This is a genomic window from Psychrobacter sp. CX21 (assembly GCF_057396255.1).
The window spans coordinates 115,344-173,014 of the sequence record NZ_JBXYJG010000001.1 but is presented as its reverse complement, the minus strand read 5'-3'; the positions used below and the strand labels follow the sequence as shown (position 1 = coordinate 173,014).

Below are 57,671 nucleotides of genomic sequence, written 5' to 3'. Positions count from 1 at the left end.
AATAAGTAATAATGATCCGACCAAAGCAAACACTAGTAAGTTTTGAGTTTTTAATGCACCCTTTATGCCTTTAATATTGATAAAAGTGAACAACGCAATAATGCTAATTGAGACAATAATATCATTCAAATAAACAGGATAGCCTGAAACTGAATAAAGATATTGGCCTTGGGTATAAAATGGAAAAACGGCATCAAGTACCATAGGAACTGCGGTGGCATTTAACGGAATGATAGATAAATAAGCGAGTAGTAACCCCCACCCCGTAATAAAACCAGACTTTTTACCAAGTAGGGTTGTCGCAAAGCTGTATTCACCACCTGACTCTGGAACCTCAGTCATGACCTTTGAATAACTGTTTTCAATAAAAACGAGCATGATAATAGCGATACTAAAGCCAACTAATGTGTTTAATACCCCATAATTTGGTAAGAAGACATTACCTGGTAAGATAAAAGCGCCCCAACCAATTACTGACCCCAAAGCAATTGAGAAAATTTCCTTCTTACCTAAATAACTCATAACTGTCGTATACCTTTGTATGTTGTTGAGTAAGCCATCTAATCCTTAGATGTAGCCTTTGCTATTACTTATTATGTTATTAACTTTTATTATCTACTGTATTGCTTATTGAAAGGCGACTTTGAGTAAACCATCCTACCAAAAAGCGAATAAAAATTAGTTCTTATATTGAATTTGATTGTAGCAATAATTACCCTTAGTTAAATACCACCGTCTTGTTACCTGATACAATGACGCGGTTTTGCACGTGCCAATTGACCGCGCGCGCCAGCACATTGCGCTCGACATCACGCCCAATAGCGCGTAGCTCTGCCACACCCTGACGGTGAGTCACTCGATGTACATCTTGTTCTATTATTGGACCTTGATCCAAATCTGCGGTGACATAGTGTGCGGTTGCCCCAATAAGCTTCACACCTTTATTAAAGGCCTGACGATAGGGGTCCGCGCCGACAAAGGCTGGTAAAAAGGAGTGATGAATATTGATGATGCGCATCGGCCAGCGGTTGACAAAATTTTCGGACAAAATTTGCATATAACGTGCTAAGACTAATAAATCGTTGCCCGCCATAATGGTATGAATGTGTTCTTCAGCGTCCGCTTTATTTTCTTTAGTCACAGGCACATGATGGAAGGGTAATCCAAAGTTTTCGACGGCCTCTCTCAAATCCTCATGGTTACTAACCACACAACTAATCTCACAATCTAATAGCCCGCGTTGGTGACGCCATAATAAGTCGAGTAGGGCATGATCGAATTTTGAAACTAAAATACCTACTTTTGTTTTGATCGCATTGTTGTGTAGTTGCCATTTCATGTCGTAACGTTTGGCGACGGTATGCCCAAAGCTAGCTTGAAGGTTATCAATGATGTCATTTAGTCCAGTTAGTGCAAATTCTAAACGCATAAAATACTGACCACCTTCATGCGCAGTAGAATACTGATCTAAGGTGATGATGTTCGCCCCGTAGCGGTGGATGAATTCTGATACCGCTTGCACTATACCTGCTTGATCTAAGCATTTGATTAACAAAGTAGCGGTATCAAAAGCGGTTGTATCTGATGTCCTAATAAATTTTGATGGTTTAGCAGTTGTCATAAAAACTCATTCAATATATAAGATGGTGAGTTATTATAACGCTCTACTGCCATGCAAACATCAAAAATTAACGAATCACATAACATTAGATCGGAACTTTTAGATTAGAACTTTTTTACTTAATAATCACATTATGCTATTTGATAAACTAACAGTGGTACAATATAGCCAATCAATAGTAATGGTCAGGCTATTATTATGCTAAAAGACTACTTATATTGTTCACAAAAAAAGGTAAATCGAGTATACGATTTACCTTTGCATAAACTATAAAATCAGCTATCTCTAAAACAATAAATAAAAACTAATAATGGAATCTAAAATATGAACAAACAGAATTAAAAGATTTAGGCTAACTACAATAGCTCAACTATAAAATACATCATATTTAAAAAGTAAGATGACAAATGAAGTGGATATCATAGAGGTAAGGAATAACCAGAAAAATAAGCTGTCAGAAGATAATTTTAGTTCTAATTCTTTAAATCCTATAGAATCAAACGTAATTAAATTAGACGTATAATCAACATTTTGACTATCAAAACGTTTCATGGCGCTGATAAAGGTTTCAACAAACCAAGGCTGCCAAGTATCAGGTTTAAAAGGTATGAATTCTGTCATAGCAGTAGGTTCAGTTTGACGTTTCCAACTACTATTGTTCAAATTAAGGCTATGCATGCGCCAATCAGAAAACGTATGGCCACTAACCGGTTTAGTTAAAATGACTCTAACTTTTCTATGGTTGGGATCTACAAATATTCTAGACATCAACTCTAATACAGCTTGTTTAGGACCCTCAAGGTATTGCAGAAACACTCTCGCATCATTACATAGAAACCCAGTAATATTAAATTTTTTGTTGAATGTAGTAGAGTGGTTTTGAATATGCTCGAATACTGATTTATCCGTCGTAAAAACATCACTTATGTATATTAATCTAATCGATTGATTAGGTTCTACCTCTACCAGATTCTCATAGACTTTCTCTATGCTTCTTAGTTTCATTATATACTAGCCCTGCCGTTTAAATGTATAGACAATAAATTAGCCAACAAATAATATGGCCAGTAATGAGGAATCTATTTCTACAGAATTGCTAACATCTGATATCACAAAGTGCATAGTTCAGTGAATACAAGGTGTCAAGATAAATATTAAGTCGCACATATTATTAAGGTATATAACATTGTCTAGATCATATTACAATATTATTAAACTTATAATAGGTTTTAATTTTGTTACTTAAGTATAACATAAAAAAACCTGCCGTATTGCTACGGCAGGTGATTTAATACTTATATTTGGTCGGGACGGCAGGATTTGAACCTACGACCACTACACCCCCAGTGTAGTGCGCTACCAGACTGCGCTACGCCCCGATGGATTGACTATTTTACTCAATAATAGTTTTTTTGCAAGCCTCTATATAATTTATAACTGTAAATATAATCTAAATGATTTAAATGGGTGGTTTAGAGTAATACCACCCAATTTATATCAAACTTCATTCTATTATATAGCTCAACCTAACAGCTCTTTTAAAATTTGATTAACCTGCTGAGGGTTAGCCTTACCACGGCTCGCTTTCATCACTTGACCAACAAGACCATTAAAGGCTTTTTCTTTACCGCCTTTATACTCATCAACCATCTGTTGATTGTTAGCGATCACTTCCTCAACCATGGCTTTAATAGCGCCCGTATCGGTCTCTTGCTTTAAGCCTTTAGCTTCTATAATCTTATCTGCTGCATCTGCGCCATCACCACCTTCACCATCATATAGGGCAGTGAAGACTTGTTTAGCAAGTTTTCCTGAGAGCGTGTTGTCATTTAAGCGTTTTAATAGGCCTGCCAGCTGCGCTGAACTAATTGGCGATTCACTTATTGTTTTGTCTTCTTTATTAAGAGCACCGAGTAAATTACTCATCATCCAGTTTGCGGTAAGTTTGGCATGTTCAGTACCCACTGATTCCAAAACAGACTCAAAGTAATCCGCGAGATCACGGCTATCGGTTAGCACACGGGCATCATACTCTGAAAGCCCAAGCTCCGTTTCGAACCGCTCGCGGCGCTGAACGGGAAGCTCTGGCATTGACTCACGGATGTTATCAACCTTCTCTTGTTCAAGGCGCACTGGTAATAAGTCAGGATCAGGGAAATAGCGATAATCATCGGCATCTTCCTTAGTGCGCATGATACGGGTCTCATCGGCATCAGCGTCATATTGCATCGTTGCTTGAATCACTGAACCGCCATCTTCTACAATATCAATCTGACGCTCAATTTCGCGTTTAATAGCATTTTCGATATTGCGAAAAGAGTTTAAGTTCTTAAGCTCTGTACGCGTACCGAACGCTTCTCCAGGCTGACGTACAGACACGTTACAATCACAACGGAACGACCCTTCAGCCATGACAGCATCAGAGATGTCAAGCCAAGTTACAAGCTGGTGTATGGCTTTAATATAAGCAACGGCTTCAGCGGCAGATCGCATGTCAGGCTCAGATACAATCTCAATAAGCGGCGTACCTGCACGGTTCAAATCAATACCTGTCATGCCAGAAACAGCATCATGCACAGATTTTCCCGCATCTTCTTCTAGATGACCACGAGTTATACCAATACGTTTAGCATACTCATTTTTTTCACCTTCATTTACAACCACATCAATATACCCTTTACCCACAATAGGATTTGCCATTTGGGTGATTTGATAGCCCTTAGGTAAGTCGGGGTAAAAATAGTTTTTGCGATCGAAGGTGTTTAGCATGCCAAGTTCCGCATTGACCCCAATGCCAAATTTCAACGCGCGCTCTATAAGACCTTCATTTAATACAGGTAAAACCCCAGGTAGACCTAAGTCAACAATATTAGCCTGAGTATTTGGCTCATTACCAAACTCGGTAGGCGACGCTGAGAAGATCTTACTGTCCGTATTGAGCTGACAATGAATCTCAATGCCGATAACCACTTCGTAGCCATCAATTAATAACTCTTTGCGAACTGGCTGATGTGAGGTGTTGTCTTCAGTGATAGCAGTCATTAGATGCTCTCCTGTGCAGTAGCTGATAACTTAGTGTGGTAATCCGTATGTTGCTGGAATAGATGTGCAGTAGACAACAGTTTGCTGTCATCCCAATGGTCTCCAATCAGCTGCAATCCAATTGGCAAGCCTGAATCAGTAAAGCCTGCTGGCATGCTAATCGCTGGAAGACCGGCTAGATTAACACCAATGGTATATACATCTCCTAAATACATGGCTAAAGGATCTAATGCTGTGTCAAGTTTGTAAGCTGCAGTAGGCGATGTTGGGCTGGCAATAACATCACACTTCTCAAAAGCTTTATTAAAATCTTCTAAGATAAGGCGGCGTACCTTCTGTGCTTTATTATAATAGGCGTCGCAATATCCAGCGGATAGGGCATATGTTCCCATTAAGATACGGCGCTGAACCTCAGGACCAAAACCCTCAGAGCGTGAGCGCGTATATAGATCTTCTAAATCCTTAGGGTCTTCACAGCGATAACCAAAACGCACACCATCAAAACGGGATAAATTTGAAGACGCTTCAGCAGGGGCTAGCATATAGTATGTAGCAAGTGTAATCTCAGGATCAGTGATATTAACCTCTACAATAGTTGCGCCTAGATCTTCATATTGTTTGAGGGCAGCGCGGACAGTCGCTTCAACCTCAGAATCTAAGCCTTTGTCGAAGTACTCTTTTGCAACGCCAATGCGTAAACCTTCAAAAGGTTTGTCCAAGCTCGCATTTTGAGCGGCATCATGCATGTCTGTCACATAGTTAGGAATGGGGTGTTTAATGCAGGTAGCATCGCGTGGATCGTGACCTACCATAGGCTGCAACAAATATGCACAGTCCTCAGCAGTGCGTCCAAACGTGCCAGCTTGATCCAAGCTTGAAGCATATGCAATCATACCAAAGCGAGAAACACGGCCATACGTAGGCTTAATACCTGTTAAACCACAAAATGAGGCAGGCTGTCTAATAGAGCCACCGGTATCACTACCTGTTGCAAACGGTACAAATGCAGCAGCCACTGCGGCAGCTGAGCCTCCAGAAGAGCCGCCCGGTACGCGATCCGTATCCCAAGGATTATGCACCGCGCCATAATATGAGCTTTCATTATCCGAGCCCATAGCGAATTCATCCATATTCAGCTTACCTAAGCACACGGCACCGGCATCCCGAATATTAGAAACCACAGTCGCATCATATGGCGATACGAAGTTATGAAGCATTTTTGAGCCAGAGGTTGTCAAAAGACCTTTGGTACAAAATAAGTCTTTATGGGCCATAGGTAAGCCAAGCAAGGATGCGTTATTACCTTTGCTACGTTTTTCATCAGCCGCTTTAGCAGCTTGTAGGGCGCCCTCTTCATCGACGGTGATAAAGCTATTGATTTTATTGTCTAAAGTATTAATACGCTTTAAAAAGTGTTCGGTTAGCGCCACACTGCTAAACTGCTGGCTGTCAAGGCCATCTATTAGCTGAGCTATGGATAAATGATGTAATTCAGACATAGTGGGTGTCCATTAATTAAGTGATAATTGTGTTATATACGGGTAATGCTGTTATTGTTTTAGATGACTAACTTAGAGGTTGTGAACTGTTAACTATAAATCAAAAACTATAAAATTTAAGAAATAGCGATTCCATATGGTACTCATTGATATGTACAGAAGAGTATTTGATTTACGCTTTTTATTGTTATCTCTGGTTATTGCAATACCTTCAGTTTCTAAAAAAGGTTTTAACTAACAGCATTTTAATAAAAGGTATCTGATAACGGGTTTCTAATAACCTCATAATTCAATAGTTACTTCCTTATACTCAACAGTTACTCCATAACTTGGGGTACTAGATATAAGCCTTGCTCAACGGCAGGAGCAATTGACTGGTTCAGCTCTCGATCTATATGAGCGTTAGGAATATCAGCACGTAATTGCTGAGCGGCCTCATGAATATTGGACAGAGGCGTGAGATCATCAGTATCCACACTTGCAATTGTTTGCATCATGTCTAAAATTTTATCGATATCCTCAGCATAATCTTTGGCAGTTTGCTCATCGACAGCCAGTCTCGATAATTTTGCAACTTCTAAAATATCTTCAGTACTGATTTGATCGTCACGAATATCATTCAATGAATTACTAGACTCTGGTTTACAGTTATCGGTCATGAGTTTCATCCTGTTTTAAGTAAGCTTCTAATTTATTTATTAATTATAAGTATCTTTAATAAGTTTCAGCTATAAGTGTCTGCTGATTTATCGCTTATAAGTGTCGTTTATAAGTGATATAGCGAGCGATGCAATTTTTGATATTATAAAGCAACTATAGGTTAATTTCAGTGTCAAACCATACATTGGCTGTAGAATCTATACATAAGATGGCTTGGGCGCGTCTTCATTTGGAGATTTATAATTTATGGACTAATAATAGCTATATTTCAGCCAAACTGTGTCTAATTTCTAGCTAATATATCTATATTGACTTCTAAAACAATCTTGATTAACAAAATCTATCAAATTTTTAGCCGTATATTCTAATTGAAGACACGCCCTAGTCTGAACTAAGTTAAATGTAATTGTTTGATTAATAAATCTAACAGCGAGGTTACAGAAATGAGATGTTTCAATTTTGCCACACATAACTTTGGTAAAATTAGGTGTTTTACATGATTTATGGCCTATTAAGCGCTATAATTTGCATCAAATTAAAAATTCACTGCTATTTTTTGAATTTCTCTTGTCGTTATACTTAACTTTAGTTAAAGTGTTGACTTATTTTTTTGACAATTTTTGAATAGTTTAGATTGGAACCTCTTTAGACTTATATTTTTACTAACACATTTATTTATAAAAATAAGAGTCTACTGGACTGTGCCCTTTTCTTGTCAATGAATCCTATAAGCGCCTCACTTGAACCATCATTTTGTTTATAGATATTATGAGTCATACAGGCTTATAATAACGCTCTTTATTTATTGAAGTTTATAGATAGGTTTTAAATAAATGACTTTAGTCTAAACTTTAAGATAATGACCGCTTTTTCTTAACACGTAATACGCTGGAAACACGACACATGAACCCGTTTGGATTTTTATCTAACAATATCGCTATCGACCTTGGTACTGCCAATACTTTAATTTATACACCTGGTAAAGGTGTGGTTCTAGATGAGCCGACGGTGGTGGCACTGCGCAGTAATCGCACTCAAAACCCCACCGTAGCTGCAGTTGGTATCGACGCTAAGCAGATGCTGGGTCGTACCCCAGATAATATTACAGCCATCCGTCCTTTAAAAGACGGCGTTATTGCTGATTTTGAAGTCACTCAAAAGATGCTTAAGCACTTTATTCATAAAGTAAAAGCGAAGCGCTTACTGGCGCAGCCTAATGTTGTCGTATGTGTGCCTTGTAAGTCGACATTGGTAGAGCGCCGTGCGATTCGTGAAGCGGTTACTTCTGCCGGTGCTAATAAAGTGTTCTTATTAGAGGAGCCAATGGCGGCAGCGATAGGCGCTGATCTACCTGTACATGAAGCTAGCGGCTCTATGGTCGTAGATATCGGTGGTGGCACAACAGAAATTGCGGTTATTTCTCTATCTGGGTGTGTCTATGCTGACTCTATTCGTATCGGTGGTGATATATTTGATGAAGCGATCATTACTCATGTACGCAGAAATCACGGCTGCGTCATTGGTGAGACCACCGCTGAACGTATCAAACAAACGGTAGGATCTGCCATAGATGAAGATGCAAAACTTGAAGTAGAAGTTCGAGGTCGTAGTATGGCTGAAGGCGTACCTAAGACCTTGACCGTAACCTCAGAAGAGGTACAAAAGGCGCTAGGTGACTCATTAACAGGTATTATTAGTGCCGTTAAAACCGCCCTTGAGCAAACACCTCCTGAATTATCTTCTGATATCGCAGAGCGCGGTATAGTACTGACAGGTGGTGGGGCGTTATTACGCAATTTTGATAAATTATTATCAAAAGAGACAGGTTTACCTGTAACCGTGGCTGAAGATCCATTGACCTGCGTCAGTCGTGGCGGCGGTGCAGCGTTGGACTTTATTAATAACAAAAGTCTAAACATGATTTTTGTTTAATTATAAGTTAGTAATAGCATATGCCATCTAGCCTTTTCGCTCAGTACAGTTTATCGTTACGCAAAACGGCGGCCGTATTGCTAGTGGCTATGACGCTGATGCTTTTAGATAGTAAAAATCCAGACTGGTTTACGCCAGTGCGTAACCTAGGTCATGCTGCCATGCAGCCCATTTATCAGGTTTCGGTTTTACCCAGCTTTGTGAGTCATTGGGCAGATGGTACTTTAAGAAGTAAAGAATCCCTCCGGCGAGAAAATATTCAGTTGCACGCTCAGCTGCTACACGCTCAAGCAAAGTTGCAGCAGCAAGACTACATTCTTGCCCAAAATGCCCGTCTTCAGGGCATATTATCAACGACCAAACCTGAACAATACGACCTAATCTTGGCGCAAGTCATTGGTACTGATACCAATCCTTTGAAGCAAATCGTCATGATTAATCAAGGCAGTAAAGATGGCGTTAAAGTTGGTCAAACTGCCATTGATGAAAATGGTGTGTTGGGCCAAGTGGTTAATGTCTATCCAAATACCAGTCGATTATTACTTATTATTGATGAACTGCAATCTGTCTCTGTGACGGTCAGACGTACAGGCCAGCGAGCGATTGTGTCTGGTACAGGCTCACCTAGTTTACTTAGTTTAGATTATATCTTTAAGACCTCGGACATACGCATTGGGGATGAGCTGGTATCATCAGGATTAGGAGGTCGTTTTCCTGCAGGGTATCGTATTGGGCGTATCGAATCTATTAATCCTAATCAAACTGACAACTTTTTAGATATTGGGGTAAGGCCTGCTGCAAACTTTGTTGATAGCTCATACGTCTTAATTATGCAAGACAGTATGAATACCCAAACGATTACTAATTCATCAAACGGATCAAATAATATAGTGTCATTAGATAACGATGACGTCTTGCAGCTAACTGAAGCTGAACGATTAGTGCTAAATGAAAGCATAGAGCCTTGATTTAAATTTAGAGTTTAAAACAAATAGCTAAATTAACATATTGCGCTTTTGATTATCTAATTTTTAAATTCACTTTAGTGTCATGGCTTTATGCTTTAACTGGCCTTATTCTTTATAAACGTTATTAGCTATTTAACTTATAGAATTTGTTGAGGTATAAGCCATTATAAACGTGTGTTTGCTACTATGACTAAATCGCCACGTACTCCGATGCAAGCTTTGCTGATCGTTATCGCGAGCTTTATAGTTGCTTCCATTTTTAATACGTACCCGATGGATTTGACAACAGCCAAACTACGCCCCATGACGATGATGATGGTACTGGCCTATTGGGTCATGTTTAAACCACGGTATATTGGTGTAGTTACTGCGTTTGTTATCGGCATAAGTGCAGATTTATTTTTAGACACACGTTTAGGTCAACAAGCTTTCAGTGCGGTTATTATGGCCTTTTCAATTCGCTTTATTGGGAAGTATCTGAAAGAAATAAATCTAATAACCGCTTGGTTGGTTGCCGCAGCGGCGCTCACTATTTTCCAATTATGTTTGTGGTTATTACAATACATCACCCAAAATATGTTTTATTCAGAGGGCGTATACGGTCTTTTAATAAGTATTGCAACCTGGCCACTGGTTTACTTAGCCCTTGCTAGATTCTCTAAATAATGTCTCCAAAGACCCGTGCGGATATACCTTACCTTGACCTATTCAAGCCAACTTTATAATTATTTTAACCAATGATTAAGTAAATAGTCTGAGCCTGCCATGCATATCCTATTAGCCTCCTCATCCCCCCGTAGACAACACCTATTAAGACAATCTAATATTGAATTCTCTACATTATCTGTTGATATTGATGAGTCCTTAATACCCAATGAACTACCTCAAGACTACATTGTGAGGATGGTATCAGACAAAGCGTCTACTGCACGCGAATGTCTCAATAAAGCTGACGCGGTAACACATAATCTAACCTTGATCATAACTGCAGATACCATAGGAGTATTAGCAGATGGTCGAAGTATTTTGGTTAAACCTGTTGATAAAGCAGACGCATTTATGATGTGGTCTAGGATGTCAGATACCACCCATCGTATTTGGACAGCCGTGCAACTTACCCTCATGGATGCCAACGGTAACGTTATAGAAACCAAAACAATTTTAGAAAAAACCGAGGTAACGTTTATACCGCTGACACCTCAAAAGATGGAAGCTTATTGGCAAACAGGAGAGCCGCAAGATAAAGCAGGAGCATACGCCATACAAGGACAGGGCGCCGCCTGGGTAGATCGAATAAATGGCAGCTATACCAATGTTGTGGGATTACCTCTTGCACAAACGCTACTTGCCATAGATAAGATGAATGCTAACTATCGAAAATTTTCCTAGCGTCAGAAATCTAACGATATACGACTAAAAGATAAAAAATTTACGACCAAAAGATAGCAAATGAAAACTACTAAGAGTCATCACAACTTTACAACGACAATGTTAAACTAGAAATTGTTAAACTATAAATACAAGTGAATAACTAAAACCTTATAACCTATAAACAAGCTAATCAATTAAAAGGACTGTTATGTCAGAAGAGCTACTCATCAATGTTAGTCCCATGGAATCGCGAGTTGCAGTTTTGAATAACGGTGTGGTCAGTGAAATATATATAGAAAGACATAATAAGCTGGGACTGGTAGGCAATATTTATATGGGTACGGTCGTGCGAGTTCTACCGGGTATGCAAGCAGCTTTTGTTGATATAGGTCAGTCACGCACTGCATTTTTACATGTGAATGATATGCGCCGTATACCGCGCGAATCAAATACAGATGAAAAACCTAAAACGGCTACTGCTGTCCGTGAATATCAAGAACCAACCATATTGACGACGATGTCTGTCGATAGAAACGATCATGTCGCCGAAACTCAAAGTACAATCCCAATTGCTGTTGATAATGCCGTCTCGGATGGGGGTGATGATACCTTCTCTAATCCACCTGATAATGAGCTATCCCAATACAATAAAAATGAGATTGGCTCTGGGATTAGTGAAGGATTGCGTGAAGGATCAAACGAAGGGCTACGTGAAGGATTACGTGAAAAGCAATCTGCTTTAGCAGATGAGTCAAACCATTCAGACAGTGATTTACCAGATACGGTAGGCAATGCCATAACGAAAGTGGATACCAAGCCGAAGGTTCATAATGATAGGCAAGTTATTGACCCACCTCGGCATGAGCTTATCCAGTACCGATTACAAGAAGGTCAAAAAGTATTGGTGCAGGTCACCAAAGATCAGCTAGGAACTAAAGGGGCCCGACTTACTACTAACATATCGTTACCGTCACGTTATTTGGTCTATTTACCGTCAAGCGAACACATCGGTATATCCCAGCGCATTGATAACGAAGAAGAACGTCATCGTTTAAAGACTGAGCTAGGTCTGTTAATGAAAACTGTTAACTTAACAGGTGGCTTAATTGCTCGTACGGCAGCGGAGCGTATACCGGTGCCAAAGCTTGAAGAAGATATCTACTATCTAGTGCAGCTGTGGCGTACCATTCAAGCTCGAAAAAACGAGTGTGCAATAAGTAGTACACCCGCAGTCTTAATATATCAAGAATTATCCTTACCGTTACGCTCTATCCGTGATTTGGTACACGCTGAAACTGATAAAGTGATTGTCGATCATGAAGCGGTATATCATGAAGCGCGTCAATTCGCCAAAGAATTTGTGCCCTTAATTTATCCTCGAGTATTACCTTATACAGGAGAGCAGCCTTTATTTGATGTGCACCGCGTTGAAGAAGACTTGAGAGATGCTCTAAAACGCCGAGTTGGATTAAAGTCAGGTGGCTATCTAATCATTGACCAAACAGAAGCCATGACAACGATTGATGTTAATACAGGATCGTTTGTGGGTGGACGCTCTCTTGAGGATACGGTTTATAAGACCAATCTTGAAGCAACACATGCCATTGCAAGGCAACTTAGACTGCGTAATCTCGGTGGTATCATCATTTTAGACTTTATTGATATGCTAGAACAAGAGCATAAAGATGATGTGCTAGAAAGCTTACAGCAGCAGCTTTCTCAAGATTATGCTAAAACCAAAATCACACAAGTTAGTGAGCTTGGTTTGGTGGAAATGACACGTAAGCGTACACGGGAATCATTGGAACAGCAGCTATGTGAACCTTGTAAAACTTGTGAGGGTAAAGGATTTATAAAGACAGCTGAAACGGTATGTTTTGAGATTTTTAGGGAAATTATGCGCTGTGCTCGTACTTATAATGCGCCTAAGAAGTTTACTGTTGTTGCTCACGCGTCAGTTATCGATTTATTATTAACATCTGAAGCGGATACCGTTGCAGATTTAGAATACTTAGTAGGCCGTGTTATCACGTTTGAAGTTGAAAATCTATATACTCAGGAACAATATGACATAGTATTAGATTAATAGAATTATCCTAAAATGTTATTTAAATGTAAAAAAACGATATAAGATCTTTTATGAAGACTTTGACAGGAAAAATTTCTTGCAATCGAACGTTTAATCTGTATAATACATCCCACTGAATTTATATGAGCGTATCAAGTCGGTGTGAGGCAAATGTGGCAACATATTTAGTAGTAAACACCATTTAAGCTTGACGTTAATACAGCTGAAGCATCGTTTTCGGCACTAATTTCATACTTCTTTGCTACCTTCCTATATGGAAATGGTGGGCAAGGATTTAACTTATTTTATTTTTTGGTTTTATATTTTATTTAATCGAAGAATAGATTTTTATATAACGGCTATTTATCCAACGTTACTTCTATTTAGAATATATCTTTATATGACGTAACAAAAGATGAAACCAATTATTAGGAGCTTGCTGGCATGGCTAACCAGAGAATCCGTATCCGACTAAAGTCATTTGATCACAGATTAATTGATCAGTCGGCACAAGAGATTGTCGATACCGCAAAGCGCACTGGTGCGCAAGTTTGTGGTCCTGTACCGTTGCCTACTCGCATAGAGCGTTTCAACGTCCTAACCTCGCCTCACGTCAATAAAGACGCGCGAGATCAGTACGAAATTCGTACTCACAAGCGTATGCTTGACATTGTGCAGCCAACTGATAAAACAGTTGACGCATTGATGAAATTGGACTTGGCTGCTGGTGTAGACGTTCAAATCGCATTGGGTTAATCATAACTGACGTTACTAATTAATGTGTATTAATTAAAATAGAGCGACTTATCATAATTACCCAAATTATTAATTGAAGATATAAAGAGGTTTAACATGGCGATCGGTTTAGTCGGTAAGAAATGCGGCATGACCCGTGTCTTCACTGAGACAGGCGCTTCAATCCCTGTAACAGTTGTTGAGGTCGATGCAAACCGCATTACTCAAGTAAAAACGAATGACAGTGACGGCTATCAAGCCATTCAAATCACCACTGGTGAGCGTCGTGACAGCCGCGTAAATGCAGCTCAAAAAGGTCACTTTGCTAAAGCTGGCGTAAAAGCTGGACGTGGTGCATGGGAATTTCGTGTTACAGATGAAGAGCTTGAAGGACGTGAAGCGGGTAGTGAAATTGCTGCTGATATATTCGAAGCAGGTCAAATAGTTGACGTAACTGGCACCAGTAAAGGTAAAGGTTTTCAAGGTGGCGTTAAGCGTCACAATTTCAGTATGCAAGATGCGACGCATGGTAACTCAGTATCGCATCGTGCACTGGGTTCTACAGGTCAGAACCAAAGTCCAGGTAAAGTTTTCAAAGGTAAGAAAATGCCAGGGCAAATGGGTAACAAACGCGTTACCGTTCAAGGACTTGAGATCGTATCAGTAGATGCTGAAAAAGGTCTTCTCGTCATTAAAGGCGCCGTACCTGGTGCCAATGGTGGCGATGTCATCGTACGTCCGTCAATCAAAGCCTAAGCAAGGGGATTAACGTGAATTTAAAAACTGTTACAGGCGCAGCGGTTGAGCTGTCTGACACGGCATTTGGTCGTGAATTCAACGAAGCCCTCGTTCACCAGGTCGTGACTGCATATTTAGCAGGCGCACGACAGGGTACACGCGCACAAAAAACTCGTGCTGAAGTTTCTGGCGGTGGTAAAAAACCATGGCGTCAAAAAGGCACAGGCCGCGCACGTGCAGGCTCAATTCGTAGCCCTATCTGGCGTAGTGGTGGTCGAGCATTTGCTGCAAAACCACAAGACTGGTCACAAAAAGTGAACCGTAAAATGTACCGTGGTGCTATGCAGTGTATTTTGGCTGAATTAGTTCGTCAAGATCGCTTGATTCTAGTTGATGATATTAATGTATCAGCTCCTAAGACAAAAGAGCTTATTAGCAAACTAGAAGAACTTAATGCACCAAGAGCATTAATCGTGACCAATGAAGTTTCTGAAAATCTATTTTTATCTGCCCGCAACATTCCGCATGTGAATGTTCTTGGTACAGATGAGGTGGATCCAGTTAGCTTGATTGCGTTTGATAAAGTCATCATGTCTGTTGACGCAGCGAAACAATTTGAGGAAGCACTAGCATGAATAACGCAAGACTTTATCAGGTCTTAAAAGGGCCTGTCTTCTCAGAAAAATCTCAGCTGCTAGGTGACTCGTTGGGTGTACAGGTTTTCAAAGTAGATGGAAACGCCACTAAGCGTGAAATCAAAAAAGCAGTCGAGTTAATGTTTGAAGGTGTCGAAGTAACAAAAGTTAACACCTTGAATGTTAAAGGTAAGACAAAGCGTTTTGGTAGAAGCATTGGCCGTCGTAATGACTATAAAAAAGCCTATGTGACTCTAAAAGCTGGTCAAGATGTAGCTACTCAACAAATAATTGGGGCTGATTCTAGTGAAGAAGTTGTAGATACTGCAACAACTACTAGCGAAACAGCGAACAACGAATAAGGATACAAATCATGCCTATCGTAAAAGCAAAGCCTACATCACCAGGTCGCCGTTTTGTTGAAAAAGTGGTGCATCCACACCTTTACAAAGGTCGTCCATATGCGCCACTTGTAGAGTCAAAAGGCAGATCAGGTGGTCGTAATAACAATGGACGTATAACTTCACGTCACATTGGTGGTGGACACAAACAGCATTATCGTGTAATCGATTTTAAACGTACTAAAGATAATATTCCATCGACTGTAGAGCGTATTGAATATGATCCTAACCGTACTGCGCATATTGCTTTACTAAAGTATGCAGATGGAGAGCGTCGTTATATCATCGCACCTAAGAAATTACAAGTTGGTGACTCAGTAATGTCAGGTGAATCAGCACCGATTCGTCCAGGTAACTGCTTACCACTTAAAAACATTCCAGTTGGTAGTACTATTAGTAATATCGAACTAAAAATTGGTAAAGGTGCTCAGATGGCTCGTTCAGCTGGTGCATCTGTTCAATTACTTGGTAAAGATGGTATCTATGCGATATTGCGTATGCGTTCAGGTGAAACTCGCCGTGTACATATCAATTGCCGTGCAGTTATTGGTGAAGTTTCAAACTCTGAAAACAACCTAAAATCACTTGGTAAAGCAGGTGCATCACGTTGGCGCGGTATTCGTCCAACGGTTCGTGGTACCGCGATGAACCCAGTCGATCACCCACATGGTGGTGGTGAAGGTCGTACAATGGGTAAACATCCTACTACGCCATGGGGTCAGAAGACTAAAGGTCTTAAAACGCGTCATAATAAGCGCACTGACAATATGATCATCCGTCGCCGTCGCGCCAAGAAGAAATAAGGAATAATTTCATGCCTCGTTCATTGAAAAAAGGTCCATTCATTGATGCGCATCTGTTTGCCAAAGTAGAAAAAGCTATCGAGTCTAACTCACGTAAGCCTATTAAAACTTGGTCACGCCGCTCAATGATCCTGCCACAAATGGTTGGTTTAACACTTTCTGTTCATAATGGTCGTACACACGTACCAGTCATCATAAGTGAGCAAATGGTTGGCCATAAATTAGGTGAATTTGCCCCGACCCGTACATATCGTGGTCATGGCTTTGACAAGAAAGCAAAAAAATAAGGTGCTCATTATGGAAGTAACTGCTAAATTACGCGGTGCCGCCATTTCGGCACAAAAAGTTCGACTTGTCGCAGACGAAGTTCGTGGTAAGTCTATTGAACGTGCTTTGGATATCCTTGCGTTCAGCAATAAAAAAGGCGCAGTTTTCGTCAAGAAATGTCTTGATTCTGCGATCGCTAACGCTGAACACAACCACGGTCTTGATATTGATACCCTTAAAGTATCAACTATCTACGTGGATGAAGGCATCACGCTAAAGCGTATCCTACCACGTGCAAAGGGTCGTGCTGATCGTATCAGTAAACGTACCTGTCACATCACTGTTAAGGTAGGAGAATAATTCATGGGACAAAAAGTACATCCAATTGGTATTCGTCTTGGCGTCGTTAAGAAGCATAACGCAAACTGGTATGCTGACCCAAAACAATATTCACAATATCTAATTAACGATATTCAAGTTCGTGACTACCTTCGTAAGAAGCTAGATAACGCGATGGTAAGTAGCATAATGATCGAGCGTCCTACTGGAGCTGCAAAGATCACTATTTCTACCGCGCGTCCTGGTATCGTTATCGGTAAGAAAGGTGAAGATATTGAGAAGTTACAAAAAGAGTTAACCAAAATGATGGGCGTACCTGCTCAGGTTAATATTCAAGAAATTACTTCTCCTGATCTTGATGCCCGTTTAGTTGCAGAAGGTATTGCCAGTCAACTAGAACGCCGTGTTATGTTCCGCCGTGCGATGAAGCGCGCCGTACAAAACAGTATGCGTTCAGGTGCTCAAGGTATTAAAGTCGAATTGTCTGGTCGTTTAGGCGGTGCAGAAATTGCACGTACTGAGTGGTATCGTGAAGGTCGTGTACCTTTACACACCCTCCGTGCTGATATTGATTATGCATCAATTCGTGCTGAGACTACTTACGGAACCATCGGTGTTAAAGTATGGATCTTCCGTGGTGAAATCTTAGACGGTATGGATAGTGTTTATAATCCGCCAAAAGAAGATAAGTCTCGTGCGCCAAAACGTCGCGGCCGTGGTAATCGCCGTAACAATTCAGACAGAGCAAACACAGATAGAGGTTAAGCTATGTTACAACCAAAACGTACCAAATTTCGTAAAATGCATAAAGGGCGTAACACGGGTTTAGCACATCGTGGTAGCACTGTTGCATTTGGTCAATTTGGCTTAAAATCAGTTGGTCGTGGTCGTATGACTGCACGCCAAATTGAAGCTGCACGTCGTACAATCACGCGTAAAGTTAAGCGTGGCGGTAAGATTTGGATTCGTGTATTCCCTGACAAACCTATTACTAATAAACCATTAGAAGTTCGTATGGGTAAAGGTAAAGGTCCTGTTGAATACTGGGTATGCGAAATTAAGCCAGGTAAGATGCTTTATGAGATCGAAGGGGTATCTGAAGAATTAGCACGCGAAGCCTTCAAGCTTGCAGCAGCTAAATTGCCCTTCAAAACTACCATTGTTAAGCGGACGATAATGTAATGAAGATCAGTGAATTACGAGAAAAATCAGTAGAAGAGCTGACTGGATTACTAGATGAGAAGCAACTTGATGCCTTTCGTCTTCGTATGGCGAAAGCCACCGGTCAACTAGGTAGCACACACGAAGTCAAAGCAAACCGCCGTGCGATTGCTACTATCAAGACTTTGATTAATGAAAAACTAAGAGGCGCCTAATGAGTGACGATATTCAACAAACCGAACAATCGGGCACAGGTGTAGGTATTGTTACTGGTAAGGTAGTCAGTAACAAGATGGATAAATCAATTACTGTATTGATCGAACGTAAAGTTCGTCATCCACTGTATGGCAAACAAATCCGTCGTTCTACTAAAATAAAAGCCCATGATGAAAATAACGTATGCAAAGAAGGTGATGTGGTTCGGATTACTGAAACACGCCCTATTTCCAAGACTAAATCTTGGAAGTTAGTAGACGTTATTGAAACAGCGGAAAAAATATAAGCAAATTGCAATTGGCAATAATAACTGGTAGAATACGCGCCCTTACGGTGACTTAGCAAATTTAATTACTTCATATTGCATCTGCTATATTAAGTGATTACATCAGTATAGTTATTGCCTTTTGAATATGATTGGAGTAACGCAATGATTCAGACTGAAACAATTCTGGAAGTTGCAGATAATAGTGGTGCACGACGAGTACAGTGTATTAAGGTATTGGGCGGTTCACATCGTCGTTATGCCTCTGTTGGTGACATCATTAAAATATCTGTTAAAGAAGCAATTCCACGTGGTCGTGTTAAAAAAGGCGATGTTATGAATGCTGTGGTAGTACGTACTAAAAAAGGTGTACGTCGTCCAGATGGCTCAGTACTACGTTTTGATGACAATGCTGCTGTATTGCTTAATCAGAATAACGCACCGATTGCCACTCGTATATTTGGGCCGGTAACTCGTGAATTACGCGGTGATCAATTTATGAAGATTGTATCATTAGCGCCAGAAGTACTATAGATATTTAAAAGCGGGAGTTAACCTATGTCTAAATTACGTAAAGGTGACAGTGTTATCGTTATTGCCGGTAAAGATAAGGGCAAACAAGGCACTGTGCTAGCGGTTAAAAATGACCGAATTAAAGTGGAAGGCGTTAACATCGTGACCAAACATCAGAAGCCTAATCAAGCTACTGGTGCTGAAGGTGGCATCGTTAAGCAAGAAGCATTTTTACATATTTCAAACGTCGCAATTTATAATGCGCAAACCCAAAAAGCTGATCGTATTACTTACCAATTTGATGAAGATGGCAAAAAACAGCGCGTCTATCGTTCAAATGGTGAAGTAGTGGCGACTGCGTAAAACACTAAGGGTGTAATAGCAATGGCAAGATTAAAATCATTATACAATGACCAGTATAAGCAGCAAATCAAAGATGAGCTAGGCTTAGAAAATGTCATGCAAGTACCTAGAATTACCAAAATTACCTTAAATATGGGTGTTGGCGGTGCTTCGCAAGATAAAAAGCTTTTAGAAGGCGCTTTAGCGGATATGACTGCAATTGCAGGTCAAAAACCAGTAGTTACTAAAGCTCGTAAATCTGTCGCAGGATTTAAAATTCGTGAAGAATGGCCAATTGGTTGTAAGGTAACCTTACGTGGCGAGCAAATGTATGAGTTTTTAGATCGTCTCATTGCTATTGCTATCCCACGTATTCGTGACTTCCGTGGTTTTTCTCCAAAAGCATTTGATGGTCGTGGTAACTGCTCTTTAGGTATTAAAGAGCAAATCGTATTCCCAGAAGTTGATTATGATAAAATTGATCGTCTTCGTGGGTTAGATATTACCATAACGACAACTGCTCAAGATGATGAGCAAGGTCGCGCACTGCTTAAAGCATTCGGCTTCCCGTTTAAATAGCATATAAGCAATAGGAATAAAGCATTATGGCAAAAAAGAGCATGATTAATCGCGAATTAAAACGCGAGAAAATGGTTGCTAAGTATGCTGAAAAGCGTGCTAACCTCAAAGCAATTATCAGTGACGTTAATGCCAGTGATGAACAAAGAATGGAGGCCATTCTTGAATTACAATCACTGCCACGTAATTCATCACCAGTTAGACTACGTAATCGTTGTGCCGTAACTGGCCGTCCGCATGGTTACTTCCGTAAGTTTGGATTATCACGTAATATTTTACGCGAGCGCGTAATGCAAGGTGATGTTCCAGGCGTTCGTAAAGCTAGTTGGTAAGGGAGTTATACTATGAGTATGCAAGATACAGTTGCTGATATGCTAACCCGTATTCGTAACGCACAAATGGCACGTAAAGTTAACGTTGCAATGCCTAGTTCTAAGTTACGTAAGTCAATAGCTGACTTATTAGTAGATGAAGGTTACATCGCTTCTGCTGAGGTAACTGATCATGAAAATGGTAAAGCAACTTTAGAAATCGAACTTAAATACTTCGAAGGCAAGCCTGTTATCGAAGAGATCAAACGCTATAGCCGCCCAGGTCTTCGTCAATATCGTGGAAAAGATAGCATTCCATCGGTTCAGCAAGGCTTAGGTGTGGCAATTGTCTCAACCAGTCAAGGTATCATGAGCGATCGTGCTGCTCGTTCGGCTGGTATTGGCGGTGAAATTATTGCGTTTGTCGCATAAATTAGAAATTATATTATTTGTCTTTTTAAATTTCTATTATTCAGGTATAATAAGCGCCTTTATTTAGGCCCTTAATAAAATGAATTTAGATATAAATTTATATTTAGGCTGAATAATATAGAGCTGATTATAATTATTAACAGGCCTAGTGCCTGTTAATTTTTTAATAATCATTCGTTATTTATCTGTTATTAAAGGATATTCCTATGTCTCGTGTGGCTAAAGCCCCAGTAGCACTGCCTAAAGGCGTAAGTGTTACTTTGAACGGTCGGCAGGTTGAAGTTAAAGGCAGTAAAGGTACTATGTCTTTACGCCTGCACGATTTGGTCGAGCTAAATCAAGAAGATGATCAAATTATCTTATCACCTGTATCTGACTCTAAAGAAGCGTGGATGCAAACTGGTACCATGCGTTCAATTCTGAACAATTATGCCATTGGTGTATCTGAAGGCTTTGAGAAGAAACTTCAGCTAATTGGTGTTGGTTATCGTGCACAAGTAGCTGGTAATAAAGTTACTCTTAATGTGGGTTATTCACACCCTGTAGAGTACACTTTGCCTGAAAGCGTAACTGCTGAAACGCCAACTCAAACTGAAATTATTCTAAAGTCAAACGATAAACAAGCTTTAGGTCAAGCTGCTGCGAAAATACGTGGTTATCGTCCTCCTGAGCCATATAAAGGTAAAGGTATACGTTATAGCGACGAGCATGTAGTTCGTAAAGAAGCTAAGAAAAAATAAGGTGAAATGATATGTTTGATAAAAAATCTGCTCGCTTACGTCGAGCTAAGAAAACGCGTGCACATATCCGTCATTTAGGTGTGCATCGGTTAGTTGTTAATCGTACTCCACGCCATATATATGCTCAAATCATTGCACCGACTGGTGGTGAAGTATTAGCTCAAGCTTCAACGCTTGACGAAACACTACGTTCTGGCGCTACTGGTAATGTTGAAGCAGCTACTGCTGTGGGTAAACTCATCGCTGAACGTGGAAAGTCTGCAGGTATCGCCAAAGTTGCTTTTGATCGTAGTGGTTTTAAATACCATGGTCGTGTTAAAGCATTGGCTGATGCTGCTCGTGAAAATGGATTGGAGTTTTAATCATGGCTAAAGTAGAACAAAATGACGGTTTAGTAGAGAAGTTAGTGTCTGTTGACCGTGTATCTAAAGTAGTTAAAGGTGGTCGTATATTCTCATTCACTGCTTTAACAGTAGTCGGTGATGGTAATGGTCGTGTAGGCTTTGGTCGTGGTAAAGCTCGTGAAGTTCCTGCCGCAATCCAAAAAGCACTTGAAGCTGCAAAACGTAATATGATTACGGTTGAACTTGACGGTGGTACCCTTCAGCATCCTATCGAAGCGCGTCATGGCGCAAGTAAAGTATACATGCAGCCTGCAAACGAAGGTACTGGTGTTATTGCCGGCGGTGCTGTACGTGCTGTATTAGAATCAGCGGGTGTAGAAGATGTATTAACAAAATGTTATGGTTCAACGAACCCTACTAATGTAGTACATGCAACATTCAAAGGTCTTCGCGATATGTCAACGCCAGCTAAAGCTGCTGCAAAACGTGGTAAAACTGTAGAAGAAATTTTGGGCTAACCATTTTTTATATATACTGTTTTAAAAAAATATAATAGTAGGTGAGTTACGATGAAAACAATGAAAGTTACTCAAATCAAATCTGGTGCCCATCGCCTTAAAAGCCATAAAGCCTGTCTAATTGGTCTTGGCTTACGTCGCATTGGACACACAGTTGAAGTTGAAGATACGCCTTCAACCCGTGGAATGGTGAATCGCATCAATTACATGGTTAAAGTGGAGGAAGCGTAATGGGACTTAAATTAAACGAATTATCACCAGGTGTTGGTGCTAAAAAGACTGCACAGCGTCGTGGACGTGGTATCGGTTCTGGCTTAGGTAAGACTGGTGGCCGTGGTGTTAAAGGTCAAAAATCTCGTTCAGGTTCAAGTGTTCCAGCTGGATTTGAAGGTGGTCAAATGCCACTATTCCGCCGTGTACCCAAGTTTGGCTTTACCAGTAAAATGGCAATGACTACTGCAGAAGTACGTCTATCTGAGTTAAACAAGATTGACGGTGATGTGGTTAGCATTGAAACGCTTAAAGCCGCAAACATCATACGTCATGATATGAAACGTGCACGTATTATCCTTTCTGGTGAAGTTAATAAAGCTTATACCTTTAAAGATGTAAAAGTGACTAAAGGTGCTAAAGCGGCGATTGAAGCTGCTGGTGGTACAATTGAGGAAACTCAGGAGTAAGTAAATGGCTAAGCAATCTTCGCCAACTGCAGCAATACCAATGAATCCACTTACTTTTATTCGTAAATACGATGAGTTGTGGAATCGTTTGTTATTTTTGATTGGAGCGTTGATTGTTTATCGTTTAGGCTCTCACATACCAGTACCTGGTATTAATCCGGTTAGCTTAGCTGATTTATTCTCTCGTAATGAGAACACCATCTTAAGCATGTTTAATATGTTTTCAGGTGGTGCTTTAGAGAGAATGTCTATAATGGCATTAGGTATTATGCCTTATATTTCAGCGTCTATTATTGTTCAAATGATGTCATCTGTTATGCCATCTTTAGAAGCTCTAAAAAAAGAAGGTGAGTCGGGACGCCGTAAGCTTAATAAATATACACGACAGGGCACCTTATTTTTAGCGTCTTTACAAGCTATATTTATGTGTACTGGATTAATTAGTCAGAATCTTACGTTGTCATCAGGATTGACTTTTTACATACCTGCAGTAAGTTCGCTTGTTGCAGGTGCTATGTTCTTGATGTGGCTTGGTGAGCAAATTACTGAACGTGGCGTAGGAAACGGTATATCAATGCTTATTTTTGCAAGCATTGTTGCAAGTGTCCCTAGTATGCTAGGTCAATCTTTTGAAATGGTAAAGAGTGATCCACAAAGCTTGATCATGTTACTTATCTTTGCCGTACTAGGTATAGCAGTAACAGCTGGTATTGTATATATTGAACGTGCTCAACGTCGTATACCAGTGAATTACGCGCAAAAGCAGCAACAAGGCCGTAAAGTTTATGCTGACCAACAATCTCACTTGCCCTTGAAGATTAATATGGCGGGCGTTATTCCTGCTATTTTTGCTAGTGCATTGTTAATGTTCCCTGCAAGTTTAGGTCAATGGGTAGGTAATTCAGCTGATCCAAGTATGTGGCAACAGTTTTTGCAAACGATGTCGTTAGTTTTGGCACCGGGTCAGCCATTATATTTAGTACTATTTGGTGCGATGATTATCTTCTTCTGTTATTTTTATACGGCATTAGTATTTAGCCCACGTGAAGTTGCAGAGAATTTAAAACGTAGCGGTGCATATATTCCAGGCATACGTCCTGGGTTACAAACTCAGCGTTACTTGGATCACGTTTTGAATAGATTAACCTTTATTGGTGCTATCTATATGACGGTAATCTGTTTAATGCCTATGCTATTACAATCGTCGTTCGGTATTCCGTTTCATCTTGGTGGTACATCACTTTTAATTATGGTGGTCGTGGTTATGGATTTCATATCCCAACTTCAGGCGCACTTAATGACACATCAGTATCATGATCAAACACTAATTAGATAATTTGCTTTTATCAGTGGTTTGCTCATTTAGGAGTTTAATATGAAAGTTCAAGCATCAGTTAAAAAGATTTGTGGTAGCTGCAAAGTTGTACGTCGCAAAGGTCGCGTTCATGTGATTTGCAAAGCAGAACCACGTCATAAGCAGCGTCAAGGTTAATTTTATTGAATTTAAATACGTTTATATTTATAACTTTTATAAACTTATATAATACAATGAAAACAACTTGAAATTTATTGGCGGATGAGTTATCATCCGCCACTTGCCGTCGTTTACTGTTTAAAATTCTATTACGTTTTAGATGTATTTATAGTAAATGGCAAAATCTGAAACATAAGTCCTATTTAATACTATTACTTTAAGACTATTAGTCTTTTAGGATGATAGTTATTGATTATTAGACTCATTTTTCATAATTGGAGAGAAATCAATGGCTCGTATTGCCGGCGTAAACATTCCGGATAACAAGCATGCAGTGATTTCATTGACTTATATATTTGGTATTGGTCGTACAACTGCTAAGAAAATTCTTGAAGCAGTAGGTATCGAACCTTCTACTAAAGTTAGTCAATTGGATGATACTCAGCTTGATGCTATCCGTGCTCAAGTTGGTAACTATATGACAGAAGGTGATCTTCGTCGTGAAGTTTCAATGAATATTAAGCGTTTGGTTGATTTAGGTAGTTACCGTGGCATCCGTCATCGTCGTAATTTACCTGTAAGAGGTCAAAACACAAAGAACAATGCTCGTACTCGTAAGGGTCCGATTCGTTCAATCAAAAGATAATTAACTTAGGAAGCTAAAAGATGGCTAAAGACACCCGTGGTCGCAAAAAAGCGGCACGTCGTTCGGTATCAGAGGGCGTAGCCCACATTCATGCGTCTTTTAATAACACCATTGTAACGATTACTGATCGTCAAGGTAATGCATTGGCTTGGGCCACCTCAGGTGGACAAGGCTTCCGTGGTTCACGTAAATCTACACCATTTGCAGCTCAGGTTGCAGCTGAGGTTGCTGGTAAAGCAGCTCAAGAAACCTATGGTGTAAAAAATGTCGATGTTCTGGTTAAAGGTCCAGGGCCGGGTCGTGAGTCTGCGGTAAGAGCTTTAGGTGCATTAGGTTTTAAAATAAATAGCATATCTGATGTAACCCCAATCCCACACAACGGTTGCCGTGCGCCTAAAAAGCGTCGCGTATAAACTATCGTTACCGTATTCTTAGCTTAATTTTAAGAAAGAATACGGTGTGTGTAATAAGACAAAATACCGTTACTGGTTACTATTAAGACGTAACTCAAGGAGACACAAGCATGGCCCGTTATATTGGTCCAAAATTAAAGCTGTCGCGTCGTGAAGGTACTGATTTACAATTAAAATCAGGTGTTAAACCTTTTGACGTTAAGACTAAAAAAGCAGGTCGCGTACCTGGCCAACATGGCAACTCACGTAACAAAGCATCTGAATATTCGCTACAGTTACGTGAAAAGCAAAAAGTGAAGCGTATGTATGGTGTATTAGAACGCCAATTCGCCAACTACTATAAAGAATCTGCACGTGCACGTGGTGCAACTGGTGAACATTTATTACAGATGCTAGAACGCCGTTTAGATAACGTTGTTTATCGTATGGGTTTTGGTTCTACACGTGCTGAAGCACGCCAGTTAGTTAGCCATCGCGCTATCATGCTAAAAAAAGCAGGCCGTGATGAGTTTGTTCGTGTGAACATTCCTTCAATTCAGGTACAAGATGGCGATATTATTGCTGTGCATGAAAAAGCAAAAGAACAGTTACGTATTAAGAATGCAATTGAACTTGCTACTCAACGTGGTATTCCAGAGTGGATAGAAGTTGATCATAGCAAATTGCAAGGTACATTTAAGAAAGCACCAGATCGTATTGATTTGCCTGCAGAAATCACCGAAAGCTTAATCGTTGAGTTGTACTCTAAATAATCGCTAACAATAATTTGATTAACTAATCGAGGTGACAATATGATGCTAAATGCTACCGAGTTTCTGACCCCTAATGCCATTAATGTGGATGCGGTTGATGAAACCAATGCAAAAGTCACGCTCGAGCCGTTAGAACGCGGCTTTGGGCATACCTTAGGTAATGCTCTTCGTCGTATTCTTTTATCTTCGTTGCCTGGTGCAGCGGTAATTGAAGCAGAGATTGACGGTGTAGATCACGAGTATTCTACACTTGAAGGTTTGCAAGAAGATATTTTAGATTTATTATTAAATCTAAAGGGTCTGGCAATTACTATGCACGATCAAAATGAAGTGTTTCTAACGCTTGATAAGCAGGGCCCTGGCACTATCACTGCGGCAGATATAGATTTACCGCACAATGTTGAAATTGCTAATCCTGATTTGGTTCTTGGTACATTAGGCGAACGTGGCCACCTAAAAATGCGTTTACGTGTTGTTATGGGTCGCGGTTATGAGCCTGCTAATCTTCGTCGTGAAGATGGTGATACTAAAGCTATTGGACGTTTGAAGCTGGATGCAAGTTTTAGCCCAGTTTCACGTGTTGCTTATCAAGTAGAAAACGCTCGCGTTGAGCAACGTACGGATTTAGATCGTTTAATCATTGAACTTGAAACCAATGGTACGATTGATCCTGAAGAAGCAATTCGCAAAGCGGCTACCATCCTTCAGCAGCAAATCTCTATATTTGTCGATTTAGAAGCTGAAGAAGCCCCTGAGCCAGTTAAAGAGAAAGAAGAGGTCGACCCTGTACTATTACGTCCAGTGGATGATCTTGAACTAACGGTTCGCTCAGCAAACTGTCTTAAAGCTGAAAACATTTATTATATCGGCGATTTGGTACAGCGTTCAGAAACTGAGTTGCTTAAAACACCAAATTTAGGTAAAAAATCATTAACTGAAATTAAAGACGTTTTAGCGTCAAAAGGGTTGGAACTGGATATGCGCCTAGAGAATTGGCCACCTGCTGACCTTCGAGTTGATGATCGTTTTTCATACCGCAGCCGTTAACACTTAAGTAAGGATATTTGACCATGCGACATCGTAAGAGTGGAGTAAAGCTGGGTCGTACCGGCAGCCATCGTAAGGCAATGTTCCAGAACATGACAAACTCTTTGTTTGAACATGAACTGATAAAAACAACATTACCTAAAGCTAAAGAGCTACGCCGTGTGGCTGAGCCTTTAATAACTATGGCAAAAGAAGATTCAGTTGCTAATCGCCGTTTGGCATTCAGCCGTATGCGTAATAAAGATATGGTTGGTAAACTATTCGGTACATTAGGTCCTCGTTATCAAGATCGCCCAGGTGGATACTTACGTATCATCAAATGTGGCAATCGTGATGGTGATAATGCACCTATGGCATACGTTGAACTAGTAGATCGTGACTAATATTTATTAGTCCTATTTGCTTGGATCAAGAAAACCTCAGTAGCTTTTTAAATTATGTATTTAGCATAATTTGATTGAGTTACTGAGGTTTTTCTTATTTGTGATGTCCTCTAAATTATTAAGTCCAATGATCTGTAAAACCAGTTACTCAATAAATTCAGAAACATCACTAGCACCTTGACGAATTAATTCTGGCGGCACTTGAGTTAAATCAACGACTGTAGTTAGCTTAGTGGTTAAAACGCCTGCATTTATTAATACATCAATATTGCTATCAAGCTTTTCTTCGATATCGAATGGTTCATCTAACGAGAGCTCCATATTAGGTAATAATAATGAGCTGGTAAGGATAGGTTCGCCCATTTCTTCTAATAAGGCTTGAGCAATTGGGTTTTTAGGTACTCTGATACCAATGGTTTTTTTCTTAGGATGCGACAGCTTTTTTGGAACATCTTTTGTGGCTTCAAGAATAAACGTGATTGGAGCGGGCGTATTGTTTTTAAGAAGCTTGAATTGTAGATTGTCTACTGTAGCATATGTGGAAATCTCACTTAGATCCCGGCACAGTAAAGTAAACTGATGTTTGTCATCAAGTTCACGAATAAAGCGTAATTTCTCAAGAGCGGCTTTAGAACCTATTTTGCAACCAAATGCATAACTAGTATCTGTTGGATAAACAATCAGCAAATCACGATTTAAAGCATCAACGACTTGCTTTATAAGACGAGGTTGAGGGTTTTCTGGATGAATATACAAAGTTAGCATAACCGACCTCACAATAGTTCTGGTTGTTAAAGTAACTGATAAATTTCAATTAAATAATTTGTTTTATTACCTATGGATATTGAGTTTGAATGATACTGTAATATAGATCAACGTATTACAGATCAACGTATTATAGTTCACTGTAATGTTAGTACTAGATCGATGATAATAATGTTTAATCTTTATCATGACATAAATAACATAAAGTCGTCAGTAGTAATTTAGCGTCTTTTGGTATGATATCTGGATTCTTGATATAGGATAAAGCTTGACGATATACATCTTGTTTGAAGGTGCTCTTAGAGGTATCAAATGTAGCATCGAGATTATCCAAAGACACCTCAAATGTTTTAGAGCACATCAGAGTGAATAGACATTCTAATGCCTGAGGTTTGATTTCAACTCGCTCAAAAGCCTCTTGTTGTACTTCTGTACGTCCATCTGGAGCATACCAATATCCAAAGTCATTAAGGGTGCGACGATGAGGCCCTGCTATAGCCCAATGGCTTATTTCATGAAGTGCGCTTTGTAAATAGCCATGCGCAAACATAATACGAGCAGGATTATGTTCGTCGGCAGCAAAATACTCAGGTTCACCATCACTACGATCTAAAATAACGTTATGAGCGGCAAATGCTTTGTTAAAAACCGTAATGAGCCAGTCAGCTTCTTGTCTCTCAAAATCAATGTGGGTTGAGGGCGCGGCCTCTATAACATGATTACTGGATTGTATTTTTGACCACTCATGCTTTAACTCTATCCAAGATTTAAAGATAGCACCTTCATTTACGTAATCTAAGCGCTTAATATGCTCATAGCATGTTGAGATTTGAAATTTTTGGATTAGCACTTGCAATGGTAGACTTGAAAAAAAAGTTTTACCCATAATTATTATATCTAACGACCGTATTCATTCACTATAAGATGACAACACTAGAATTTGATAGTTGGCTTCAGTACAGTTTGTTCAAATGTATAGAAACCTAAATGAAATTATTATATATGAGGCTTATTTTAACATCTTAGGCACTACTTTGAGGTAGAATAAATTGATAAGCGCCAACTATTGAACGTTTAACAATCATCAGCTATGTATATTATTGAACAGCAATAAATACCATCAAATAGATGATCAATGAGAATTTTATAACTATAGTGCATACACATATATTTATATTGAGAGAAATATGACTACTAATAAAACTATGGAAAAGCCAACTGTTTTGGTAAAGGATAATCCAACAAATACTAAAACAGACCAATTGCCAAATCATATCAACCTAGAAAAATGGGAAGAGGTCGGCTATGTGTGGTCTGGAGCTGTAACGCCGCGTGATTTCAAAAGACTAAATGATGTTGTCGTCGATACGTATAAAGATGAGCCTATCGAAATAAAGTGTGTGCTCAAAAGAGAAGGCCAACTGCTAACGCTCACTATGGAATTTGATGGCGCTATTTGGGTGAACTGCCAAAGATGTTTAAAACCTTTGCAACTTGATGTCTCCCATGATGCTACATTAGTACTATTGCAGAGTGAAGAGCATGAAAGCTTGGTAGAGGAATCTGATGACTATCTACTTTTAGAAGAGCTTCTCGCCGAACAAATAGAGAACAGTAAGGGTGACCGCTTACTACCGCTTAAAAAGCTTATTGAAGATGAGCTTTTGTTAGATGTGCCTTTATCTGCAAAACATGATGATTGTGAAATGGCAGTAGAACAAGTAGGGGAGATAATTGAAGAGGATAACGAGAATCCTTTTGCTGCTCTTGAAGCCCTAAAAGGTAAGCTTTAAGTTTAGATATTATAAAATGAATAAGCCCTTTATTTTATGGCGTAAAAAGAGTATAATCCCTCGTTTATTATTCCCAGATTTTCAACCTATTTGATTTTTAATAAGAGATGCTCTTATTGAGGTCAATAGCGAACTCATTTTGCTAAATCCACGTCTGTGATTATTCAAAATTAACAACGTGGATTTTTATAAGCATTCTTAGAATAGGAGCAAGACCCATGGCTGTTCAAAAAAGTCGTAAAAGCCGCTCACGCCGTGATATGCGTCGTTCACACCACCATATGGAAGTTGCTGAATTAAGTATTGATTCAACAACTGGTGAAAAGCATCGTCGTCATCATATGACTAAAGATGGTTTTTACCGTGGTCGTCAGTTGTTCAAAGCGAGCCAAGAAGACTAAACGATAATCATAGTTAATGATTAAAGTTTACGATAAGAGCTAAGTGTTATTAATGGTATTTACCATTAGTTGCTTGGCTCTTTTTTATTTATCTTTTTTTACTTACCTATTTTTAATCTTATGTCTTTAGTTTCATAACCGTATAAAAAAGCTTAAAAATAAGAAGGCTGAAAATGTCATTAAAAACGTCTGGTTCTGCTAAGAAACAAGAACATCATCATACACCTCGTCGAATTGCTGTCGTGTTCCCAGGTCAAGGGTCACAAACAGTTGGCATGTTAGATGAACTAAGTGAGTCTTATCCCATTGTTAAACAAACCTTTGCAGAAGCCAGTGATGCATTAGGGTTTGATCTTTGGGAGATATGCCAAAATGACACAGAGCTTGCTAAGACAGAATATACTCAGCCTGCTTTATTAACTGCAAGCATGGCGATATGGCGATTGCTAAAAGCGCAAGATAATATAGATATTGAACCTATATATTTAGCAGGCCATTCGTTAGGCGAATATAGCGCACTATGTGCAGCCGGTACGTTAAGTCTCGCAGATGCCGTCAAGTTAGTTCATACTCGTGGACAATTGATGCAAGATGCGGTACAAGGTTTAGATACCAAAATGGCTGCCGTGCTAGGCTTAGAAGACAGTCAAGTTATTAGCGCCTGTGAAAGTATTGAAAATGGCCATGAGGATGCAGTCGTTAGTGCTGCAAATTTTAACAGCCCAGGACAGATTGTGGTAGCAGGTAACGCTAATGGTATTGAAACTTTAGGAAAACACATTCAATGTATGGGTAAACGAATGCTACCACTAAAGGTTAGTGTTCCCTCACACTGTGAGCTTATGGAGCCTGCAACCCAAACGCTTGCAGATAAGCTATCTGAATGTGAGTTTAAGCTGCCTGAGATTCCTGTACTACAGAATAGACATGCTACTGATGAAAAAACGGTTGGCGCTATTAAAAAAGCATTAACTGAACAGCTTAATCAGCCAGTATTGTGGACACAGACGATGCAAAATTTTGCAAGCAAGCACATAAATTTGATAATTGAATGTGGTCCAGGAACAGTACTCTGTAACTTGGCAAAGCGCCAAGAGGTAGCAATACCTTGTTTTCCAACTGATAAACCATCACGCTTAGATAAGCTATTTGATGAGTTAATTAAGGAATAATCATGAGTCGTACAATTACATTGGTAACTGGTGCCAGTCGCGGTATTGGTAAGGCGATAGCCAAACGGTTTGCGAAAGAAGGACATTTTGTTATTGGTACTGCCACCACTTCTGAAGGTGCCGATTCTGTTGACGAGTACTTGCATGATGCCGGTGGCATAGGCCGGGTATTAGACGTTAATGATCAAGAAAATATTGACAAACTATTTGAAGAAATAGAAAGCGTATACGGTAGTGTGCAAGTACTGGTTAATAACGCAGGTATGTCTCAAGACGGTTTGTTAATGCGTATGAAAGATGAGGATTGGGATAAGGTTATTGATACCAATTTGTCTTCTATCTATCGTATGAGCAGGCGAGCCATAAGAGGTATGATGAAAGCGCGAAAAGGTCGCATTATCAATATTACCTCTGTGGTTGCTCAAATGGGTAATGCCGGGCAAGCGAACTATGCAGCCGCCAAAGCAGGAGTTGAAGGTTTTAGTAAGACATTGGCTCGTGAGATTGGCTCAAGACAAGTCACTGTTAACTGTGTTGCACCAGGTTTGATTGAAACAGATATGACAGATGAGCTGGATGAGCGATTATTAAACTCTATGCTAGATGCTGTACCTGTTGGACGGCTGGGTCAGCCAGAGGATGTGGCCGCAGCAGTATCCTATCTTGCAAGCGATGAAGCCAGTTATGTTACTGGATCAGTTATTTCTGTAAATGGCGGTATGTATATGTAGAATAGGGTTCTTATATTATGAACCTATACATATAAGTTTGCATAGCAAGAAGATCGGTCTAATATAAATTATATACTTTAGGCTTTCATTACTGGATAAGTCAGTTAAAATAACGTTTAGGCTTTTATAAATATTATTTACAGCCTTTGCAACTTAAAATAATAAGGATGGAGTTTCCTATGAGTGAAGAGATTGAATTAAAAGTAAAATCGGCAGTTGCTGAACAGTTGGATGTAAATGTTGAAGATATTAATAATGATTCATCATTTATTAATGACTTAGGCGCCGATTCTTTGGACTTGGTTGAGCTAGTTATGACGTTTGAAAATGATTTTGATATCACTATTCCAGATGAAGATTCAAATGAATTAACGACGGTTCAAAAAGCGGTTGATTATATTAAAGTGAAGCTTTAATTTTTAAGCTCAATATACCATAACCTGTTAAACTTAAACTGCTATGTTTATATAAGAGGCATATTCTTATTACAGGTATCGATATACTAATTAAAGATCATTGCTAATGCAGTGGTCTTTTTTATGGTCTGATACATTAGTATATTAAGCGTCTAGCTGCTAATTGTTAGATGCTAATTGATAGTTGCTAATTTTAAGTTTTTAGTTATAAAACGAGAATACGCCATGTTTTAGATATTAAAGACTTAATATTTAAAAGCATTTGAAGTTTATAAATTTGAAGTTATAGGAAATAAAACTTAACAATTATCTACACACACTGTGTTATAAATATTAATGTTAACCATTATACTAAATAAGATGTGTGAACAACACATTAATACTAGCGGCTATTGCTAAAATGTTTCTACTGATAGCTTAATAATTAATATGAATCAGGTTATAAAACATTAGATCCAAACATTAAGTTCAATTATAATTAAGTTCAATTATAATTAAGTTCAATTATAAAGGTTATTTCATTTGAATTTATTATGTCTAGCGAATTTAATAGTAGGTAGTAGTCCGTACACTAATAATAACTTAAAGGAGTAAACAATGGGAATTTTTAGTTTTGCAAAAGACATTGGTGATAAAATCTTTAATCGCGATGATGCTAACAAAGAAACTGAATCACATGCTGATGCTAATAAAGCACCAACTGCAAACGAACCTTCTGCTCAATCAGTTGCAAATCTTTTACTAAAGCGTATTCAACAGCAAAATCTTAATATCTCTAATTTGAAAGTTAAATATAACGGTACTACAGATACTGCTGAAATCAGTGGTGATGCAGCTACCCAAGCTGACCGTGAGAAGGCTATTATTGCTATTGGTAACGTACAAAACGTCGCCAAAGTAATTGATAATATAGATATTAAAGAAGATGCGCCTGAGTCAACTATGTATACCGTGAAATCAGGTGATTCATTATCTAAGATTTCTCAAGAAGTTTATGGTTCAGCAAATGAATACAACAAAATTTTTGAAGCCAATAAACCTATGTTGACTAGCCCTGATAAAATCTATCCTGGTCAAGTACTACGTATTCCTAAGCCATAACCTTGTTATATAAACACTGCTTTAATGAATATCTATTTGATTAATATTAGGTTGGTAACATAAGAATATCTAATTAGAATTAAATAGATAGTGAAGTAAAAAAATAAAGCAAATAAAGTGTATTAACGATAATAAAAGAGACGCCTGACTTATTAGCAGGCGTCTCTTTTGTGATCGTTAATATTTCTACAACCAGTTAGAACATATTAATCTTTACAGTTTAGTGAGGCCTGTATTCGCTAAGGTCTGTATTCGATGAAGCCTAGTATTCGTTGAGCTAGGAGGAAGGTTCACTATTTGATTTAATGATTTGTTGTTTTATAGCCCATGTAATATGTTCATCCAATATATGTGTGTGCTGTCCCAATCGTTTTTTTAACTTTAGGATATTGTAGTTTGAATAAGGGGAATTACCAATACCAATGGCTATATTGCGTAAAAAATTGATATAACCTGTACGTCTAATAGGACTGCCTTGCGTCCGTTCTAAAAAATCAGCTTCACTCCATTCCCATAAGTCAGTTAATAAGCTGCTATCTAAGTCATGACGCGCATGGAAGTCATCAATAGTGGTAACTTTGGCATAGCGGTTCCATGGACATATGAGCTGACAGTCATCACACCCAAACACCCTATTTCCTATAGCTTTACGATATTTCTCATCAATAATACCGTCATGCTCTATCGTCAGATAAGAAATACACGCATCGGCTTTTAGTTGATAAGGAGCGGTAATCGCTTGCGTAGGACAGATGTCAATACATGCCGTACAGCTGCCGCAATGAGCAGTTATAGGTGCGTCTTCAGGTAATGATAGGCTTAGAAATAGCTCCCCTAGTACAAAAAAAGAACCTGCAGTCTTATTCAGTAGCAACGTGTGTTTACCTGTCCAACCAAGTCCAGCAGCATCTGCAAGCGGGCGCTCAAAAATAGGTGCGGAGTCACTGAAAGGTCTAAATATGAAAGGCTGAGTGGCATTTATATCTAAATGCTGCCATTCATTAAGTTTAGATTCTATAAGCTGGGCAAGTTTTTTTAAGCGAGATCGCATGGTTTTATGATAGTCACGTCCGCGGGCATAGCGCGCAATTATAGCTGTGTTAGGGTAGTTGTTATCTTCAATGCGCCGCGGTTTTGGCGCTGCTTCTAGATAATTCATACGTACTGAAATAATAGTGCGTGAACCTTCTACCAACAGCGCAGGGTTAGCGCGCTTGTCATGATTTTTTTCCATAAAATGCAGCTGACCGTAGTGACCTCTATCTAGCCATTCGCGCAATCCTTGCATTTGAGCCTCAAACACAGGATTATCAACATTAATGAATCCACATTCTGCAAACCCTAATATATAAGCTTGTGCTTGTATCCATGCTTTAACGTCGCTGGCATCATTGAATTCATTCACGGCAATGTCATTTGTATTCGCAGAATGCTGATTTGCCGTTAAATTAGCATAAGGGTTGGCATCAGAATCTTTATGAGGATTGGTATGCAATGGTGAGGACATAATAAAGCTGACTTAAAAGATAATATAATAGATATGATAAGCTATTAAATGACAAGATAAAACCTTATATAAAACCTACTATAAACTAGGCTATAACCCAGACCAGTAACGAGTCTAAGATTGGGGATTAAAATGAAGCGTGCATCATGTTCAACTGAATCAGATTACTTAAATAGCTTAAATAGCTTAAATAGCTCACATAACTCATATAACTTATATCACTGGGATAATAAGCATTTATTAGCTATGTATCATCCGTCCCAGAGGGTTGATGTTCCTTTATTTACACCTAAGCAAGTATATCGCATCGAGAAACAATGGTTTGACGATGGGAATGATAGTTATGGTCTTATGCAGCAGGCAGCTTGGCAAACAGCATACTGGCTTTACCAAAATATCTGTCAAGATGCCATCAGATCTGATGCTAGTGGCACAACTATGTATAACGTTGGAGTTTGGGTTGGTGGTGGCAATAACGGGGGAGATGGCTGGCTGGTTGCCAGATATCTAAAGCAGTTAAACAATGAAGTAGCTGGTATTGAAAGGACTGGTATTGAAGTAGCCATTATTGAAGTCGCTGAGGTAGATACAAAAGATGCTAAGTTAGCCAAACAATCAGCACTGGATATGGGTGTTAAGGTAATATCGAACATCGACCATATTCAGAATAATCATTATCAATTAAACGATGTGATTAATAAGTTAGATTTAGACTTATGTATCGATGCGCTATTTGGTATCGGCCTAGATCGTAAACCTGAAGGGAGTTATGCAGCAGCTATCGAGTATATTAATAATTTAAAAGGCCGTTCAAAACGGACGCTTACAATTGCTAGCATTGATGTGCCCAGTGGACTTATGGCAAGTACAGGTCAAGTTTTTGATAACTGTGCTATCCGCGCGGATATTACCTTATGCATGGTTGCTCGAAAAATAGGGTTACATATTAAAGACGCGGCGGATTATACGGGTCAAATTATCGATTTTTTTTTAATACCTAGTGTGCTTACGTTTACACCTTCGGCGTGGCTGAAACAAATGCCTTATCCTATCGAAAAACGTCAAAACAATGCTTATAAAGGCAGCTTTGGCCATGGTTTAATTATCGGTGGTAATTTAGTATCCGGCTCTCAAGGTATGGGAGGGGCGGCATTATTATCTGCCAGTGCCGCATTTGCAGTAGGGGTGGGCAAGCTTAGTGTGGCATGCCATGAGAACTTTCATGGCAGTCTTATATCAAGCTTACCTAACGCCATGTGTATGGACTTACACGATGTAGAAGGCGTAATCTCGCTCATGCAGGACTGCGACACGGTCGCTATCGGCATGGGATTAGGACGCGATGACAAAAGTCATGATTTGTTTGCAAGCTATTTAGAAGCTTTGATGAATACTATGGCAGATATTATTATTGATGCTGATGGGTTGTACCATTTGCATACCCTAGCTGACGAAAAACCAGAGGTTATAGAGGCATTAAAAAAGTATTCAAGCCAGCACAGCGTTTGGTACACCCCGCACAGTGGGGAGGCAGCTAGGCTATTGGACGTTTCTGTAGATGAAATTGAAGCCGATAGGGTGCAAAGTATTACAAAATTGGCAAAGATCTTTGGCGGTGATTGGGTGTTAAAAGGGTCAGAGTCTCTGATTTACGAATCTGAAACGCTCTATGTCTGTGCAGCAGGTAATCCTGGAATGGCGAGTGCAGGTATGGGGGATGTGCTCTCTGGTGTGGCGGCAGGCATACTAGCACAACGCAGCTTACAACCCATTAATCGTAGACTTAGCGAAGCGGTATTGATACATGCCACTGCTGGCGATTTACTTGAAAAGGAAGTAGGGCAGTGGGCGCTTCAATCCAGTGGTATGCACACTACTATAGGACGTATTATGCATGCGCTTAGTATATCGCAATAGGACTGCGGTCTGTATAAAGTCCTATACTGCTAACCACCGCAATACTGTACTAATATTCTTTGGATGTTTTCACGCTTTAATTCTATTTCACGATTGTCCAAATATTTGCGTCCACCCTGACCATCAGGCTCATAAATACGCCCACCAGCGTTTAAGTTAGCCAAATTATCACGTAAAGACTGACAACGTTTGGCATTTTCGATCTCTGTTAAATAGCGCTGGCGCTCCGTTTCGGTGGCAGGATTGGCAGATTGAGATTGCGTATTATTTGAAGTCTGGGCTGATTCTGCTAGCTGACCTGGGTCTAATTGACGACCGTCGTTACGCAGAGTGATGATTTCGACCTCTACGTCATCACTACTTGGAGGAAACTGTGAGTATTTTACTTCACCAAAGTCACCCACCGTTTTATATACCGTTGTGGCATGACTGGGTACTGCCAAAGTAAAGCAAGCAATAGCGAGCGACGCGGTCTTAAAAAGTAATCTAAAATTCATATTGTGCCTAAAATAAACAGAGTTATTATTAAGTCATTCTTATTTAAATATATGGTCATTAATATTATAGTCTTCGAATAATAAAATTGCTATGCTATTAATCTGTGCTATTTTTTTGCTATATCCAAAAGTTGAACGCTGTATGTTAGTTGAACGATTTTTGTCATTGATTGCTATTTTATAATTGGTTGCTGATCACTAATCGATAGTCATAATGTCAATAATCTTGTTTAATCCTTATATATTTACCCTAATATCTTTTTATACCCTTATCTTTGGGTATCTCTTCTTGATGTATTGGAAACTGATGGTGATCACCGATAGCTTGACGGTCATTAAAATAATGAGCTAAGGTACGCTTAACTGCTTCAAAGGCGATATCATCCCAAGGTATTTGAGCTTCTTCAAAAAGTGCACATTCCAAGCTTTCTGTACCGACGCCAAATTTTCCATCTTTTAAGTCAGTTAAATATAAAACGTAAATTTGACCAATAGACGGGATATCGTAAATACAGTAAAGATGAGGATTAATAGCGACTGCATCTGCCTCTTCTATCGTTTCACGAGCAGCGCCTTCTGCGATGGTCTCACCAATTTCCATAAAGCCTGCAGGTAGTGTCCAAAAGCCATATCTTGGTTCAATAGAACGGCGACACAAAAGTACCTTGCCCTCATGTATGACTAAAGCCCCGCATATTACTTTAGGATTCACATAATGAATATAATCGCAATTTGGACAAACCAAACGGGTATTATTGTCGCCCTCAGGAATTTTGTATTCTGCTTTATGCCCGCATTGTAAACAGTATGCCATGGTATGGATCTTCCTTTTTATTCTAATCTTTAAACACTTTTAATGGAAAATAGGGTATCAGTATTCTACCGCTGAGTGTTCTATACCGACACAAATAGTACATCATAAATTCGTGTACCCAAATTAAACCAGTAGGTCATCAAGATAGCATACTTAGATAGAATACGTTAGGCTAAAGCTCTATCCGCTTACTTATCATGACTATTTATTTATGACACAACATCGCTCTACCTCTGCAAATCACGCAAATAAGCATACCTCTATATCTCCTCGTTTTGATGAGTTGGCTATTATATTGCCGCCATACCTTCAACAACCACTATTAAAACAATTGGTGATGAAAGTACAGTTTAATATGCGGCAAGAACTTAATAGAGCGGACACTAAAGCTAATGTTACAGCCGATGCAACAGCATATAAAAAAGATAGTGATGTAACATCTTTAGAATATAAAAGCACTGAGCATGAAGACACTGAGCCTACAAACAAATTAAAGTCCGAAAATAACTTAGAAGACAAAAATAACTTAGAGAGCGCTAATAGCTTAATAGCTAGAGACAATGATGAACATAGTGAGATTATAGAAGCACAAATTTTGTTAGATGCTTTATTACACACTCCCAATGCAGACGCATCAGTATTGGTTTTAATCACGAACGAACCCAAACCCAAGCTATTGCTTACAAGGCGTGCAGCGCATTTAAGTAGCCATGCAGGTGAGGTGTCATTCGTTGGGGGTAAGCACGATGAAGAAGACGGTAACAACGTCGTTACAGCACTACGCGAAGCCAGTGAGGAGTGCGCCCTACCTTCTAGCAAAGCTAAAATTGTCGGACAGTTACCCGCGCAAATTTCAAAATCGGGCATGAGTGTGCGTCCTATTGTTGCCCTTGTCGACCCTGGAGTAACTTATGTGCCAGAACTGGGCGAGATAGAACGTATATTTTGGGCAGATTTAGAAACCTTAATACAGGAACCAACGACTGAATATATCTTATCCTACACAATGAATGACAATTTGATTAAAATTAGAACCCCCAGTTGGACAGTCGATAATGAGATCGTTTGGGGATTAACAGGTCGAATTATCGCAAGTTTGTTCGAGATATGTTTTGATCGTAAACTTGATTGGTATTATTTACCTCTAACTTCTGAGTAATAAGGTTTATTAAAGGGCTTAATGATTGTTTATTTGATTGACTTTGTTATCAGTTTTTAATCGAATAGAGCCTGTATATATTTTTTGAATCCGCTTATATGGCTTGGATGTACGCTCAATACTCTGAGTTTCTATTTTTAAACTGCCATCGGTATGTATACCGAGCACTTTACCGCTTAATAGGTGAGTATCAGTTTTATTCAATTGGGACGAGCTAGACGATTCAGGCGATGCAGACGCAGCATGGTTATCATGAGGTCCAGATGTAGGGGCTAAAGGGGTTGATATTGAACGAGGTTGTATCTCAACTTGTTTACCCGTAAGAACACTGGCGTTATTATAATCCTCTATAAAATTATCAAGGGCATATGATGACGCCGTAAGGCCATTATACCGCTCTACCGCTTTAAGTAGGGCTGAGCCAACCGACGCATATAAGTCATCTGCACATAGTGAGAGGGTATTATCAGGATGGGTTGAATTGGCATTATGCAACTGATTCAAGTTTACTGCTTTATAAGCCAAACGCTTCTCCAAAGAGGTATCTAATGAAGGTGAGGCATTGATATTCATGCCCACTCCTATGATAACGCCAACAATCTTATCAGAAATTGAAACAGGTTCAATTAAGATGCCTGCAAGCTTGTTAAACGTCAACTTGTTTAACGTTAATAGGTCAGGTTGTGTATGATGTTGGGTATCGTCTGCTTGGGTGTTATCAAAGCTATAGAATCCTATGTCATTGGCCCACTTTAACCCAATGGTAGGCTTGTCAGCTTGTCTTAATATCTGGTTAATACGCTGTATAATAGGTAAGCACGTCAGCTGATAACCCACTACTAAAGATAATAGCCCCGATATGGAGCTCTTAAGCGGATGATATACAGATAAATAAAGATTTCCTTTTGGCGAATACCACGAACGATCGTATTGACCCCGACCAGAAGTCTGCATCGCTGCCGTCAACATAAAAGGTGTATCGAGATTGATACGCCCACTCTTAACCCACTGCATAAGCTCACTGTTGGTAGAAGAACAAGACCCAAGATGATGATGTGATAAAGCAGAGAAGGTAGGTGCTGCTGAAGCATTCATATATTGACCTATACAAGATATACTGTGGGACTGGATACGTAGCCAAGATTTTAATTATCGCATTTCATGCTTATAAATAACTACGATATTTAAAGATATTTAAATTTTTAAATCAAAATAAGATTAGGGTCTGTTGAACATTTAAATATGGAACTGGCGGCGGTTATTTTTAAGGCAATATGCAGGGAAATTTTAGACACTTAGTTATTCTAAGTTAGAAAATTTCACAATATATTGACAAAAAATAGACCCGCCCCGTAGGGCTGATGCTAAAATTGCCCCAAACGTTGTTATAAACCTAGCTAAGGTCCAATACGCTTCGGGCATTATCGTCGGTTTATGCCTAGTTTGGAACAATTTTAGCTATAAGCAGTCCTAATATTTGAATGTTCAACAGACCCTATAAACGAGAGAATAAGCATGATGATAGTGTGGTTCTTTGTGGCAGGTGCTTTTGCGGGACTGTGTGCTGGACTATTTGGCGTTGGAGGAGGGATGATTATTGTGCCTGCCCTTGTTTGGATATTCACCGCTTATCATTTTTCTCCGGAAATTGTAGCGCATTTGGCAGTAGGTACTTCACTTGCCACCATTATCGTTACGTCTATAAGCTCCTTGACCGCACACCATAAACGAGGCGGCGTACGCTGGGAGATATGGAAATTTATGGCAATTGGCTTAGTAGTCGGTAGCTTAATCGGAGCGGCAGTTGCCGATCAAATAAATGGGCTCATGCTTCAAGCTTTGATTGGTGTAGCGGCGCTTTTAGTCGCATTTAAAATGTTATTTCTATCAAATAAAGAGCAATTGGGCAAACCTCTACCTTCGGCGCCAGTGCAAGTAGGGGCAGGTTCAGGAATAGGGATGGCTTCAGCCATATTTGGGATTGGGGGCGGCAGTTTAACAGTACCTTTTTTGACATGGGCAGGGTTACCTATGCGTCAAGCCGTAGGCACCTCGGCAGCGTGTGGGCTACCGATTGCATTAGCAGGCGCGGCAGGTTTTGCTTGGTTTGGACAAGATGTGGCTAATCTACCAAAGGGCACACTTGGCTTTGTTCATGTGATTGGTTTTATGTGCATCTCTATAGCCAGTTTTATTACTGCCAAACTTGGCGCAAATCTTGCCCATCAGTTGCCAGCGTCAACGCTTAAAAAAGCATTTGGGGTGCTCTTAGTGTTTGCTGGCAGTCAATTATTATGGTCTGGATTATCAGGTATGGGTGTGGTTTGACAGGTTCAAATTATTTTTTTAACTTTCTATTTCTGTTTTTCTTCCCTTTACTCCCTTTTTTCTATCGCATCTAAACCTAGCCTCATCCACTGCATTGCCAGCGTATTACGATCGCTTATCATATTCCAAAGCCCATCTTCACTTAAAATAGAGTGGGCAGTACCTGAGTATTCAAGCGCTTTATCCTCTTCTCGATCTGTCATCCACTGCGGGCTTTGGTAATACGCTACTAACTCAGCATATAAGGCTTCCGCTTCCTGCCAACGCAGCTGAGCGTCTAATTGGTCATTGTAAAGCTCTCGCCAACGTTCAAATTTTTGTTGTAGTTGCTGCGGGGGTTGATCCGCATTATGGTCTCTATGATGATTTGCCATATTACTTACTCTGCATAAGTGGATAGATGTAATACAATACCATAGCGTTTTTCAAACCACACTATCAAGCCTAAATATTAGAATAAAGTATCAACATATAAAGATTTCAACCATTAATTTTTGTATGCAAACCTATCGCCGTAGTATTGTCCAAACTTATTTTATAGATATTATATTTACTAAGTGAATGTCTGAAATCCTATACGAATTAGGGTAAAATACGACGACTTATATACTCGGTTAAGTCTTACAACCAGTCGCATAACTTGGCTAAAAACCTTGATCTAAAACGGGTATATTGTTTTTATTATTATAATTAATTATGTTTGTTTACCCTATCTATCAATTATTAATTAACATGCGAGTTTCATGCGTCTAAAGTCTTTAAAACTATCAGGATTTAAGTCCTTTGCTAACCCCACAACGTTCACTTTTCAACAAGGTATTACCGCCATTGTTGGACCCAATGGGTGTGGTAAATCGAATGTCATAGATGCTATTCGCTGGGTGCTAGGTGAGTCTTCTGCCAAGCAGCTAAGAGGGGGCGCCATGAGTGATGTCATCTTTGCAGGCACTGACACAAAAGCGGCGAAAAGTTTGGCAAGTGTGGAACTTACCTTTAAGCATACTCAAGATGAGCAGACTGGTATCCGCCATGAGTTGAATATTTATCACGAGCTGTCCGTACGTCGTCAGATAAATGCAGAAGGTAAATCAGATTATTATATCAATGGTACACGGTGTCGCCGGCGAGACGTGGTTGATGTATTTTTAGGAACAGGACTGGGTCCACGCAGCTATTCTGTTATCCAGCAAGGTATGATTGGACGTATTGTAGATTCGAGTCCAATGCAGCTGCGCGAGTTTATTGAAGAAGCTGCTGGCGTGTCGCGTTATCAAGCTCGCCGTGAAGAGACGCAAAAAAAGCTGGCAAAAGCTCAAGAGAATCTAGAACGCTTAAAAGATATTGAGGCCGAATTAACTCGACAAAAAAATAAGCTAGCTAAGCAAGCCCATAGCGCGACTCAGTTCCAAAAAGTTAAAGAAGATTTAAATGCCGTTAAAGAGCAGTTAGTTATCTATCAATTGTATCAAGCGAAAGCAGGTCAGCTAGAACATAAGAATGAACAACTAAAACTTGAAAAATCTATTAAAGAGTTGCAGCACAAAGAAGATACGCTTAAGACAAAATTAGACCAAACAAGTGAGCGTCTACATGAAGAACAATGGTTAAAAGATCAAGCACGTGACACCTTGCATGAACAAGAGATGCAGAGCCAACAAGTTGAGCATAAATTAACCAGCTTACAAACCACAATTGATCAATTGGTACATCGGCTACACGTGAATGCTGATAAACAAAAGCAAATGGCTCAGGATCTTGAAGAGGCACAACACGAAGAATCAATCCAACTGGCAAATATTGAGCAATTAACGCCACAACTTGACACCCTAAAGCAGCAACGAAAAAAACGCTTGGCACAAAATGGTCCATTACAAGCTGCATGGGAAGCCAATCGAGATGAGGTAGCCAAGATAGAAGCTCAAAAGCAGGCTTTGAATCAAAAAGCTGCCCTCGATAACCAGTCGTATGATCGACTACAGGTTGATCTGCAAAAGTGGCATCGATTAGACACCCAATGGGAACAAGAGGCATCGAAATGGGATGTCTCTCGTTCACCTCAACAACCATCTAAGCAGATATCTCGTCAGACACGTGAGCATATAGCCAATACGGATATTGTCGACACGAGCACTATTCGTACTCAAATAAAAAAACTGGATACAGACTTAGGTCAACTTGCCAGACAACAAGAGTCTATCGAAGACAGTTTAGAGATAGAAAAGCCCGAGCTCAAAACCCGTCAGGCTGATTTATCTAATAAACAACAAGAACTTGTGAACCTCGAAAAAAAGCATGCCAGTCTGATAGCTGAATATGAAACACTACATGCTATCGTTTATCCGAAGCCTAAAAAGACACCCATTGAAGTCGGCGAGCAAGCCGATAAAACACAACAAGATAATCAAGCAAAACAAGATGGTCAAGCGCAAAAGCTAAGTTCATTCGATGAGTTGAATCCTCAATATAAAGACGATGCGAATGCACTATTAGACAACTCATTGGAACTAAACGCTCAACGTCCAGGTATTGATAAATTATTAAAAAATTTGACGCCTTTACACGAGCAGATTAAGCTCACAACAAAAGGTGAGTCTTACGCGGGCATTTTAGACAAATGGCTTGCCCTGTGGATGGACGCTCGCATAGTGGATAGTGAAAGTCTTGATGAAAATAGCAATGTCAATATTATTACGAATATTAATACCAATACCAACGTTAATGCTAATACTAACGTCAACGTCAACGCCAACGCCAACGCCAATACCAATATAATTAACGCGTTGGTTGCTAGACTGCTAAGTAGTCGGAATCTTATAGAAGGTCAAATTAAGGAACAAAACATAGCAGCCAAACTGAGTGATGAGAGTGATCAGGCCAATAAACACACTGAAGATGAGATAAAAAGTGTGTTTTATTCTAAAGATCAGAGCATTATTAAATCTGAGAAGCGCTCGCGTTTTGATCACTTTATACCCTTGTCTGAGCTAATTACAGCACCGAAACTAGCGGTGTGGGCGCGTATTTATCTATATGCCGTGTCCAATGCAAATCAGCAAAATCATGACCTATACGAAAATCAGGATATTAAGAATGCGCTGTCTGTCTTATCTGAACAGGCGATGGTCATTACGACATCAGGGTGGTTGATAACTGCTGTCGGCGCCATCCATTTAAACAAACTGACTTCTGACACTTCAAATCAGCAGTTCTTGAGTGTCAAAATTCAACAATCACAGCGTCTGGTTGAGCTGGAAGAGAACTTGAATGATATAGAGCACAAAATTGAAACGCTACAAAAAAAGATCAAACAAGACAGTACTTTGATTGAACAAGCTTCGGTAAGTGTCGAAGAGCTTACTGCTAAGCTTTCAGACTTAACCCAGCAGCGCCACAATAACCAACAACGCCGAGTTGAATTGATTGCAAAACAAGAGCGACATCTAAATGAGCAAAACCGCTTAGATATGCAGCGTAAAGAGCTTGATTCTGAACGTCAACAATTAGATAAACAGTTGGCTGATCTGACTCATCAAGCCGCTACTAACAAAGAAGCATTGGCTGCCATAGAACCGACGTTAACCGCTGCAAAAAATAAGCAATGGGCGCTTGAACAAGAAAAAGCTGAGAATGACATCAAAGAGCGGGATGAAAATGATACGCTACGCCAGCTACAATTAGAGTTAAGTCAGGCACAGCTCGGGCATAAGCACAGTCAACAGCAAATTAAACACGTATCAAAAGATATTGATCGATTAAAAAAAGCACGTGTTAATCTTGAAGACGATCACGAAAAGCAAACTGCTAAGTTACCAGCCCTTGACGCTCAGTTAAAACGTATTAGTGCAGATCATCATGAAATTAAAATTGCTTTAGATGAGCGCTTAGCCATTATATCCACGTTGCAAACCACGACTAATGAGCTGCAAAACAAGCGTGATACCCTCACTAATGACCTCAAAGCGCTACAAGAGAAACTAGCACATAGTGTCACTCAGATTGCTATCTTTGATGAACGTATTAGCGATACTGGCGAGCGCTTAAAAGCCTTAAATACTGATGTTAATCCATCTGTTTTATTAACCGACTTTATCGCACACAATCGGCGCATTCCAGAGGATAAAATCGAAACGCTTCAACAAGAAGCTGCTAAATTATCAAAGCAGATTGAAAAAATGGGACCTGTTAATCTTGCCGCAGTTATTGAACTTGAGGCGGTTAATGAACGCCTCTCCCCGCTAGAGCAGCAGATAGCTGATATCACTGCAAGTATGGACACACTGACAAATGCCATAAACTCCATTGATTCTAAAACTAAAGTATTGTTTTTAGAGACGCTCTCTTGTGTTAACCACGCTTTAAATGGATTGTTTGCTAAAGTATTCGATGGCGGTCAAGCAAGTTTAAGTTTGATTAAAGATGATGGACTCACTAAAGCGGAGCAGTGGCGCGCTGGTTTGGAATTAATGGCTCAGCCAAAAGGCAAGCGTAACAGCAGGCTGGCGGTATTATCTGGCGGCGAAAAAACATTAACGGCATTGAGCTTAATATTTGCTATATTTAAGCAGCATCCTGCCCCATTTTGTGTACTTGATGAAGTAGATGCGCCTTTAGATGATGCGAACGTTGCTCGATTTACCAATTTGATTACTGAACTTGCAAGCGATGTGCAGTTTATCTTCATTAGTCATAACAAACTATCTATGCAAATAGCAGATGAGCTTAAAGGTATTACAATGCCGCAGGCGGGCATTTCAACTTTGGTGAGTGTTAGCCTTGAAGATGCAGAGCAATATATTGAACCTGCTGTGTAATCAATCTATGCGTTTAATATAAGTAATTATGTTAAAAAGTTTAATAGTTGAATAGTTAAATAAATGTTAAATAAATTATATAATTAACTTATATATAAAGATAAACTTGAAGGGGTTAGTTGCTCCTCGTGATTTGCTATTAATAAAGTCGCATTAATATAGCACTCAATAAAGCACTTAATAAACAATTGATGGCTTAACCGAATAATGACGAGCACGGCTAAGCATGCTAGACTAATAACGTTTTTATTAATTTAATTTTTGGGACACGTAAGCCATGACCACTGTGCAATATATTCTAATTATCATCGCTATTGTTATTATGGTGGTAGGCCTGTACATGATAGTTCGTGGAATAATGAATCGTAAAAATAATAAAGCCCCGCAAGCTGCCATCCATCATAAAGATGGCATTCCTATTATTCCTCGTCACGAACGCAGCTTCGTTGATGACTCAGAAGAAGAGGATGCTGAGGATATCCTAATCACACCAGATCGTGAGTATCTTCAGCCGCAGATTGATGACACGCCGTCTGCCTCAGATACTGCTAATCATGAATTAACTGGTGATGATCATAGTCAAGGTTACGTAATTAAAGACTCGGATCCAAACGCAGTTAGACATAATGATGCCAGTTTTAGCGAATATGACACTACTGATTATAACGCTAATAATGATGCTGAATCTTTGGATAGGGTTAATACAGGCTATAGTGATCCTACCGATAATATGAGCGGTACAGATACAAATAATGACAACGTACAACCTACAGATCAAACAGCGACACCGATAAGCCAAACTAAGTCAACGCCAGCTTCTTTATCAAGTATGAATCAAGAACCACATGATAATGAAGATGATCTATTTTCAAGCCTAGCGTCTGCCACGGAAAGCCTTATGCCCGTTATAGAGACAGCTCAAGAGCCTGATTTTGAAAATAATAGTCCGGTTCTAGATGGTCATTTGCTAGCAGAGGCTGACCATGATCAAAATAGTCCACTTAATTATGCGCAAGAAAATATTAACATCACATTAGTGCCTAAAAATCAGCATGAAATGATACAAGGTAAAACCGTTTTAAAGCTGGTGTCTCAGTATGCACTCAAATACGGCGCGATGAATATGTTCCATCGTTATGAGCATAAAGATGGAACCGGTATATTATGGTTTAGTATGATGGGCGTTTCTGAAACAGGTGAGATTACACCATTTGATCTAAATGTATTAACTAATACTCGCTTTAAAGGGCTGGTTTTGTTCTTATCGTTACCTCATCCCAAAGCTATGCAAGGCTTTGATAGCATGATGAGTGTGGTAAACTTGATATCTAACGATTTAAATACGTTAGTGCTTGATGAAAGTAATGAGATTCTAACGCGTGAGCGCAGACAGCGATTACGTGCACAAGTTCAAGACTATCAGGCCGCTCACAACGATTATTAATAGTTGTTATACTGGGCATCCTAAATGCTCATAAGTATGATATTTTATAAATCTTCCTTAAAAAAGAGCAAACTCATTGAGTCTGCTCTTTTTTTATATCTATCATTAACCTATCTTTATTATTAACTTATTTATATTAATAATCTCATTTTCAACTGTTTGCGTAGGCTGTGGCTTTAGCCCAGCATATTTGGTTAAAATATACATTTTGATGGGCTAAAAGCACCAGCCTACATTTGATTGCAATAAGTTGAGAGTGGGGTATTAATAAAATAACAATAAGCTTATTTAAGCATTGTTAAGTTTTATGCACCCTAATCATTTAACTGAATTTGTTAACCAAGTTAAGCGGTAAGACTTTCATGGCTTTTCCAACGAACAACCAAGGCAGGGCAGGTACACAAGCTTCCTCTACACCTGACTCAATTGCAGCAACCAGTGCTTGACTGCCAGTTTTCTCATCAACCTCGAAAGGTAGCTTTGGCGCACCTTCATTGATTTCTGTACGGATATAACCTGGATATATGGTGGTGACGTTAATGGGTAGATTATCCATAAGCATCTCTGCACGAATACCTTCTGCCAAATGTGCGAGTGCTGCTTTACTGGCAGCATAAACCGTCAAATGCTTTGGCATTCCGCGCATGGCTGACATGCTAGATATGACCACAAGATGACCGTGATTTTGCTCACGAAAAATCTCCATGCCAGCTTCACATTGAGCCAAGGCAGATATAAAGTCTATTTCAGCGGTGCGCCGATTGATATGAAAGCGACCTGTACCGACACGACGTCCTTCTCCCACACCTGCATTGACGACCACCCGATCAATAGTGCTAAATTGAGATTGAAAGGCTTTAAATACGTCAAATACCGAATCGTAATCACAGACATCAAGTGATTTGACTTCAATATGTACCTCTGGGTTTTGTTCTAATATTTCGGATTTTAGCGCATCTAAACGCTCTAACCTGCGTGAGCATAAAGCTAAGTTATATCCAAGTTTAGCAAAGCCTCTTGCCATACCTGCTCCAATACCTGAGCTTGCGCCGGTAATTAGAACGGTTTTACCTTTGCCTACTTTTTTATCAACTAAATCGCTCATTTTGTTATTGGATAACAACAACGACTTAGTTTCGTGGGCTTTGTTACCTAGACTGCTTTTTAAATGTTTTTGCAGGGTGCTAATGATTGAGTTTTTCACAAATATCCTTATTGCATGAAAAATTGAATGAAAGTTGCATTAAAATAGTTGAACGTAAATATCGGTTTATTAATGCCACGTGAGGTAGCGTTCGCCATCTTTAAATAAATGACTGTGTTCGTTTAGCGACAGCAGGCGCGGCTTATCCTCTTTAAGCACGATGGAGGTGACGCCCGTGTTAATTAGTGTTCGATTAATCTGATACGCCGTTTTACTACTTTGATGTAATAAACCTGAGGCTAAAGCAGCAATAACACCGCCTGAGGTAAATATTAAGACAGTTTCAACCTCTTTTGATTTGGTAAATTCGATGACTTCATTAAGTGCATTTTGTACCCGCTGATTAAACTGTGACCAACTTTCAATGTAATCGTCATCATACTCGCCTGAATGCCAACGTAACATCGCCTCATTAAATAATTCACCCAAACGCAGTTTAGGTGTAGGAGCATTGGCAATGGCTGTCATAATGCCCTTTTCGCTGGCAAAACTTGGATCATACTTAACAAAAACATCTTTATGATTAAACTCATTTAAATGTTCAATGGGCGTAGATTGGGTCAACGGATGCTCAAGGTTCAAGCCATTATTGTAAGCCTCTAAAAAATGAACAGCAGAGTCTCGTTGACGGGCTAGTGTGCCGCTCAGTACCGCATCTATTTTACGCGTAGATGCTGCGTAATGAGCGCCCAGTAGAGATGCCTGCTTTATACCTAGACTTGATAATTTATCGTAATTACTTTGTCCAAATGACGCTTGACCGTGTCTGGCAAACAAAAGAGTAGTCATAATATCCTATGATGTTTATTTATCTTACTATGTATTTATTTATCTTTATGCGACTCTCAACTCACTAAAGAAATTGGTAGGCTAGGCGTGAAGCCTAGCAATTTTAATCATTCTGAAAGGATGCTCGACTAAAGCCTAAGTCTACGTCAAGAATTGAGAGCGACGTTTTTATCTGTAATCTGACATCCATCCTACCTAGTAGAGAGTCTTAATTATTCACAAAACTAGACATCTGTCGATAACTGCTATTTAAACCATTTAGATGATAATGCTTTTTCAGTGACAGTTGAAACTGATGAGGGAAGTCGATTGCTATTTACTAAACGCGTCGCTTCATGTTTGGTGATCAGCTTTAATGCCCGCATATTTAACGCATGCACAATAATCCAAAAATCTTTGAATATCTTATTATCTGTTTGTTTATGATAATAACGATAATAGATTTGCTGCGCGATACCTGCCAAACGGAACAGACCGAAGACCTCATAAAACGCCCAATTATCTGTAGTCAAACCCGTCTTGTCTAGATAGTACTCGACTACTTCTTCACGGGTCATCATGCCGTCTAGGTGTGTTGGCTGTCGACGCGATTGACGCATAATAAAGTTATCATCCTTTTGAACCCAGTAGGCGAGGGCGTTGCCCAAATCCATCAGCGGATCACCTAGTGTTGCCATTTCCCAATCAAGTACCCCAATCACTGAAGTCGGATTTTCAGGATCTAAAACAACGTTATCAAAACGCCAGTCATTATGGATGACACAGGTGCGGCTGTCTTTGGGTAAGTTACGCTTTAGCCATTGGCGGACAATAAAGAAGCTAGGAACATTTGGTGTTTTGGCCTTGGTATAACGACGCTCCCAGCCTTTAACTTGACGCTCGCAGTAGCCATAACCTTTGCCAATAGCATTTAATTCTGGATTGTTATCATAATCGATCTCATGTAGCTCAATAAGCGCATCGATAACATTGGTACACAAGGTGTGAACTTCTGAGCTATCAAGCGAGAGCTCTTTGGGTAAGTTAGCGCGCGGGATAATGCCAACCAGACGTTCCATGACATAAAAGTCGCAACCAATAACAGATTCGTCAGTACAGAGCGCTATCATTTCAGGCACGTACGTGTAATCATTTTTTAAAGCATGCTGTATTTTATATTCACGCACCATGTCATGTGCAGATTTGGCCTTAGTGCCAGAAGGAGGGCGTCTTAAGATAAGATCTCTATTTTCGTAATGAAGACAGTAAGTCCAGTTGGACGCTCCGCCAGAGAACTGTGTAACATCGGGCATACCTTGAACGTCTACGCCTTCTTTTTGCAGCCAGTCAGTGACGGCTTTAGCATCTAATGCTTCAGTTTCTCTTACGCTCGTGGGCTTATCAATTATTGAACTTTTTGAATGAGAATGATTGGAGGTAGATTTGATGCTCATAACGTCCCTTTTTAGTAGCAAATAAGTAGCAAATAAGTAGCAAAAATTTTAAGGTAACTGCGAGGTATCATAAGCCAGTCGAGCCATTAAGATACTTGAAGCATCTTTGTCGAACTTTTCTGACCTAGCGACCTTAATGATTAAAGTACACAGTTAGATGATTGCTATTAACCACGACTAAGACGTTAGTGACAACAATCACAACTACAAGTAAGCGTTGTCATAAACGTAATGGTTAAAGCAATCGGCTTACATAATTATTGATTACTTTGAATTATGATTAATTATTGTGAGTTATCATCTAAAATTATTATTTATCATTAGATTTAGAGCGGCTAAAGCCATGACGCTTAAGCTCAAGCTTAGCAATCATGCCTTTATGGACTTCGTCCGGACCATCTGCCAATCGTAAACTACGCGCCTGAGCATAGAATGCAGGCAGCATAGTATCCTGACATACGCCCATACCACCATGAATTTGCATCGACATGTCCACAACTTCTTGTAGCACATTAGGTGCTACCACCTTAATTGCTGAAATCTCGGTCAAAGCTTCCATAACTCCATCAGTATCCATTTTATGGGCTGCATGTAGAGTGAGCAGACGCGCCTGATCAATTTTGATGCGTGCTTCAGCGATGCGTTCCATATTGCCACCAAGCATCAATAGTTTTTTACCAAAGGCTCGGCGTTCCATACCACGATGAACAGCAAGCTCTAAAGCTCTTTCAGCAGCGCCAATGCAGCGCATGCAGTGATGAATACGACCAGGCCCTAAACGCCCTTGAGCAATCATAAAGCCCATACCAGGTCCACCAATAAAGTTGCTTACCGGTACACGGACATCCTTAAATTCAACTTCACCATGACCATGCGGGGCATCATAATCACCAAATACTTGTAGCATACGTTTAATCTCAACGCCTTTAGTATCAATAGGTACTAATACCATAGAATGCTGTTGATGACGGCCAACGTTTTCATTGGGGGTATGAGCCATAAAGATAATAAAATCAACATCGGGATCGCCAAGACCTGATGACCACCATTTACGGCCATTAAGAATAATGTCATCGCCTTCAACAATGGCAGTAGCTTCCATATTAGTCGCATCACTTGATGCCACATTAGGTTCTGTCATACAGAATACTGATCGGGTTTTTCCATCTAACAGTGGCTGCAAATAACGCTCTTTTTGCTCCTTATTTCCAAAGCGCCACAATAGCTCCATATTGCCACTATCAGGTGCATTACAATTAAAGATATTAGGGGCGACCAGACTACGACCGGTTAACTCTGCAATGGGGGCGTAGTCGGTAACAGAAAGACCCGCACCAAGCTCATCATCAGGAAGAAATAAATTCCATAGGCCAGCGTCTTTTGCTTTTTGACGTAAGGTATAATACTCCTCAGGCCATTTCCAAGTAGTCCAATCGCTATGATTATTATTTTTATGGCTGGCTTTAATGAGGTCTGCTTCGAGAGGGGCGATTTGAGTTTCGATAAAGTCTTTTACGCGATTATAGAAATCTTGTCCACGCGGGCTTAGATCGTACATCATAAATTCCTTTTTATGGATTGGGGTTTTTAATTAAGATCAATGATTATGGCTATTTGGTATCGATATAAATAATAATAATTATGAAAATACTTATAGCATAATTAGATTTAATAAATGTGTTTGGAGCTATATTTTGGCGCGATATATAATGACAATATAGTTATAGGTTAGGTCGATTGTATACTCACAACGTAATAAATAGATTATAAATTGCAAAACCTTGAGTTTAATCAACAGGATTAAACCTTTATTTAAGTCTATCACTAAATTAAATTATGTATATATACAACCATTGACCACTGAGTAATTCTGTTTATATTCATGTATTTAGAATAAGTCTCTTAAATAACTTATCTAAAATACCTTATCTTAAATAACTTATCTAACATAACTTAGCGAAAATGAGTAAGTTCTGTATAAGGTGATGTGGATTGCTCTATGTAAGACGATAATTAATAAAACGATAGGTTTAAATAAAATCTCAGTTAATTTATGAGTTTATACCATAACCTTTGTGACAGATAAATCCTCAATACTTGTGTATATATCAACAGACATTAGTATGATAGAGGCTATAAAATTTGTAACATTTGCTAAGACACAATAAGCTGACTTTAGATTAAAATGATGACAATAGCTATGACTAAAATGAATACAAAAACTATGCCAAAAACTTCTAGTAAGAAGATCTCTAATAAAAAGCCAACTGAAAAAAAGTTATCCAATAAAGAAGCAAACTTACCAAAAGATAATGAGCTAGAATCTATCGTAGATGAAATGCGAACCCTTATCACTCAAGTACGTTATCATAATAATGCCTACTATGTTATGGATGCACCAACCATAACGGATAATGAGTATGATCAACTGCGTCTGCGTCTCATCGAACTTGAAGAACGCTATCCTGAGCTAACTCAATCAGATAGTCCTACTGCAAACGTAGGTGATGATCCATTACCATCTTTTTCACAAGTTGAACATGACATTCCGATGTTGTCATTAGGGAATGTATTTAGCTATGACGATTTGGCAGAATTCATGCGCCGTATTAATGATCGTCTGAGTGAGTCTGACAAAAACCCAACCTATGAGATGGAGCTAAAGCTTGATGGGCTTGCGGTATCACTTAAGTATCATCAGGGTAAATTTGTACGGGGTGTGACGCGTGGAGATGGGCAAACGGGTGAGGACATTACCCAAAATGTAAAAACCATTAGTAACATACCCATGCTATTAAAGGCGGTCAAAGACATCGACGTCCTTGAAGTACGCGGAGAGGTGTTGATGCCCAAAGCGGGATTTAAACGTTTAAATCGTCTTGCTGAAGAAGCGGGAAGCAAAACATTTGCTAATCCGCGCAATGCCGCAGCGGGCAGCTTAAGACAGCTTGATCCCAGTGTTGCGGCAAGTCGTCCATTAGCTTTTTATGCTTATTCAGTGAATCAAGGCCTGCCAAAGCATATTACTACGCAATCGCAAGCGCTGGCGTGGCTAAAACAGATTGGGTTTACGGTCAGTGCATTTAAGGTGGTTAATAGTATAGACGAGGCGCAATCTTATTATGAATCAGTTATCGAAACTCGATCTGATCTGCCGTTTGAAATAGACGGCACAGTGATAAAGGTTGACGATTTGGCGCTACAAAGCCAGTTAGGCTACCTGTCACGAGAGCCGCGCTGGGCAACTGCGTACAAGTTTCCTGCCGAAACTGTGATGACGACACTTAATAATATTGAATGGCAAGTAGGGCGTACTGGTCAAATTACACCCGTGGGTAAGCTTGAGCCCGTTCAAGTAGGCGGGGTGACGGTAAGTAATGTGACGCTGCATAATTTTGGCGAAATTCAGCGGTTAGATGTACGAGCCGGAGACACTGTCAGTGTTCATCGGGCGGGCGATGTCATTCCTAAAGTCACTAGCGTGTGGCACGATCTTAGGCCTGATAATACTCAGCCTGTTACGCTTCCTAAGCATTGTCCAGTATGTGATTCACCCGTTGTATTGCCAGAGGGTGAGGCATTGGCACGGTGTTCTGGAGGACTGTTTTGTCCAGCTCAGCAGCAAGAAGCTTTAATTCATTTTGTCTCGCGTAAAGCCATGGATATTGATGGGTTAGGAGAGCGCTGGTTGATTAGCTTCTTTGAGCACGACATTGTAAAAACGGTAGCCGATATTTATCATTTGCATGAGCATCAAGACGAGCTAATTAACTTTGAAAAATTAGGAGAAAAATCTGTTAACAATCTGCTCAGTGCGATTGAAGACAGTAAAGAGACCACACTGCCTCGGTTTATTTATGCGCTAGGCATCCGCGGAGTGGGGGAGACAACGGCGCAAAACTTAGCACAATACTACGGTGATTTACCCGCGTTAATGGACGCCAGTATTGAAGCACTAGAAGCGGTGCCAGATGTGGGTCATATCACTGCAGAGTTGATTCACGAATTTTTTCGTGCGCAGCATAATGTTGAGGTTATTAAAGCCCTACAAAAAGCTGGCGTTCACTGGAATCCTGTTGAGAAAGTGAGTGCTGATAATTTACCCCTAGATGGTGAGACGTGGGTGATAACAGGCACGTTAGTAGCCAGCGGTATGTCTCGTGATGATGCTAAGGCTAAGCTACAAGCGATGGGTGCAAAAGTATCTGGCAGTGTGTCTTCCAAAACATCTGCATTACTGGCTGGCGAGAAAGCTGGATCTAAATTAACCAAAGCTGAGAAGCTTGGCGTTCGTGTGGTCGATGAGTCAGAGTTTTTAGCGATGATTGATGAATAATACCTTTATCTTAAGATAGCCTATCATTGTCAAACTCGCTGAACTAATTACTTGTAGCGTTTGCACTAGTTTTTCTTAATATGTTAAATGTTAGATAGGGTATAAACAAACGAGTCGGACGTACTAAAAGTGAGTAGTCAAGGTTAAAAGACAGCTGATGCTGTCTTTTTTAGTTTATGGCGTGCTGTTATTTTCTAATCAGTCAATAGACAGCATTTCAACTAATAGTCAAAGGATCAGCTAATATTAAATATCTCAACTAATTATCAGTATAACTTAATAACGTATTAACTTAATTCTATTAAATCAATAGATTAATAATATACGAGTCAGTGAACTAAAAAATATTTCAAACATTTTGGTGTAATAATTTGTAAATGAATTTAAGCGATGCTAATATATGGCTACAAATTATTAAGATATTCCACCTTCTATCTGAGCGAGTCTATTAGGGTATATAGCTATGTCAAATTATAAGACAAATCATGACTCTAACGCTTTCTCAAAACTCAAAAAATTTACGTTCAAACGTAATGATGCTTCTAATAATTCCTCTTCTATCATGCCTGCGACTCATTCATCCGCTACTAATAGAAATACCACTCTTATCATCGTTGATGTGGATAAGACCGAATCTATTAGCGTCAATACCCGTTTGCTCAGATCGTTTAAGCCAATTGTCATTGCTTTATTTAGCACCCTGATAACCTTTTTGATTTTGATCGTTATACTCATTGGATTAAATATCAGTAAAAGCATTCAGGTCGAGCGCGCAAAGAAAGCCGAAGCCGAAGCGTATCAAGCTTCACTAGCGCTACGTAATGAGGTTGAGAAACTACAGACCCAATCATCTAAAGAAGTTCAAGAAAAACTTGGTACCTTAGAAGCAACAGGTAAGACCGTTGATAAATTACAAGACTATTTGGAAGAGCGCGGCGTTAAGTTACCTAATGAAGCATTGGATAACTACCAAGAACAACCTGACCAAGATATTAAAGAGCAAACCGCCAAGCGCGTAAATGAACAAACGACTGAAAATAGTGATCTTAGAAATCACCAAGGTGGTCCTGTTAATGATGATATCAGCCATATTGAAGGATATGGTCAAAGAATTGAAGTATTAAATAAAATAGCCCGCCAAGTACCTCTTGGATTGCC

At 39.6% G+C, this 57,671-nt stretch carries 63 protein-coding genes and 1 tRNA gene (2 of these 64 cut by a window edge); 46 read left to right on the top strand and 18 right to left on the bottom strand.

The window, feature by feature from the left end; translation table 11 throughout:
* The 7 genes from AC2SLP_RS00760 to gatC form a co-directional block, all read right to left on the bottom strand.
* Nucleotides 1–522: the beginning of an APC family permease gene (locus AC2SLP_RS00760; protein ID WP_486534714.1), read on the bottom strand. Its footprint begins 810 nt before the window's first position; the window shows 522 of its 1,332 coding nt (coding positions 1–522); it begins with the start codon at nt 520–522; its stop codon lies beyond the left edge, outside the window.
* Nucleotides 523–718: 196 nt separating this feature from the next.
* Nucleotides 719–1,621 carry a formyltetrahydrofolate deformylase gene (purU, locus tag AC2SLP_RS00755; protein WP_486534713.1) on the bottom strand — a complete coding sequence of 301 codons (903 nt, stop codon included), beginning with the start codon at nt 1,619–1,621 and terminating at the stop codon, nt 719–721.
* 366 nt (nt 1,622–1,987) lie between these two features.
* A complete protein-coding gene (locus AC2SLP_RS00750; RefSeq protein ID WP_486534711.1) occupies nt 1,988–2,626 on the bottom strand; it encodes a BLUF domain-containing protein in 639 nt (212 codons plus the stop codon).
* 297 nt (nt 2,627–2,923) lie between these two features.
* A tRNA-Pro gene (locus tag AC2SLP_RS00745) sits at nt 2,924–3,000 on the bottom strand.
* 142 nt (nt 3,001–3,142) lie between these two features.
* The gene (gene gatB / locus AC2SLP_RS00740; protein ID WP_486534709.1) at nt 3,143–4,663 is read right to left on the bottom strand and encodes an Asp-tRNA(Asn)/Glu-tRNA(Gln) amidotransferase subunit GatB; all 1,521 of its coding nucleotides are present in this window, start codon (nt 4,661–4,663) and stop codon (nt 3,143–3,145) included.
* The gene (gene gatA / locus AC2SLP_RS00735; protein WP_486534707.1) at nt 4,663–6,162 is read right to left on the bottom strand and encodes an Asp-tRNA(Asn)/Glu-tRNA(Gln) amidotransferase subunit GatA; all 1,500 of its coding nucleotides are present in this window, start codon (nt 6,160–6,162) and stop codon (nt 4,663–4,665) included. Before gatA ends, gatB begins: the two co-directional genes overlap by 1 nt.
* A gap of 317 nt (nt 6,163–6,479) precedes the next feature.
* A complete protein-coding gene (gene gatC / locus AC2SLP_RS00730; RefSeq protein WP_486534705.1) occupies nt 6,480–6,821 on the bottom strand; it encodes an Asp-tRNA(Asn)/Glu-tRNA(Gln) amidotransferase subunit GatC in 342 nt (113 codons plus the stop codon).
* A 904-nt stretch (nt 6,822–7,725) separates the two neighbouring features.
* Here gatC and AC2SLP_RS00725 point away from each other — a divergent pair.
* The 33 genes from AC2SLP_RS00725 (at nt 7,726) to rplQ (ending at nt 27,895) form a co-directional block, all read left to right on the top strand.
* Nucleotides 7,726–8,754, top strand: coding sequence for a rod shape-determining protein (locus AC2SLP_RS00725; protein ID WP_486534703.1), 1,029 nt, complete (start codon nt 7,726–7,728; stop codon nt 8,752–8,754).
* Between the two features lie 20 nt (nt 8,755–8,774).
* Nucleotides 8,775–9,722 (top strand): rod shape-determining protein MreC, encoded by a 948-nt coding sequence (gene mreC, locus AC2SLP_RS00720; protein ID WP_486534701.1) that lies wholly within the window; start codon nt 8,775–8,777, stop codon nt 9,720–9,722.
* A 186-nt stretch (nt 9,723–9,908) separates the two neighbouring features.
* Complete coding sequence (gene mreD, locus AC2SLP_RS00715; RefSeq protein ID WP_486534699.1) at nt 9,909–10,388, top strand: rod shape-determining protein MreD; 480 nt, start codon at nt 9,909–9,911, stop codon at nt 10,386–10,388.
* A 99-nt stretch (nt 10,389–10,487) separates the two neighbouring features.
* Nucleotides 10,488–11,111, top strand: a complete 624-nt coding sequence (locus AC2SLP_RS00710) for a Maf family protein (RefSeq protein ID WP_486534697.1) — start codon at nt 10,488–10,490, stop codon at nt 11,109–11,111.
* Between the two features lie 190 nt (nt 11,112–11,301).
* Nucleotides 11,302–13,179, top strand: a complete 1,878-nt coding sequence (locus AC2SLP_RS00705) for an Rne/Rng family ribonuclease (protein ID WP_486534695.1) — start codon at nt 11,302–11,304, stop codon at nt 13,177–13,179.
* A gap of 426 nt (nt 13,180–13,605) precedes the next feature.
* Nucleotides 13,606–13,917 carry a 30S ribosomal protein S10 gene (gene rpsJ, locus AC2SLP_RS00700; RefSeq protein WP_007394248.1) on the top strand — a complete coding sequence of 104 codons (312 nt, stop codon included), beginning with the start codon at nt 13,606–13,608 and terminating at the stop codon, nt 13,915–13,917.
* 96 nt (nt 13,918–14,013) lie between these two features.
* Complete coding sequence (gene rplC / locus AC2SLP_RS00695) at nt 14,014–14,652, top strand: 50S ribosomal protein L3 (protein ID WP_486534693.1); 639 nt, start codon at nt 14,014–14,016, stop codon at nt 14,650–14,652.
* Between the two features lie 14 nt (nt 14,653–14,666).
* A complete protein-coding gene (rplD, locus tag AC2SLP_RS00690; protein WP_486534691.1) occupies nt 14,667–15,269 on the top strand; it encodes a 50S ribosomal protein L4 in 603 nt (200 codons plus the stop codon).
* Nucleotides 15,266–15,631, top strand: coding sequence for a 50S ribosomal protein L23 (rplW, locus tag AC2SLP_RS00685; RefSeq protein WP_486534689.1), 366 nt, complete (start codon nt 15,266–15,268; stop codon nt 15,629–15,631). The genes rplD and rplW overlap by 4 nt, the downstream gene beginning before the upstream one ends.
* 11 nt (nt 15,632–15,642) lie before the next feature.
* Entirely contained in the window at nt 15,643–16,473 is an 831-nt protein-coding gene (gene rplB, locus AC2SLP_RS00680) for a 50S ribosomal protein L2 (RefSeq protein ID WP_486534687.1), read from the top strand.
* Nucleotides 16,474–16,484: 11 nt separating this feature from the next.
* The gene (rpsS, locus tag AC2SLP_RS00675; protein ID WP_486534685.1) at nt 16,485–16,760 is read left to right on the top strand and encodes a 30S ribosomal protein S19; all 276 of its coding nucleotides are present in this window, start codon (nt 16,485–16,487) and stop codon (nt 16,758–16,760) included.
* Nucleotides 16,761–16,770: 10 nt separating this feature from the next.
* Nucleotides 16,771–17,100, top strand: a complete 330-nt coding sequence (gene rplV / locus AC2SLP_RS00670) for a 50S ribosomal protein L22 (RefSeq protein WP_486534683.1) — start codon at nt 16,771–16,773, stop codon at nt 17,098–17,100.
* A gap of 3 nt (nt 17,101–17,103) precedes the next feature.
* Nucleotides 17,104–17,844, top strand: a complete 741-nt coding sequence (gene rpsC, locus AC2SLP_RS00665) for a 30S ribosomal protein S3 (protein ID WP_486534681.1) — start codon at nt 17,104–17,106, stop codon at nt 17,842–17,844.
* A 3-nt stretch (nt 17,845–17,847) separates the two neighbouring features.
* A complete protein-coding gene (gene rplP / locus AC2SLP_RS00660) occupies nt 17,848–18,261 on the top strand; it encodes a 50S ribosomal protein L16 (RefSeq protein ID WP_486534679.1) in 414 nt (137 codons plus the stop codon).
* Entirely contained in the window at nt 18,261–18,455 is a 195-nt protein-coding gene (rpmC, locus tag AC2SLP_RS00655; RefSeq protein ID WP_486534677.1) for a 50S ribosomal protein L29, read from the top strand. The genes rplP and rpmC overlap by 1 nt, the downstream gene beginning before the upstream one ends.
* Complete coding sequence (gene rpsQ / locus AC2SLP_RS00650) at nt 18,455–18,742, top strand: 30S ribosomal protein S17 (RefSeq protein WP_486534675.1); 288 nt, start codon at nt 18,455–18,457, stop codon at nt 18,740–18,742. The genes rpmC and rpsQ overlap by 1 nt, the downstream gene beginning before the upstream one ends.
* A 144-nt stretch (nt 18,743–18,886) precedes the next feature.
* On the top strand, nt 18,887–19,255 hold the full coding sequence (gene rplN / locus AC2SLP_RS00645; protein ID WP_486534673.1) for a 50S ribosomal protein L14: 369 nt from the start codon (nt 18,887–18,889) through the stop codon (nt 19,253–19,255).
* A gap of 24 nt (nt 19,256–19,279) precedes the next feature.
* Entirely contained in the window at nt 19,280–19,597 is a 318-nt protein-coding gene (gene rplX, locus AC2SLP_RS00640; RefSeq protein WP_486534671.1) for a 50S ribosomal protein L24, read from the top strand.
* A 21-nt stretch (nt 19,598–19,618) separates the two neighbouring features.
* Entirely contained in the window at nt 19,619–20,155 is a 537-nt protein-coding gene (rplE, locus tag AC2SLP_RS00635; RefSeq protein ID WP_486534669.1) for a 50S ribosomal protein L5, read from the top strand.
* Between the two features lie 26 nt (nt 20,156–20,181).
* Nucleotides 20,182–20,487, top strand: a complete 306-nt coding sequence (gene rpsN, locus AC2SLP_RS00630; protein ID WP_486534667.1) for a 30S ribosomal protein S14 — start codon at nt 20,182–20,184, stop codon at nt 20,485–20,487.
* Between the two features lie 12 nt (nt 20,488–20,499).
* Entirely contained in the window at nt 20,500–20,898 is a 399-nt protein-coding gene (gene rpsH / locus AC2SLP_RS00625) for a 30S ribosomal protein S8 (RefSeq protein WP_486534665.1), read from the top strand.
* A gap of 206 nt (nt 20,899–21,104) precedes the next feature.
* Nucleotides 21,105–21,638, top strand: coding sequence for a 50S ribosomal protein L6 (gene rplF, locus AC2SLP_RS00620; protein WP_486534663.1), 534 nt, complete (start codon nt 21,105–21,107; stop codon nt 21,636–21,638).
* A gap of 11 nt (nt 21,639–21,649) precedes the next feature.
* Nucleotides 21,650–22,000 (top strand): 50S ribosomal protein L18, encoded by a 351-nt coding sequence (gene rplR, locus AC2SLP_RS00615; protein ID WP_486534661.1) that lies wholly within the window; start codon nt 21,650–21,652, stop codon nt 21,998–22,000.
* 2 nt (nt 22,001–22,002) lie between these two features.
* Nucleotides 22,003–22,500 (top strand): 30S ribosomal protein S5, encoded by a 498-nt coding sequence (gene rpsE, locus AC2SLP_RS00610; protein WP_486534659.1) that lies wholly within the window; start codon nt 22,003–22,005, stop codon nt 22,498–22,500.
* Between the two features lie 51 nt (nt 22,501–22,551).
* Entirely contained in the window at nt 22,552–22,731 is a 180-nt protein-coding gene (gene rpmD, locus AC2SLP_RS00605; RefSeq protein ID WP_486534657.1) for a 50S ribosomal protein L30, read from the top strand.
* The gene (gene rplO / locus AC2SLP_RS00600; RefSeq protein WP_486534655.1) at nt 22,731–23,180 is read left to right on the top strand and encodes a 50S ribosomal protein L15; all 450 of its coding nucleotides are present in this window, start codon (nt 22,731–22,733) and stop codon (nt 23,178–23,180) included. The genes rpmD and rplO overlap by 1 nt, the downstream gene beginning before the upstream one ends.
* Nucleotides 23,181–23,184: 4 nt before the next feature.
* Nucleotides 23,185–24,516 (top strand): preprotein translocase subunit SecY, encoded by a 1,332-nt coding sequence (secY, locus tag AC2SLP_RS00595; RefSeq protein ID WP_486534653.1) that lies wholly within the window; start codon nt 23,185–23,187, stop codon nt 24,514–24,516.
* A gap of 39 nt (nt 24,517–24,555) precedes the next feature.
* On the top strand, nt 24,556–24,672 hold the full coding sequence (gene rpmJ / locus AC2SLP_RS00590; RefSeq protein ID WP_201497744.1) for a 50S ribosomal protein L36: 117 nt from the start codon (nt 24,556–24,558) through the stop codon (nt 24,670–24,672).
* Nucleotides 24,673–24,943: 271 nt separating this feature from the next.
* On the top strand, nt 24,944–25,300 hold the full coding sequence (gene rpsM / locus AC2SLP_RS00585) for a 30S ribosomal protein S13 (protein ID WP_486534650.1): 357 nt from the start codon (nt 24,944–24,946) through the stop codon (nt 25,298–25,300).
* Nucleotides 25,301–25,320: 20 nt separating this feature from the next.
* Entirely contained in the window at nt 25,321–25,713 is a 393-nt protein-coding gene (gene rpsK, locus AC2SLP_RS00580) for a 30S ribosomal protein S11 (RefSeq protein WP_486534648.1), read from the top strand.
* A gap of 110 nt (nt 25,714–25,823) precedes the next feature.
* The gene (gene rpsD / locus AC2SLP_RS00575; RefSeq protein ID WP_486534646.1) at nt 25,824–26,465 is read left to right on the top strand and encodes a 30S ribosomal protein S4; all 642 of its coding nucleotides are present in this window, start codon (nt 25,824–25,826) and stop codon (nt 26,463–26,465) included.
* A 39-nt stretch (nt 26,466–26,504) separates the two neighbouring features.
* A complete protein-coding gene (locus tag AC2SLP_RS00570; protein ID WP_486534644.1) occupies nt 26,505–27,512 on the top strand; it encodes a DNA-directed RNA polymerase subunit alpha in 1,008 nt (335 codons plus the stop codon).
* 23 nt (nt 27,513–27,535) lie between these two features.
* A complete protein-coding gene (gene rplQ / locus AC2SLP_RS00565; protein WP_486534642.1) occupies nt 27,536–27,895 on the top strand; it encodes a 50S ribosomal protein L17 in 360 nt (119 codons plus the stop codon).
* Between the two features lie 144 nt (nt 27,896–28,039).
* Here the strand turns inward: rplQ and AC2SLP_RS00560 are convergent, their stop codons facing one another.
* The gene (locus tag AC2SLP_RS00560; RefSeq protein ID WP_486534640.1) at nt 28,040–28,660 is read right to left on the bottom strand and encodes an L-threonylcarbamoyladenylate synthase; all 621 of its coding nucleotides are present in this window, start codon (nt 28,658–28,660) and stop codon (nt 28,040–28,042) included.
* A gap of 175 nt (nt 28,661–28,835) precedes the next feature.
* Nucleotides 28,836–29,546 carry an elongation factor P hydroxylase gene (locus tag AC2SLP_RS00555; protein WP_486534638.1) on the bottom strand — a complete coding sequence of 237 codons (711 nt, stop codon included), beginning with the start codon at nt 29,544–29,546 and terminating at the stop codon, nt 28,836–28,838.
* 301 nt (nt 29,547–29,847) lie between these two features.
* Here AC2SLP_RS00555 and AC2SLP_RS00550 point away from each other — a divergent pair, with 301 nt between their 5' ends.
* The 6 genes from AC2SLP_RS00550 to lysM all read left to right on the top strand — a co-directional run bounded on the left by AC2SLP_RS00550 (nt 29,848) and on the right by lysM (nt 34,274).
* Nucleotides 29,848–30,453, top strand: a complete 606-nt coding sequence (locus AC2SLP_RS00550; RefSeq protein ID WP_486534636.1) for a YceD family protein — start codon at nt 29,848–29,850, stop codon at nt 30,451–30,453.
* A 218-nt stretch (nt 30,454–30,671) separates the two neighbouring features.
* Nucleotides 30,672–30,854 carry a 50S ribosomal protein L32 gene (gene rpmF / locus AC2SLP_RS00545; RefSeq protein ID WP_486534634.1) on the top strand — a complete coding sequence of 61 codons (183 nt, stop codon included), beginning with the start codon at nt 30,672–30,674 and terminating at the stop codon, nt 30,852–30,854.
* A 173-nt stretch (nt 30,855–31,027) separates the two neighbouring features.
* Nucleotides 31,028–32,026 carry an ACP S-malonyltransferase gene (gene fabD / locus AC2SLP_RS00540; protein ID WP_486534632.1) on the top strand — a complete coding sequence of 333 codons (999 nt, stop codon included), beginning with the start codon at nt 31,028–31,030 and terminating at the stop codon, nt 32,024–32,026.
* On the top strand, nt 32,023–32,757 hold the full coding sequence (gene fabG, locus AC2SLP_RS00535; RefSeq protein ID WP_486534816.1) for a 3-oxoacyl-ACP reductase FabG: 735 nt from the start codon (nt 32,023–32,025) through the stop codon (nt 32,755–32,757). Before fabD ends, fabG begins: the two co-directional genes overlap by 4 nt.
* Before the next feature lie 179 nt (nt 32,758–32,936).
* Nucleotides 32,937–33,173 (top strand): acyl carrier protein, encoded by a 237-nt coding sequence (acpP, locus tag AC2SLP_RS00530; protein WP_486534630.1) that lies wholly within the window; start codon nt 32,937–32,939, stop codon nt 33,171–33,173.
* A gap of 597 nt (nt 33,174–33,770) precedes the next feature.
* Entirely contained in the window at nt 33,771–34,274 is a 504-nt protein-coding gene (gene lysM / locus AC2SLP_RS00525) for a peptidoglycan-binding protein LysM (protein ID WP_486534628.1), read from the top strand.
* 277 nt (nt 34,275–34,551) lie between these two features.
* Here lysM and queG read toward each other — a convergent pair whose 3' ends face one another.
* On the bottom strand, nt 34,552–35,781 hold the full coding sequence (gene queG / locus AC2SLP_RS00520) for a tRNA epoxyqueuosine(34) reductase QueG (RefSeq protein ID WP_486534626.1): 1,230 nt from the start codon (nt 35,779–35,781) through the stop codon (nt 34,552–34,554).
* Nucleotides 35,782–35,913: 132 nt separating this feature from the next.
* Here queG and AC2SLP_RS00515 point away from each other — a divergent pair, with 132 nt between their 5' ends.
* Complete coding sequence (locus AC2SLP_RS00515) at nt 35,914–37,698, top strand: NAD(P)H-hydrate dehydratase (protein WP_486534624.1); 1,785 nt, start codon at nt 35,914–35,916, stop codon at nt 37,696–37,698.
* 29 nt (nt 37,699–37,727) lie between these two features.
* Here AC2SLP_RS00515 and AC2SLP_RS00510 read toward each other — a convergent pair whose 3' ends face one another.
* Together AC2SLP_RS00510 and AC2SLP_RS00505 are read right to left on the bottom strand one after the other, a co-directional pair.
* Nucleotides 37,728–38,195: a DUF4124 domain-containing protein gene (locus AC2SLP_RS00510; RefSeq protein WP_486534622.1), complete on the bottom strand. Its 468-nt coding sequence runs from the start codon at nt 38,193–38,195 to the stop codon at nt 37,728–37,730.
* A 250-nt stretch (nt 38,196–38,445) separates the two neighbouring features.
* Nucleotides 38,446–39,009: an NUDIX hydrolase gene (locus AC2SLP_RS00505; protein WP_486534620.1), complete on the bottom strand. Its 564-nt coding sequence runs from the start codon at nt 39,007–39,009 to the stop codon at nt 38,446–38,448.
* A 211-nt stretch (nt 39,010–39,220) separates the two neighbouring features.
* Between AC2SLP_RS00505 and AC2SLP_RS00500 the strand changes: the two genes are divergently transcribed.
* Complete coding sequence (locus AC2SLP_RS00500; protein ID WP_486534618.1) at nt 39,221–40,168, top strand: NUDIX hydrolase; 948 nt, start codon at nt 39,221–39,223, stop codon at nt 40,166–40,168.
* An 18-nt stretch (nt 40,169–40,186) separates the two neighbouring features.
* Here the strand turns inward: AC2SLP_RS00500 and AC2SLP_RS00495 are convergent, their stop codons facing one another.
* A complete protein-coding gene (locus tag AC2SLP_RS00495; RefSeq protein ID WP_486534616.1) occupies nt 40,187–41,263 on the bottom strand; it encodes a biotin--[acetyl-CoA-carboxylase] ligase in 1,077 nt (358 codons plus the stop codon).
* A gap of 420 nt (nt 41,264–41,683) precedes the next feature.
* On the opposite strand from AC2SLP_RS00495, the gene AC2SLP_RS00490 reads away from it, so the two are divergent.
* On the top strand, nt 41,684–42,496 hold the full coding sequence (locus tag AC2SLP_RS00490; RefSeq protein WP_486534614.1) for a sulfite exporter TauE/SafE family protein: 813 nt from the start codon (nt 41,684–41,686) through the stop codon (nt 42,494–42,496).
* A gap of 47 nt (nt 42,497–42,543) precedes the next feature.
* Here AC2SLP_RS00490 and AC2SLP_RS00485 read toward each other — a convergent pair whose 3' ends face one another.
* Complete coding sequence (locus tag AC2SLP_RS00485) at nt 42,544–42,870, bottom strand: DUF4298 domain-containing protein (protein ID WP_486534612.1); 327 nt, start codon at nt 42,868–42,870, stop codon at nt 42,544–42,546.
* 369 nt (nt 42,871–43,239) lie between these two features.
* Between AC2SLP_RS00485 and AC2SLP_RS00480 the strand changes: the two genes are divergently transcribed.
* Nucleotides 43,240–47,307, top strand: a complete 4,068-nt coding sequence (locus tag AC2SLP_RS00480; protein WP_486534610.1) for an AAA family ATPase — start codon at nt 43,240–43,242, stop codon at nt 47,305–47,307.
* Nucleotides 47,308–47,584: 277 nt separating this feature from the next.
* Nucleotides 47,585–48,751, top strand: coding sequence for a cell division protein ZipA C-terminal FtsZ-binding domain-containing protein (locus AC2SLP_RS00475; RefSeq protein WP_486534608.1), 1,167 nt, complete (start codon nt 47,585–47,587; stop codon nt 48,749–48,751).
* 322 nt (nt 48,752–49,073) lie between these two features.
* Here the strand turns inward: AC2SLP_RS00475 and AC2SLP_RS00470 are convergent, their stop codons facing one another.
* From AC2SLP_RS00470 to AC2SLP_RS00455, 4 genes are all read right to left on the bottom strand, one after another.
* The gene (locus AC2SLP_RS00470; protein ID WP_486534815.1) at nt 49,074–49,856 is read right to left on the bottom strand and encodes an SDR family oxidoreductase; all 783 of its coding nucleotides are present in this window, start codon (nt 49,854–49,856) and stop codon (nt 49,074–49,076) included.
* A gap of 168 nt (nt 49,857–50,024) precedes the next feature.
* Nucleotides 50,025–50,744 carry a histidine phosphatase family protein gene (locus tag AC2SLP_RS00465; RefSeq protein ID WP_486534606.1) on the bottom strand — a complete coding sequence of 240 codons (720 nt, stop codon included), beginning with the start codon at nt 50,742–50,744 and terminating at the stop codon, nt 50,025–50,027.
* A 245-nt stretch (nt 50,745–50,989) separates the two neighbouring features.
* Nucleotides 50,990–52,177, bottom strand: coding sequence for a phosphotransferase family protein (locus AC2SLP_RS00460; RefSeq protein WP_486534604.1), 1,188 nt, complete (start codon nt 52,175–52,177; stop codon nt 50,990–50,992).
* Nucleotides 52,178–52,487: 310 nt separating this feature from the next.
* Nucleotides 52,488–53,735, bottom strand: coding sequence for an acyl-CoA dehydrogenase family protein (locus tag AC2SLP_RS00455; RefSeq protein WP_486534814.1), 1,248 nt, complete (start codon nt 53,733–53,735; stop codon nt 52,488–52,490).
* 780 nt (nt 53,736–54,515) lie between these two features.
* Here AC2SLP_RS00455 and ligA point away from each other — a divergent pair.
* Both ligA and AC2SLP_RS00445 read left to right on the top strand, forming a co-directional pair.
* Nucleotides 54,516–56,513 (top strand): NAD-dependent DNA ligase LigA, encoded by a 1,998-nt coding sequence (gene ligA / locus AC2SLP_RS00450; protein WP_486534813.1) that lies wholly within the window; start codon nt 54,516–54,518, stop codon nt 56,511–56,513.
* Between the two features lie 463 nt (nt 56,514–56,976).
* Nucleotides 56,977–57,671: the 5' portion of a M23 family metallopeptidase gene (locus tag AC2SLP_RS00445; RefSeq protein WP_486534602.1), read on the top strand. Its footprint extends 385 nt past the window's final position; 695 of the gene's 1,080 nt are visible here — the first part of the coding sequence; its start codon is at nt 56,977–56,979; its stop codon lies beyond the right edge, outside the window.

Coding starts and splice junctions, on each gene's coding strand:
- purU (WP_486534713.1), bottom strand. CDS start 1,621: ATGACAACTGCTAAACCATCAAAATTTATTAGGACATCAGATACAACC.
- AC2SLP_RS00750 (WP_486534711.1), bottom strand. CDS start 2,626: ATGAAACTAAGAAGCATAGAGAAAGTCTATGAGAATCTGGTAGAGGTA.
- gatB (WP_486534709.1), bottom strand. CDS start 4,663: ATGACTGCTATCACTGAAGACAACACCTCACATCAGCCAGTTCGCAAA.
- gatA (WP_486534707.1), bottom strand. CDS start 6,162: ATGTCTGAATTACATCATTTATCCATAGCTCAGCTAATAGATGGCCTT.
- gatC (WP_486534705.1), bottom strand. CDS start 6,821: ATGACCGATAACTGTAAACCAGAGTCTAGTAATTCATTGAATGATATT.
- AC2SLP_RS00725 (WP_486534703.1), top strand. CDS start 7,726: ATGAACCCGTTTGGATTTTTATCTAACAATATCGCTATCGACCTTGGT.
- mreC (WP_486534701.1), top strand. CDS start 8,775: ATGCCATCTAGCCTTTTCGCTCAGTACAGTTTATCGTTACGCAAAACG.
- mreD (WP_486534699.1), top strand. CDS start 9,909: ATGACTAAATCGCCACGTACTCCGATGCAAGCTTTGCTGATCGTTATC.
- AC2SLP_RS00710 (WP_486534697.1), top strand. CDS start 10,488: ATGCATATCCTATTAGCCTCCTCATCCCCCCGTAGACAACACCTATTA.
- AC2SLP_RS00705 (WP_486534695.1), top strand. CDS start 11,302: ATGTCAGAAGAGCTACTCATCAATGTTAGTCCCATGGAATCGCGAGTT.
- rpsJ (WP_007394248.1), top strand. CDS start 13,606: ATGGCTAACCAGAGAATCCGTATCCGACTAAAGTCATTTGATCACAGA.
- rplC (WP_486534693.1), top strand. CDS start 14,014: ATGGCGATCGGTTTAGTCGGTAAGAAATGCGGCATGACCCGTGTCTTC.
- rplW (WP_486534689.1), top strand. CDS start 15,266: ATGAATAACGCAAGACTTTATCAGGTCTTAAAAGGGCCTGTCTTCTCA.
- rplB (WP_486534687.1), top strand. CDS start 15,643: ATGCCTATCGTAAAAGCAAAGCCTACATCACCAGGTCGCCGTTTTGTT.
- rpsS (WP_486534685.1), top strand. CDS start 16,485: ATGCCTCGTTCATTGAAAAAAGGTCCATTCATTGATGCGCATCTGTTT.
- rplV (WP_486534683.1), top strand. CDS start 16,771: ATGGAAGTAACTGCTAAATTACGCGGTGCCGCCATTTCGGCACAAAAA.
- rpsC (WP_486534681.1), top strand. CDS start 17,104: ATGGGACAAAAAGTACATCCAATTGGTATTCGTCTTGGCGTCGTTAAG.
- rplP (WP_486534679.1), top strand. CDS start 17,848: ATGTTACAACCAAAACGTACCAAATTTCGTAAAATGCATAAAGGGCGT.
- rpmC (WP_486534677.1), top strand. CDS start 18,261: ATGAAGATCAGTGAATTACGAGAAAAATCAGTAGAAGAGCTGACTGGA.
- rpsQ (WP_486534675.1), top strand. CDS start 18,455: ATGAGTGACGATATTCAACAAACCGAACAATCGGGCACAGGTGTAGGT.
- rplN (WP_486534673.1), top strand. CDS start 18,887: ATGATTCAGACTGAAACAATTCTGGAAGTTGCAGATAATAGTGGTGCA.
- rplX (WP_486534671.1), top strand. CDS start 19,280: ATGTCTAAATTACGTAAAGGTGACAGTGTTATCGTTATTGCCGGTAAA.
- rplE (WP_486534669.1), top strand. CDS start 19,619: ATGGCAAGATTAAAATCATTATACAATGACCAGTATAAGCAGCAAATC.
- rpsN (WP_486534667.1), top strand. CDS start 20,182: ATGGCAAAAAAGAGCATGATTAATCGCGAATTAAAACGCGAGAAAATG.
- rpsH (WP_486534665.1), top strand. CDS start 20,500: ATGAGTATGCAAGATACAGTTGCTGATATGCTAACCCGTATTCGTAAC.
- rplF (WP_486534663.1), top strand. CDS start 21,105: ATGTCTCGTGTGGCTAAAGCCCCAGTAGCACTGCCTAAAGGCGTAAGT.
- rplR (WP_486534661.1), top strand. CDS start 21,650: ATGTTTGATAAAAAATCTGCTCGCTTACGTCGAGCTAAGAAAACGCGT.
- rpsE (WP_486534659.1), top strand. CDS start 22,003: ATGGCTAAAGTAGAACAAAATGACGGTTTAGTAGAGAAGTTAGTGTCT.
- rpmD (WP_486534657.1), top strand. CDS start 22,552: ATGAAAACAATGAAAGTTACTCAAATCAAATCTGGTGCCCATCGCCTT.
- rplO (WP_486534655.1), top strand. CDS start 22,731: ATGGGACTTAAATTAAACGAATTATCACCAGGTGTTGGTGCTAAAAAG.
- secY (WP_486534653.1), top strand. CDS start 23,185: ATGGCTAAGCAATCTTCGCCAACTGCAGCAATACCAATGAATCCACTT.
- rpmJ (WP_201497744.1), top strand. CDS start 24,556: ATGAAAGTTCAAGCATCAGTTAAAAAGATTTGTGGTAGCTGCAAAGTT.
- rpsM (WP_486534650.1), top strand. CDS start 24,944: ATGGCTCGTATTGCCGGCGTAAACATTCCGGATAACAAGCATGCAGTG.
- rpsK (WP_486534648.1), top strand. CDS start 25,321: ATGGCTAAAGACACCCGTGGTCGCAAAAAAGCGGCACGTCGTTCGGTA.
- rpsD (WP_486534646.1), top strand. CDS start 25,824: ATGGCCCGTTATATTGGTCCAAAATTAAAGCTGTCGCGTCGTGAAGGT.
- AC2SLP_RS00570 (WP_486534644.1), top strand. CDS start 26,505: ATGATGCTAAATGCTACCGAGTTTCTGACCCCTAATGCCATTAATGTG.
- rplQ (WP_486534642.1), top strand. CDS start 27,536: ATGCGACATCGTAAGAGTGGAGTAAAGCTGGGTCGTACCGGCAGCCAT.
- AC2SLP_RS00560 (WP_486534640.1), bottom strand. CDS start 28,660: ATGCTAACTTTGTATATTCATCCAGAAAACCCTCAACCTCGTCTTATA.
- AC2SLP_RS00555 (WP_486534638.1), bottom strand. CDS start 29,546: ATGGGTAAAACTTTTTTTTCAAGTCTACCATTGCAAGTGCTAATCCAA.
- AC2SLP_RS00550 (WP_486534636.1), top strand. CDS start 29,848: ATGACTACTAATAAAACTATGGAAAAGCCAACTGTTTTGGTAAAGGAT.
- rpmF (WP_486534634.1), top strand. CDS start 30,672: ATGGCTGTTCAAAAAAGTCGTAAAAGCCGCTCACGCCGTGATATGCGT.
- fabD (WP_486534632.1), top strand. CDS start 31,028: ATGTCATTAAAAACGTCTGGTTCTGCTAAGAAACAAGAACATCATCAT.
- acpP (WP_486534630.1), top strand. CDS start 32,937: ATGAGTGAAGAGATTGAATTAAAAGTAAAATCGGCAGTTGCTGAACAG.
- lysM (WP_486534628.1), top strand. CDS start 33,771: ATGGGAATTTTTAGTTTTGCAAAAGACATTGGTGATAAAATCTTTAAT.
- queG (WP_486534626.1), bottom strand. CDS start 35,781: ATGTCCTCACCATTGCATACCAATCCTCATAAAGATTCTGATGCCAAC.
- AC2SLP_RS00515 (WP_486534624.1), top strand. CDS start 35,914: ATGAAGCGTGCATCATGTTCAACTGAATCAGATTACTTAAATAGCTTA.
- AC2SLP_RS00510 (WP_486534622.1), bottom strand. CDS start 38,195: ATGAATTTTAGATTACTTTTTAAGACCGCGTCGCTCGCTATTGCTTGC.
- AC2SLP_RS00505 (WP_486534620.1), bottom strand. CDS start 39,009: ATGGCATACTGTTTACAATGCGGGCATAAAGCAGAATACAAAATTCCT.
- AC2SLP_RS00500 (WP_486534618.1), top strand. CDS start 39,221: ATGACACAACATCGCTCTACCTCTGCAAATCACGCAAATAAGCATACC.
- AC2SLP_RS00495 (WP_486534616.1), bottom strand. CDS start 41,263: ATGAATGCTTCAGCAGCACCTACCTTCTCTGCTTTATCACATCATCAT.
- AC2SLP_RS00490 (WP_486534614.1), top strand. CDS start 41,684: ATGATGATAGTGTGGTTCTTTGTGGCAGGTGCTTTTGCGGGACTGTGT.
- AC2SLP_RS00485 (WP_486534612.1), bottom strand. CDS start 42,870: ATGGCAAATCATCATAGAGACCATAATGCGGATCAACCCCCGCAGCAA.
- AC2SLP_RS00480 (WP_486534610.1), top strand. CDS start 43,240: ATGCGTCTAAAGTCTTTAAAACTATCAGGATTTAAGTCCTTTGCTAAC.
- AC2SLP_RS00475 (WP_486534608.1), top strand. CDS start 47,585: ATGACCACTGTGCAATATATTCTAATTATCATCGCTATTGTTATTATG.
- AC2SLP_RS00470 (WP_486534815.1), bottom strand. CDS start 49,856: ATGAGCGATTTAGTTGATAAAAAAGTAGGCAAAGGTAAAACCGTTCTA.
- AC2SLP_RS00465 (WP_486534606.1), bottom strand. CDS start 50,744: ATGACTACTCTTTTGTTTGCCAGACACGGTCAAGCGTCATTTGGACAA.
- AC2SLP_RS00460 (WP_486534604.1), bottom strand. CDS start 52,177: ATGAGCATCAAATCTACCTCCAATCATTCTCATTCAAAAAGTTCAATA.
- AC2SLP_RS00455 (WP_486534814.1), bottom strand. CDS start 53,735: ATGTACGATCTAAGCCCGCGTGGACAAGATTTCTATAATCGCGTAAAA.
- ligA (WP_486534813.1), top strand. CDS start 54,516: ATGCGAACCCTTATCACTCAAGTACGTTATCATAATAATGCCTACTAT.